The organism is Streptomyces sp. NPDC104371 (assembly GCF_055583785.1).
Genome location: NZ_JBVJNF010000001.1, coordinates 966771 through 1024441, shown reverse-complemented (window position 1 = coordinate 1024441; position 57671 = coordinate 966771). Strand labels below are relative to the sequence as shown.

Annotated in this window: 34 protein-coding genes and 3 pseudogenes (2 of these 37 cut by a window edge); 19 read left to right on the top strand and 18 right to left on the bottom strand. The window is 69.9% G+C overall.

Annotated features, from left to right (window positions below):
• A protein-coding gene (locus ACZ60T_RS04555) for an FAD-dependent monooxygenase (protein ID WP_469664357.1) crosses the window boundary here: on the top strand, positions 1 to 1427 show its 3' portion. Its footprint begins 76 nt before the window's first position; only the last 1427 of its 1503 coding nucleotides appear in the window; the start codon falls outside the window, past its left edge; its stop codon occupies positions 1425 to 1427.
• Positions 1428 to 1710: 283 nt separating this feature from the next.
• Here ACZ60T_RS04555 and cas1 read toward each other — a convergent pair.
• From cas1 to ACZ60T_RS04540, 3 genes and pseudogenes are all read right to left on the bottom strand, one after another.
• Positions 1711 to 2061, bottom strand: a pseudogene (gene cas1, locus ACZ60T_RS04550) (CRISPR-associated endonuclease Cas1); the annotation flags it as partial.
• Positions 2062 to 2083: 22 nt separating this feature from the next.
• Positions 2084 to 2266, bottom strand: a pseudogene (locus tag ACZ60T_RS04545) (CRISPR-associated endonuclease Cas1); the annotation flags it as partial.
• 16 nt (positions 2267 to 2282) lie between these two features.
• Positions 2283 to 2453: a hypothetical protein gene (locus tag ACZ60T_RS04540; protein ID WP_469664355.1), complete on the bottom strand. Its 171-nt coding sequence runs from the start codon at positions 2451 to 2453 to the stop codon at positions 2283 to 2285.
• Between the two features lie 489 nt (positions 2454 to 2942).
• On the opposite strand from ACZ60T_RS04540, the pseudogene ACZ60T_RS04535 reads away from it, so the two are divergent.
• From ACZ60T_RS04535 to ACZ60T_RS04510, 6 genes and pseudogenes are all read left to right on the top strand, one after another.
• Positions 2943 to 3736 (top strand): annotated as a pseudogene (locus tag ACZ60T_RS04535) (IS5 family transposase); the annotation flags it as partial.
• A 562-nt stretch (positions 3737 to 4298) separates the two neighbouring features.
• Positions 4299 to 4733 (top strand): hypothetical protein, encoded by a 435-nt coding sequence (locus ACZ60T_RS04530; RefSeq protein ID WP_469664353.1) that lies wholly within the window; start codon positions 4299 to 4301, stop codon positions 4731 to 4733.
• A gap of 935 nt (positions 4734 to 5668) precedes the next feature.
• Positions 5669 to 6490 (top strand): D-alanyl-D-alanine carboxypeptidase family protein, encoded by an 822-nt coding sequence (locus tag ACZ60T_RS04525; RefSeq protein ID WP_469664351.1) that lies wholly within the window; start codon positions 5669 to 5671, stop codon positions 6488 to 6490.
• The gene (locus ACZ60T_RS04520; protein ID WP_365629570.1) at positions 6487 to 7464 is read left to right on the top strand and encodes an endonuclease/exonuclease/phosphatase family protein; all 978 of its coding nucleotides are present in this window, start codon (positions 6487 to 6489) and stop codon (positions 7462 to 7464) included. The genes ACZ60T_RS04525 and ACZ60T_RS04520 overlap by 4 nt, the downstream gene beginning before the upstream one ends.
• 88 nt (positions 7465 to 7552) lie before the next feature.
• On the top strand, positions 7553 to 8242 hold the full coding sequence (gene cseB / locus ACZ60T_RS04515; protein ID WP_469664761.1) for a two-component system response regulator CseB: 690 nt from the start codon (positions 7553 to 7555) through the stop codon (positions 8240 to 8242).
• Between the two features lie 8 nt (positions 8243 to 8250).
• On the top strand, positions 8251 to 9579 hold the full coding sequence (locus ACZ60T_RS04510) for an ATP-binding protein (protein WP_469664349.1): 1329 nt from the start codon (positions 8251 to 8253) through the stop codon (positions 9577 to 9579).
• Positions 9580 to 9878: 299 nt separating this feature from the next.
• Here ACZ60T_RS04510 and ACZ60T_RS04505 read toward each other — a convergent pair whose 3' ends face one another.
• Positions 9879 to 10919, bottom strand: coding sequence for a tyrosine-type recombinase/integrase (locus tag ACZ60T_RS04505; RefSeq protein ID WP_469664347.1), 1041 nt, complete (start codon positions 10917 to 10919; stop codon positions 9879 to 9881).
• A gap of 102 nt (positions 10920 to 11021) precedes the next feature.
• Here ACZ60T_RS04505 and ACZ60T_RS04500 point away from each other — a divergent pair, with 102 nt between their 5' ends.
• Positions 11022 to 11729: a serine/threonine-protein kinase gene (locus ACZ60T_RS04500; protein ID WP_469664345.1), complete on the top strand. Its 708-nt coding sequence runs from the start codon at positions 11022 to 11024 to the stop codon at positions 11727 to 11729.
• Positions 11672 to 12382, top strand: coding sequence for a serine/threonine-protein kinase (locus tag ACZ60T_RS04495; RefSeq protein ID WP_469664343.1), 711 nt, complete (start codon positions 11672 to 11674; stop codon positions 12380 to 12382). The genes ACZ60T_RS04500 and ACZ60T_RS04495 overlap by 58 nt, the downstream gene beginning before the upstream one ends.
• A 180-nt stretch (positions 12383 to 12562) precedes the next feature.
• Here the strand turns inward: ACZ60T_RS04495 and ACZ60T_RS04490 are convergent, their stop codons facing one another.
• Positions 12563 to 14962 carry a hypothetical protein gene (locus ACZ60T_RS04490; protein WP_469664341.1) on the bottom strand — a complete coding sequence of 800 codons (2400 nt, stop codon included), beginning with the start codon at positions 14960 to 14962 and terminating at the stop codon, positions 12563 to 12565.
• Between the two features lie 237 nt (positions 14963 to 15199).
• Positions 15200 to 15787 (bottom strand): hypothetical protein, encoded by a 588-nt coding sequence (locus ACZ60T_RS04485; RefSeq protein WP_469664339.1) that lies wholly within the window; start codon positions 15785 to 15787, stop codon positions 15200 to 15202.
• A gap of 712 nt (positions 15788 to 16499) precedes the next feature.
• Here ACZ60T_RS04485 and ACZ60T_RS04480 point away from each other — a divergent pair.
• Positions 16500 to 17036 carry an SMI1/KNR4 family protein gene (locus ACZ60T_RS04480; protein WP_365634929.1) on the top strand — a complete coding sequence of 179 codons (537 nt, stop codon included), beginning with the start codon at positions 16500 to 16502 and terminating at the stop codon, positions 17034 to 17036.
• A gap of 14 nt (positions 17037 to 17050) precedes the next feature.
• Here ACZ60T_RS04480 and ACZ60T_RS04475 read toward each other — a convergent pair whose 3' ends face one another.
• The 3 genes from ACZ60T_RS04475 to ACZ60T_RS04465 form a co-directional block, all read right to left on the bottom strand.
• A complete protein-coding gene (locus ACZ60T_RS04475) occupies positions 17051 to 17812 on the bottom strand; it encodes a glycosyltransferase family 2 protein (RefSeq protein WP_469664337.1) in 762 nt (253 codons plus the stop codon).
• Positions 17813 to 17972: 160 nt separating this feature from the next.
• The gene (locus ACZ60T_RS04470; protein ID WP_469664335.1) at positions 17973 to 18845 is read right to left on the bottom strand and encodes a serine hydrolase; all 873 of its coding nucleotides are present in this window, start codon (positions 18843 to 18845) and stop codon (positions 17973 to 17975) included.
• Positions 18842 to 19810: a LysR family transcriptional regulator gene (locus ACZ60T_RS04465; protein ID WP_469664333.1), complete on the bottom strand. Its 969-nt coding sequence runs from the start codon at positions 19808 to 19810 to the stop codon at positions 18842 to 18844. The genes ACZ60T_RS04470 and ACZ60T_RS04465 overlap by 4 nt, the downstream gene beginning before the upstream one ends.
• A gap of 146 nt (positions 19811 to 19956) precedes the next feature.
• Here ACZ60T_RS04465 and ACZ60T_RS04460 point away from each other — a divergent pair, with 146 nt between their 5' ends.
• From ACZ60T_RS04460 to ACZ60T_RS04450, 3 genes are all read left to right on the top strand, one after another.
• Positions 19957 to 21603, top strand: coding sequence for a penicillin-binding transpeptidase domain-containing protein (locus ACZ60T_RS04460; protein ID WP_469664331.1), 1647 nt, complete (start codon positions 19957 to 19959; stop codon positions 21601 to 21603).
• A gap of 106 nt (positions 21604 to 21709) precedes the next feature.
• Entirely contained in the window at positions 21710 to 22291 is a 582-nt protein-coding gene (locus ACZ60T_RS04455; RefSeq protein ID WP_469664329.1) for a dienelactone hydrolase family protein, read from the top strand.
• 82 nt (positions 22292 to 22373) lie between these two features.
• A complete protein-coding gene (locus ACZ60T_RS04450) occupies positions 22374 to 22937 on the top strand; it encodes a GNAT family N-acetyltransferase (protein WP_469664327.1) in 564 nt (187 codons plus the stop codon).
• Positions 22938 to 23029: 92 nt separating this feature from the next.
• Here ACZ60T_RS04450 and ACZ60T_RS04445 read toward each other — a convergent pair whose 3' ends face one another.
• The gene (locus ACZ60T_RS04445) at positions 23030 to 24085 is read right to left on the bottom strand and encodes a cytochrome P450 (protein WP_469664325.1); all 1056 of its coding nucleotides are present in this window, start codon (positions 24083 to 24085) and stop codon (positions 23030 to 23032) included.
• Between the two features lie 478 nt (positions 24086 to 24563).
• Between ACZ60T_RS04445 and ACZ60T_RS04440 the strand changes: the two genes are divergently transcribed.
• The 5 genes from ACZ60T_RS04440 (at position 24564) to ACZ60T_RS04420 (ending at position 29245) form a co-directional block, all read left to right on the top strand.
• The gene (locus ACZ60T_RS04440) at positions 24564 to 25649 is read left to right on the top strand and encodes a cytochrome P450 family protein (RefSeq protein ID WP_469664323.1); all 1086 of its coding nucleotides are present in this window, start codon (positions 24564 to 24566) and stop codon (positions 25647 to 25649) included.
• Positions 25650 to 25809: 160 nt separating this feature from the next.
• A complete protein-coding gene (locus ACZ60T_RS04435; protein WP_469664321.1) occupies positions 25810 to 26586 on the top strand; it encodes a class I SAM-dependent methyltransferase in 777 nt (258 codons plus the stop codon).
• A 185-nt stretch (positions 26587 to 26771) separates the two neighbouring features.
• On the top strand, positions 26772 to 27251 hold the full coding sequence (locus ACZ60T_RS04430) for an Hsp20/alpha crystallin family protein (RefSeq protein WP_365634959.1): 480 nt from the start codon (positions 26772 to 26774) through the stop codon (positions 27249 to 27251).
• A 72-nt stretch (positions 27252 to 27323) separates the two neighbouring features.
• Complete coding sequence (locus ACZ60T_RS04425; protein ID WP_469664319.1) at positions 27324 to 28313, top strand: Acg family FMN-binding oxidoreductase; 990 nt, start codon at positions 27324 to 27326, stop codon at positions 28311 to 28313.
• A gap of 32 nt (positions 28314 to 28345) precedes the next feature.
• Complete coding sequence (locus ACZ60T_RS04420) at positions 28346 to 29245, top strand: universal stress protein (protein WP_469664317.1); 900 nt, start codon at positions 28346 to 28348, stop codon at positions 29243 to 29245.
• Positions 29246 to 29251: 6 nt separating this feature from the next.
• On the opposite strand, the gene ACZ60T_RS04415 is transcribed toward ACZ60T_RS04420, so the two are convergent.
• Positions 29252 to 29911: a CBS domain-containing protein gene (locus ACZ60T_RS04415; RefSeq protein ID WP_365634969.1), complete on the bottom strand. Its 660-nt coding sequence runs from the start codon at positions 29909 to 29911 to the stop codon at positions 29252 to 29254.
• 92 nt (positions 29912 to 30003) lie between these two features.
• On the opposite strand from ACZ60T_RS04415, the gene ACZ60T_RS04410 reads away from it, so the two are divergent.
• Positions 30004 to 30927 (top strand): DUF1918 domain-containing protein, encoded by a 924-nt coding sequence (locus tag ACZ60T_RS04410; protein WP_469664315.1) that lies wholly within the window; start codon positions 30004 to 30006, stop codon positions 30925 to 30927.
• Positions 30928 to 30953: 26 nt separating this feature from the next.
• On the opposite strand, the gene ACZ60T_RS04405 is transcribed toward ACZ60T_RS04410, so the two are convergent.
• The 7 genes from ACZ60T_RS04405 to ACZ60T_RS04375 form a co-directional block, all read right to left on the bottom strand.
• Positions 30954 to 32201, bottom strand: a complete 1248-nt coding sequence (locus tag ACZ60T_RS04405) for an MFS transporter (protein ID WP_365634975.1) — start codon at positions 32199 to 32201, stop codon at positions 30954 to 30956.
• 88 nt (positions 32202 to 32289) lie between these two features.
• Positions 32290 to 32496 (bottom strand): MbtH family protein, encoded by a 207-nt coding sequence (locus tag ACZ60T_RS04400; RefSeq protein ID WP_365634978.1) that lies wholly within the window; start codon positions 32494 to 32496, stop codon positions 32290 to 32292.
• A gap of 85 nt (positions 32497 to 32581) precedes the next feature.
• Positions 32582 to 34072 (bottom strand): amino acid adenylation domain-containing protein, encoded by a 1491-nt coding sequence (locus ACZ60T_RS04395; protein WP_469664312.1) that lies wholly within the window; start codon positions 34070 to 34072, stop codon positions 32582 to 32584.
• Positions 34069 to 37422, bottom strand: a complete 3354-nt coding sequence (locus ACZ60T_RS04390; protein ID WP_469664310.1) for a non-ribosomal peptide synthetase — start codon at positions 37420 to 37422, stop codon at positions 34069 to 34071. Before ACZ60T_RS04390 ends, ACZ60T_RS04395 begins: the two co-directional genes overlap by 4 nt.
• Positions 37415 to 39214 (bottom strand): carbamoyltransferase family protein, encoded by a 1800-nt coding sequence (locus ACZ60T_RS04385; RefSeq protein ID WP_469664308.1) that lies wholly within the window; start codon positions 39212 to 39214, stop codon positions 37415 to 37417. Before ACZ60T_RS04385 ends, ACZ60T_RS04390 begins: the two co-directional genes overlap by 8 nt.
• Positions 39215 to 39264: 50 nt before the next feature.
• The gene (locus tag ACZ60T_RS04380) at positions 39265 to 56397 is read right to left on the bottom strand and encodes a non-ribosomal peptide synthetase (protein WP_469664306.1); all 17133 of its coding nucleotides are present in this window, start codon (positions 56395 to 56397) and stop codon (positions 39265 to 39267) included.
• 506 nt (positions 56398 to 56903) lie between these two features.
• Positions 56904 to 57671: the 3' portion of an AfsR/SARP family transcriptional regulator gene (locus tag ACZ60T_RS04375; protein ID WP_469664304.1), read on the bottom strand. It continues 1416 nt past the right edge of the window; only the last 768 of its 2184 coding nucleotides appear in the window; the start codon falls outside the window, past its right edge; the stop codon is at positions 56904 to 56906.

Here is a 57671-nt window from a genome sequence, read left to right as displayed (position 1 = left end):
ACGAACTCGCCCTCGCGGGTGTCCCCGTGCTCGTCCTGGAGAAGGAAGAGCGACGCAGTCCGCACTCCAAGGCCCTGGGTATCCACGCACGCACCATCGAGGTGCTGGCCATGCGGAACCTGCACCATGAGGCCCTCGCCTCCGGCCGACGCATTCCCAACTGGCACTTCGGGATGCTTCAGACCCGTGTCGATCTGAGCTCGCTGCCGACTCCGTTCCCCTATCTGCTGGTCCAGCCGCAAGTGGCCACCGAGGAACTGCTGGAGCGCCACGCCACCGAGCGGGGCGCAGTCATCCGGCGCTGCCATCAGGTCACGTCACTGGTCCAGGACGACTCGTCCGTCACCGTCCGGGTGAGCGGTCCCGATGGCCCCTACGAAGTGAACGCATCGTATGTCGTGGGCACGGACGGCGCCCGCAGCACCGTGCGCCAGTCAGCCGGCATCGACTTCCCGGGTTCGGACACCTCCGTCTATGGCTTCCTCGGCGAGGTGCATCTCGACGACCCGCCGAGCACCCCCGGCTTCACCGCCCACTCCGACTACGGCCGCCTCCTCGTCATCCCGCTGCCGGACGGCGGCTTCCGTGTCACCGGGTACGACCCTGCCAACCAGCAGCGCGATGTCCCGCTGACTCTGGACGAACTGCGCGAGACCTCGCTGCGCATCGCCGGCACCGATTTCGGTATGCGGTCGCCCACTTGGCTGTCCCGATTCGGCGACGCCACTCGGCTGGCCGCGACCTATCGCGAAGGCCGGGTGCTGCTGGCCGGGGACGCGGCCCATATCCACTGGCCGACGGGCGGCGTGGGACTGAATGTCGGGCTCCAGGACGCCATGAACCTCGGCTGGAAGCTGGCCGCCGTGGTCCAGGGAAGAGCTGACCCGAAACTGCTGGCCACCTACCACGCCGAACGCCATCCGGTCGGCGCCGAACTGTCCGCGCACACCATGGCGCAGACCGCCCTGATCACCGGACTGACCCCGGGCGTCAACGCGCTGCGCGGCCTGCTGACCGAGGCCATTGCCACCGAGCCCGACTTCTCGCGGATGCTGGCCGGCAAGCTCTCCGGGCTCGACACCGTCTACCGGTCCGCCGACCCCGACGCACACCCTCTGACCGGAGCACGAGCGCACGACCGTGAGGGCGACGGAGTGTTGCCGCTGCTGCACGACGGCCGCGCGGTGCTCCTGGCCATGGATGACTCACCAGTGGACGGCGAAGTGGCCGAGCGAGCGGCGGTAGCCGGCATCTCCATACACCCGAGCCGCCTCTCCGAGACCGGTGGACCGGCGTGGGCCGGCGTCACAGCAGCCCTGATCCGCCCCGACGGACACGTTTGGTGGGCGAGCGAACAGCCCCGGTCCGAGATGGGATTCGCGGCCGAGGTGACCAAGGCGCTCGACGGGCTGCCGGCGGTCTTCTGACCCTGCCGTGCGACCCGCCCGGACCGCACATCGGCGGCGGGCTGCGGGCTCGCGGTGGGTTGCCGTCCTCCAGACCCACGTTGTCTGAAAGGAAGGCGTGCCATGGGCCACATGACCCATGGCACGCCTTCGCATCTGCCGAAGGGTGGGGTCGAGATGGGGGAAGGGGATCTGCAGGTGTTCGAGCAGCTCGCCGCGTTGAGCGCACCGAAGAGCGCAGTCGTGTTCTGGCCGGACGCGGGGCCGGCGACCCGCACGCAGGCCGATCCGGCCGCCCGAATCCGGCCGGTGTGCCGCTCCCAGACGTGCACAGCCCGAGCACCACCTGTTCCACCACCAGCGGCCGGAACTCCTCCATCAGATCCAGTGCCAAAGAGGGCCGTCCGCGTCGCAGGTCATGGAGGATGCCGACCATCGGGTCCAGATCGGCGAGTTCGACCGCGGCGACGGCCTGCTGGGGCAGGAGCGTGTAGCCGAAGAAGAGCATGGCGTTGACCGGGTCCGGCAGCGGGCGGCGCTTGCGGGCAGTGAACGCCCACGCGGACCCGAGGATCTTGCCGAGCGCGGTGAAGTGGTCGCGGGTGGCGGCTCCCTCGATACCCATCAGCGCTGCGGCGGAGGTGGCCGAGCGCATCCATCCGCGCCGCGCGAAGGCGGCCGGCTACGGCCTCGGCGTCTTCGAGATGCCTGGTACGCGCCGCCCGAAGCAGGCAAGTACGCATGTTGCGGATCTTCCTGGCGACGATGACGGCGGCGATGTCCAGTCGGGCCGATGCCTTGTCGGCCAGCCGGTGCTGGGCGTGACGGAACGCGACGTCGTTGCCATACGGGCCGGCCAAGCCCCTGGCGCCGGGGTTACGGGCCAGGGCGTACGGCGGCGGCCGCGGTCCGCGCCTTCGGCAGCGCGATGCCCTGGGCCTGAGCCATTACCCCAGGCCGTAGCGTCCACGGCACCAGGCTCGTCTCCATCAGCCACTCGTTCGACAGCAGCCGCCGCACGATGAAGCTACGTACTGAGCGGCACACGTCCCACCCCAGGCCGGAGCACAGCTGGTTGTATAGGAGGGACCGTGGCCGTGCTCGGCCCGGAAGACCACGGTGAACTCGGCCGTCTGAGGCCCACGATCAGGGTGTGCCTCCTTCCACTCGCCGTAGGCATTCTTGATCCACTTGGGGGCGAACTGCGGGTGGACCCGCTCCATGAACGCGGCAGCGACCTGTCCCGGTTCGAGCGCGCACACGGCGCAGTACTTGACGGCCTCCGCGTGCCGCCGCACCGCGGGGGTTGCCGCGTTCTTCCACTGGGTCCATGCAGCAGCGTCGAACCGAACAGCCGGCCTCGCGCGGCGCTCGACCTGACGGGCTTCCGGGAAGTCGGGCGGAATCTGCCTGAGGAGCTTGGAGACGTGCTGTGTGCCGCGAGGAACAGACCGGCCAGCCGCGCCGCAGGAGGAAGCTTCTTGACCGGCTTGGCAGACAAGACTCTAGGTCTTGTCTGATAATTGATCTTGTGAGTTGACGGATGTGGCGTGGGGGCGGATAGCGCCTTTGCTGCCGGGTGTTGACGGTCGTGGGCGGCCGTGGCGGGATCATCGGCAGGTGATCAACGGGGTGTTGTGGCGGTTGCGGACCGGTGCTCCGTGGCGTGACCTGCCGGAACGCTTTGGGCCGTGGCAGACGGTCTATGAGCGGTTCGCGCGCTGGGAATCGGACGGTACCTGGGCCCGGCTGCTGGAGCAGGTCCAGGTTCGTGACGACGGCGTCGGGGACATGGAGTGGATCGTGTCAGTCGACTCCACGGCCAACAGGGCTCACCAGCACGCCGCCGGTGCCCGTAAAAGGGGGCGCAGGCGGGGGACGAACTGGAAGATCCGGCACGTGCGGCGGCTCGCCAGGCGCTCGGGCGGTCCCGTGGCGGGCTGACGACCAAGGTCCATCTCGCCTGTGACGGCCGGGGTCTGCCCCGTCGTCGTCACGCCGGGCAACGTCAATGATTCCACCGTTTTCGACGGGTCATGGACGAGGCGCGGGTGCCCCGGGCCGGTGCCGGGCGGCCTCGCCGCAGACCTGATGCGGTCATCGCGGACAAAGCGTACTCGTCACGGGCGATCCGCCGGGCCCTGCGCGGGCGGGGCATCCGGGCCGTGATCCCCGAGCGGGCCGATCAGAAGGCCAACCGCCTGCGGTGCGGACAGGCCGGCGGCAGGCCGCCGGCCTTCGACCGCGAGCTGTACAAGGCGCGCAACGTGGTCGAACGCTGCTTCAACCGCCTGAAGCAGTTCCGCGCGATCGCCACCCGCTTCGACAGACGGCGACCCTCTCGCGCGCCCGCATCTCCTACGCCCAACTGCAGCGCCTGGAGGCCAGCGGCCTTGTCGACCGTGATACCTCGCACCCGGTGCATGCCGGGCAGCCAGTCACCCTCACTGACGCCGGCCGAGCCATCCTCTGTGCCCCGCGCCCCGCCGGCCCACCCAGCACGACACCCTCGCCCGCGCCGCCAGCGCCCCGCGCTGTTTCCCGCCCACGCCGCTGAACGGCGCCTTCGGCACCGCGTCCGCGATGCCGAAGGCGCCGTCGACCCGAAGGCACTGATGCCCACCTACGAACCGAACTTCCACCTCGACGGTTACAGTGCGGTCAACGAGCATGTCGCTGATCAGTTCTGGCGGTGCTTCGGCGCCGAGCAGGACATGTTGACCGTGCTCGCCGAGCACCACAGCGAAGACGCCGAGCACGGCTTCTACGTGATGCACAACCGGGCTGTCACCTGGGGTATCCCCGGGGAGCCGCAGATCGTGGCCCTGTACCTCAAACGCGACCCAGTGGCGCACCTTCCGATTCGACAGTGAAGAGCTGCCCCTGCCGTCCATGGCCCAGTCGTGGCTGATCGCGCGTGGCTGCCCCGAGGAGAAGATCCTCCTGTCCGACGGCATGGGCACCGCCCCCGCAGACCAGGCCGCGCGCGCCCTGGAGAAGCGCCTGCGCAACGACGGCGACCACTTCGCCCTGCTCACCAGCTACACCCACGACAGCGACCCGGTCGAGACCACCGTGATGCTGCGCGCCCTCGACGACAAGGCGGCACTGCCCTTCCGTGTGCTGCTCGAAGAGGTCGACACCAACGCGTGGACGCACACCCTGCGCGAGGGCGGCTTCAAGACCTTTGACGTCGCCACCCAGTGGTGGGAAGCGCACTGGAACGGCGAGAAGCCCCCGCTGCCGGCGGCCTCGCCAGCGCCCCGGTACGCCACCGCCCCCGCTCTGCTTGCTCGCCCCGCTCCGCAGCACGGACCGAGCCGCTGAATTCCTGGTAACGCGCCCGCCTTGCCTTGCCAACCCAGGTGAAAGGCCGTCTGCCGCGCGCGCGGTGGCGCGGAACGTAGAACGCAATCCCCGGTTACCGAAACCGGGGATTCTCCGGACTCTTGTTCTCAGTCCGCACGGCATCCGCCGGGGGCTGTTCCGTATCTCCTCTCCATGCCACGGAGGTCAATTCCGCATGCGCACTGCCCGGTTCACCGGCTCCATCGCTGTTCTCGGCGCGCTGACGCTCCTGGTCTATCACGAGGTCTACACGTGCCTGGACTAACCGACCAGCACTCAATTCCCCATTCCAGCACCGGATTCCTCGAAATGAAGGGAGCCCCTCTATGCCCGACACCAGCGAAGACGTGACGGGCGTCATCACCGAGCGAATCGAGGACCGATTCCGCCCGCTGCACCTCGACAACGGGCTGGCAGCCCGCCGCCTGACCGTCTCGCGGTGGCTTCGGCCGTGGCCCACCCCGCACCCTCCGCAGGCATCCCTTGGAATTGATCATCTTAGGGACGTTCGGCGTTGTCCTCGCTCTGCTCTGGCCCGCGACGGCGGTCTGGCACTTCCTGGCGGGGCTGAACCGGGACCTGAGGGCTGCCCCGTATTGCCGGGGCGGTGAGTGGCCGGCTCAGCCAGGGCCGTACCGCCCGATACCTGACCGACACATTTCTGTGTGCCGCCGGATGCACGGTCATGAGCGTGTGGATGCGGTCCGCGCCCAGGCTTGAGGGCGTACGCGGTTACTCGCGTACGTCGTCTGGTTCTGGAGGGATGGTTGTTGATGGGTGGGCGAACGATTCGCAGGTCACGTGTGCTCCGTGGGGCGGTCTCGCTGCTGGCCATCGTCGGGGCAGGCGGTTGTGCCGCCGGGCGTGACGGAGAGGGTGGCAGCGCCCCGACCGAGGCTGCTCAGGTCGCCCCCGTGGACCGCCTTCGGTTGCCCTGGCCTGCCGAGGGCCAGGCGAGCATCACGGTGGAAGGGCTCGGCAGTCTGGGCAGCAAGGGCGGTCGGCGGCCGGTGCCGATCGCCAGCCTCACCAAGGTCATGACCGCCCTCGTGATCCTCAAAGAACATCCGCTCGCGGTGGGGGAGCCGGGGCTGAGGATCACGGTCGACGAACAGGCAGCGCAGGAGTCCCAATCGCTCAGCGAGTCCACGGCGCCGCTGCAAGCGGGCCAACGCTTGACGCAACGCCAGTTTCTGGAGCTGATGTTGCTTCCGTCCGGCAACAACGTGGCGCGGCTGCTGGCCCGTTGGGATGCGGGAAGCGAGGAAGCATTCGTCGACAAGATGAACCGTGCCGCTTTGGGCCTTGGTATGGCACACACCAGGTACACCGGTGCGAGTGGAATCGAGCCCACCACCACAAGCACTGCTGACGATCAGCTCAAGCTCGCCCGGCAGGCGATGCACGTACCCGTGCTGCGGGCCGTAGTCGCGATGCGCAGTACGACCGTTCCGGGGGTGCCGGGCCCCATCATCAACACCAATCGGCTGTTGGGCCGGTCCGGTGTGATCGGTTTGAAGACCGGGTCGAGCACGCCTGCCGGCGGTGCTCTGATGTGGGCCGCCTGGGCGCGCTCTGGTGGGAAGCCGCATCTCGTGCTGGGTGTTGTCCTCGCTCAGCGGGCCGGCACCACACCCGTAGAGGGCCTGGAAGCCGCATTCGAGCGGAGCGAAGCACTCATCGAGGCCGTGCAGGAGCGTCTGCCTGCCGCGCTCGACACCAAAGGGCGTGTATGAACATGGCAGCAGTCCTCGATTCCCTGGGCGCCGACAAGCATGAGGGTCAGCAGAGCCCTGGTTCACGCGGGCATCTGATCGCCCTGGCGGCTGTGCTGAGCGGTCTCGTCATTCTCGGCGCGGCTTGGCCTCCCCTCGAACTCGGCGGTCTCGGCAGCCTGCTGCAGAGCTTCCTGCCATGGCTCGGCCTGAGTGTTCCTCTGCTGATCGCCCTCGCCGCCGTCCGTCGCTCCCCGGTCGCTGCCGCGGCCGTGCTGGTGCCCGCCGTCGCCTGGAGCTGCGCCTTCGGCGGCCTGTTCCTGGGCCGGGACTCCGGCCTCAAGGGGGACGTGACCGTGGTCAGCCACAACGTCCACGATGCCAACCCTGACCCGGTCGGTACCGCTCATGGCCTTGCCGCATCCGGCGCCGAACTGGTGGCACTGGAGGAGCTCACGCCGAAGACGTCTATCGTGTACGAGAAGGCGCTGGCCTCCGCGTACCCCTACCACGCAGTGCGGGGCACGGTCGGCCTGTGGAGCGTCTATCCGCTGCAGGACGTACAGGCCGTCGCGATCATGCCGTGGACCCGCGCGCTGCATGCCACCGCAGACACCCCTGAAGGGCCCCTCGCCGTGTACGTCGGACATCTCGCGTCCATCCGTCTTCGCCTGGATGTGGGCTTCACCACGGAGCGCCGCAACGACTCGGCCGACAAGCTCGCCGCCGCGGTACGTGCGGAGCCGCTGCCCCGTGTCGTCGTGGTCGGTGACTTCAACGGCACGACCGACGACACTGCGCTGCGCGCGCTGACCGGGCAACTGCGGTCGACGCAGGTCAGCGCCGGACACGGATTCGGCTTCACCTGGCCTGCCACGTTTCCGGTGGTCCGTATCGATCAGATCCTCGTCAAGGGCGTCACCACGGTGTCCTCCTGGACGCTGCCGCGTACCGGGAGCGACCACCTCCCGGTCGCCGCCTCCTTGCGGCTGTGAGAGTCAGGACGGCACGGCGGCTACCGTCGATGCGACAGGCGAACCGGCGCGATGGCCCGGCCGACAGGAAGGTGACCCCGGAGTGAGCGTGCACATTCTCCTCGTCGAGGACGACGAAGCGATCCGCAGATCGGTCGGGCTGGCCTTGGAGCGCTACGGCTATCGGACCTCGGGCGCACCCGACGGACTGACCGGGCTGGAGATGTTCCGGGATGGCGCCCATGACCTGCTCATACTCGATGTGATGCTGCCACTGCTCGACGGGATTGGACTGTGCCGCCGGGTACGCGAGACGAGCCAGGCTCCCATCCTGATGATGTCCGCCCGGGGTGACGGCCTCGATGTCATCGCCGGGCTTGAGGCCGGCGCCGACGACTATGTCGTCAAACCCGTGGACACGGCCGAGCTGATAGCACGTATCCGCACACTGCTGCGGCGCGCCACGTTCACCGCGTCCGCGAGCGACAGCGCCGCGCAGGCCACGGCTGACGCCCGTGTGCTCACCTTCCGTGATCTGACCGTCGACACGTGCGGCCTGGAGGTTCGCCGGGATGGTGAACTGCTCGCACTCACGCCCACCGAGCTGCGGCTGCTCCTTGAGTTCGTGGCCGCGCCGGGTGTCGCCCTGCAGCGGCAGACCCTCCTGCGCAAGGTCTGGGACTACGGCTGGGAGGGTGACAGCCGGGTCGTCGACCTGGCGGTGCAGCGGCTGCGCAAGAAGATCGGGGCCGAGCACATCGAAACCGTGCGGGGTTTCGGCTACCGGTTCAGGCGGTGAGGATCTGCATGGAATCCACGACCGCCTCGTCCGTCGGCCGCTCCCGGTGGCGGATCGCCGACCCGCGGTCCCTGCGCTGGAAGATCGCGGCCGGAGTCGCCGCCGCGGCCTGCGCGATGGCTCTGGGCATCGGTGTCCTGGTCCACCGCTCCACCGAGACTCGTTCCCTGAGTATCGGCCGCGTCGCCGCTGAACGCGAACTGCGCAATGCGACGGCCGAGTTCCACAGACCGCCTGATCTCAATGCCTCGGGCAGTACCGGCTATGTGACCGGCGACGCGGTGCCGGACCCGCTATTGGCACGGCTCGGCTCCGGCTCCGGTCCTGTCACCTGGTACGACACCACCAAGCCTGCTCAAGGCGCCTCCATGTGGGCGGCAAGCCGTGTCGACGGCACCGTCCTGGCCGTCCGCTCGGACATGCTCACCGACCAGCTCATCCGTCAGGCTCTCGACCGGCACATGCGCTACGCGGCCCTCGCCACGCTCGCTGTCGTCGTGCCACTCACCTTGCTCGCGACCGAGCTGGTCGTGCGGCGCCTACGGCGGGTCGCGGACACCGCCCGGCGCATCCGCCACGGCGACCTCGACGCACGCACCGCAGGCCGCGGCCACGACGAGATCAGTGAGATCTCCCTCGCTGTCAACCACATGGCAGACGCGCTCCAGGACCGGCTGCGCAACGAGCAGCGGTTCACCGCCGACGTCGCCCATGAACTGCGCACCCCGATCGCCGGTTTGGTCACCTCCTCCTCGCTGCTGCCGCAGGGCGAAGCCACCGATCTCGTACGGGACCGGGTTGGCGTCCTACGCGGCCTGGTGGAGGACCTCCTGGAGATCTCCCGCCTCGACGCGGGCACGGAACGATCCGACACGCAGCCGGTGCCGCTGGACGAGCTGGTCCGGGAGTCCGTACGACGAGCCGGGTTCGACAGGGACACCCGGGTCTCGGTGACCGGGCGCCCGGTCACCGAGACCGATCCGCGCCGACTCGACCGCATCGTCACCAACCTCGTCGTCAACGCCCACCGGCATGGCACACCCCCGATCGAGATCGCCATCCGAGGTGCGGTGATCACCATTCGCGACCACGGTTCGGGTTTCCCGCCGGAACTGCTCACCCAGGGCCCGCAGCGTTTCCGTACCGGAGCGACCGAGCGCGGTCACGGCCACGGGCTCGGCCTGACGATCGCGCTGGGCCAGGCCCAGGTGATCGGCGCTCGCCTCACTTTCGCGAACGCCACCCCGAATGGCGCCGTGGCCACGCTCGACCTGAACCAGGTCATGATCAGGTCGAGCTCGACCGATAGCAGGCCGAGTTCCTCGGCAAGCTCCTGAAAGTCCAACACGTCAACGCGACCGGACCGCGCACCTCCGAATACGCGCAGCCTTCGGAGACGCGAAGACCGCCATCCGTACCGGGCCGACTGGAGCCGTACTCGCTTCGAGCGCGTTGCACGAACCCTTGTCGGAGCAGAAGGAGCGTCAACCTGCTTAACCGGCAATGACCGCGGCCTGGAGCGCGGAACAGCGCTACAAGTCTTCAAACCAAGATCGACCGCTGGGGGTCAAGGGGTCGCAGGTTCAAATCCTGTCGTCCCGACCATGCTTTTAGCAGGTCGGAGGCCGTTCTCTCACTAAAGCGAGGGCGGCCTTTCGCGCGTCCGGAGGCATGGTGGTCGCAGTGTGGTCGCACGTCCAGTCTGAGGCTGGTCGGCTGCGGCGCTGAAGCCGGAGACAGCGGGGGAGCGGAGTCGGTGCACAACCTCGCGGAGCCGGTGGATGTGGTCGCGTGGTGGTCGGAGCCACGGCGCATGGTCCGTGCGGCGGCTGGCCTTCTCGGTTCCGGTGAGGGTCTGGGCGATAGTGTCGACGGCCTCGTGGGCTGCCTGCAGGGTGAGGTGGCTGTAGATGTTCGCGGTGGTCGACAGGGTGGAGTGCCGCAGCGTCTTGGAGACGAGGGTGAGCGGCACGCCGACGGTGATGGTGATGGTGGCGGCCAGATGGCGCAGGTCGTGGACCGTGATCCGCGGGACGCCGGCCTCTTCGGACAGTTGATGGAGACGGTCGAGGACCTGGTGCGGGCCAAGCGGTCGGCCGTCGGGTCGGTAGAAGACGAGACCGGTGAACGGGTCGTCAGGATCACCGCAGGTGCGGGGCGTTGCTCCTGCGTGGTGCCGGAGGGCGGTGGCGACGCGGGGTGAGATGGCCACCCAGCCGCGGCTCGACTGGGTCTTCGGCGTGGTGATGACGAGGCGGTTGTTGTCGATCGCGGAGAGGGTGCAGCGCACGTAGAGGACGCCTTCTGCCAGGTGGACGTCGTCCCAGTGCAGACCGAGGGCTTCCCCGCTGCGCATGCCGGTACCGATGAGGAACTCGAACAGGTCGGCCATCTCGGGGTCGGCCCGATGGCAGTAATCGAGGAAGCGGGCAGCCTCCTCCGCCGTCCAGATCCGCCGTTCCGGCGATGGCGGTCGGCGCAGGACCGGGGGATTGGCCGGGTTGTGGGGGAGGCGGCGTTGGCGGACGGCGTCGCCGAGAGCGCTAGAGAGGGTGGCCAGGCGGCAGTAAAGAGTGGTGCGGCCGCGGTCGGCGGCGAGTTGGCAGGTGACGTAGGCCGAGATGTGCCGGTGGGCGAGCTGGTCGAGCTTGAGGGTGCCGAAGGCGGGCCGAGGCACCTGTGGCGGTGCAAGGACCCCGGTGCTGGGTCCTGCCCGGGGAAGGCACGCTCGTCGAGCTCGCCGAGGAACTCGTGGCCGACGGCGCGGCCGGATCGGGCGATGACGTCCGTGGATCGTGACATCGGGGTCCTGGGGGTCCTCGACGACCGCTACGAACTGCGCACGAGACTCGGCGCCGGGGCCATGGGACAGGTCTGGCAGGCGTACGACCGGGAGCTGGACCGCCCGGTCGCCGTCAAGCTCATCCATCCGCACCACCTCGCCGCCACTGGCGACCCCGCGGCCGCCGACGAGCTGATCGAGCGCTTCCGCCGGGAGGCCCGGCTTGTCGCGGGATTTCGGCATCCCGGCCTCCCGGTGCTCTACGACGCGTGCCTCGGGCGGGTGGCGGAGCACGTCTACATGGTGATGGAGCTCGTCCTCGGCGACACCCTCGAATCCGTCCTGCGGTACGGACAGCCCCTCACAGAAGCGCAGGTGGTCGACATCGCCCTGCAGCTCTGCGACATTCTCACGCACACCCACGCCCTCCCAGTGATCCACCGGGACCTCAAGCCGGCGAACATCATGGTGTCGCCCACAGGCCGGATCACCGTGGTCGACTTCGGGGTCGCGGCGACGTTCAAGGGCGCCGCCCGAACCCGTCAGCGGCTGACACGCCACCGCCAGGTCCTCGGCACCGTCGGATACCTGGCCCCGAGCAGGTCGTACAGTCCGGGCTCATTGTTCCGCAGACCGACCTGTACGCGATGGGTTGCATCCTCTACGAACTCCTCACTGGAGAGCCGCCTTTCACCGACGAGCTGAGTGCCGTCCTCTACGATCCTCCGGTCCCGCTGGCGATGTTGCGCCCCGATATCCACCCCGTACTGGAAGCCGCCATCACCGAGACGCTGGCCAAGCGGCAGGATGAGCGGCCGCCCTCCGCACGGGCCGTCCACGACCGCTTATTGCCCCTCCAACCGGGCGCGGAGCCTACTCCCGCCCCCTCTATACCGGCGTCCGGCGACGGCTCCGGAGCCGTGCCGGTTCCTGAGCGCTTCAGCCACGCCCAGGCCCTCTTCGACGACGGAGACCTCGGCCGAGCTCTTCCCGCCTACACGGCCCTGGCTGCGGAGCTCGCCAGCGCCGGCCCCCAGCACGCGGACCAGGCGGCGCATTGCCGGGCCCGCTCCGCCCACTGCCGCATGGGCCTCGGGCACCTTCACGAGGCGCTCAAGCAGTTCCGCGCCTTGGTCGACGAACTGGCCCCCGTTCGCCCGTCCGACGACCCCCTCCTGCTGGAGGTTCGGCTCCACGCCGGAACTCTCCTGGTCACCTTGGGCGACTACGGCGCGGCCACGATCGAACTCACCGATCTTCACCAGCTCCTGTTGTCCCTGCCCAGGGAAGCGTACCGCCAGGAACTGATGGTGGTGAGCCAGCATCTGGACCGGATCAGGCGGGGTTACGCCGGCTGAGAGTGTCCTCCACAACGGACGGACCTACGAACTCGTGCCACCCACGGCTTGGCAGACCGTATTAGGCCGTGTCCGGTGAATCGTTCGGAACACGCCTAACCTTCTGCCGTGGAGCCGCAGTCCGCCTGAACCAAGATCACCGGACTCTACGAACCTGGGGGCATCTCACCCGGTTATTCCTCAGGTGCCCGGAGGAAGCAGGGTCCCGTGCTCGTCCGGGGCGCCGTTGAGTATGTCGCGGTGCGGAACGTCATCTGTCGCGTAGCCGTAGCGGGTGGTCAACAGCTCCATGAACGCCTGCAGGTTGGGGGTCGTCATGGCGGAGCCCAGTTTCCAGCGGCGTTGGGCGACGGCCAGCACGGTCACGTCCATCTGCGCGCGCAGGCGGTCGGCGGTGAAGGCGTTCAGGGGCAGTGCGGTTGTGTAGTGGCTTTCCGGTGTCTGGAAGAAGCGGGTGGGATAGTCCCGCGGAATGCCGCCCGGGCTGGCCTGCTGCAGCCGTAGGTTGGCGGCGATGTTGGCCAGGATTAGCAGGATCTGCCAGTCGAGCCATCCCTCTTCGCGCAGTTCCCGCAGTCCTGCGCGGGTGTCAGGGTCAGCTAGGACACGCGGCAGTGTCTCGCTGAGCACCTGGGGTAGGTCGGTGTAGTTGTCGCGGATCATGTCGAGTGCTCTGGTGCGGTCGTAGCCGGGTCCCGGTGTCGTGGGCTGGGCGAGTGCTGGGACGGTGGGTGGCTGGAATGCCGTGTCCGACCACGGCGGCATGACGGTTTGCCGCAGGGTGTCGTAGTGGGCCTCGGTCAGCAGGCCGGCGACTTCGTCGTAGGGGCGGGCGCTGAGCAGTTTGTGCAGGAGTCCGCGGGCGAATGTTGTCTCCAGCAGGGACATGAACGCCTCGGTGGGTCTGGCGCTGAGGTGGGCCAGCAGGTGCACCACCGTGGCGGACAGTTCGCGTTCAAAGGCTGCGTGGTCGGTCGAGGTACTGTACGGGCTGAGGATGACGGTGCAGTCGACGGCGTGATTGTTGGGCCGGAAGGTGACTCTGTCCCCTCCGCCCAGTGGCGTGCCCGTGATCACCCGAACCAGGATGTCCTGGGGGAAGAACAGCGGGTCATGCGGGGCGAGTTCCGCGAGCGAGATCTGCACCGCGGCGGTGAAGCGCTCGGCTGCCAGCACGGTGGCGCGGGCGTTGTCACACCGGATCCGCCATGTCGTGCCCAGGGCTGCGAAGTTCAGATCCCGGTGCGCTCCCACGTCCGAGAACGGTCTTCCGCTGAGCTGGTCGTCTGCGTTCTGGATGAACTGCTGCTCGGTCTGCGTGAAGCTGGGTCGGATCAGCGGGAGGTGTTCGTCCAGGTCGGCTAGGTAGTCCGCGTCGGTGAGCTCGCGCAGGGCCGGCAGGAGCGCGGGGCGAAACCGCTCTGCGCTGAGCATCACCATGCTGGCGTGGAAGTCGAGTTGCTGGATGTAGCCGTGAGAGGGGTAGTCCTCGGGGGTGTCGGCGAACAGGTGGTGGGTCATGAAGGCGAGTCCGCCGAGAGCGAGGGCGTCGCCCCAGTGGCCCGCCGCGTGGGTATGGGTCATGGCTTGGGCCAATGCGGCGGGCAGCAGGTCTTCATGTTCTTGGCCCGTGGGTGACGCTGCGATGGCGGCGGCGGTCAGCGCGTACTGCCGGGCGGCTTGCTGCAGGTCCAGGTCTCCGTAGATCTTCCCGATCATGCGCATGGTGAGCAGCGCGCCGCGCAGGGTGTCGCCGTGCCACCAGTTGATTTTGACCTCGTGCAGTTCGTGCAGCGCGTCCAGCGGTCTGCCCGCGCGCAGGAATGCCATCGCACGGTCCCGGCAGCGTGCGGCGACACTGCTGTCACCTGCGAGGTCCGCCTGCGCGGAGTCCAGCGCGTCGCGGATCTTCTCGTAGCGAGGGTCTTCAGTGAGGGTGGGTGCGAACGTCTGGAACGTCTCGCTCACACCGCCGACCGGGAAGGCACGGGCCTGCGGCAGCAGGTCGACCAGATGTTCCAGACAGTCCATCGCCTCGGTGACGTCCACCGGGCGGCTGGTCGGGCTGACATCGGGCACGATCTCACCCGCGCGCCGCAGCCGTGTCGTCTCCTGCGGGGTGGGTAGCGCCCCTGCGGCCGGGCGTGTGACCTGCGGCCATCGCGGGTGCAGACACAAGCGGGCGGCCACGTCGAGGAGCGACGCCTTGCGTACCGGGTAGACAACGGCGTCGGTGGCCTCGATCAAGACGGCCACGCGCTGCCGCAGGCGCAGGGCCAGCTCGCGTAGTTCCTCGGCGTTCGTCGTACCCAGGTGACGCAGCCAGGCGCCGCCCCAGTACAGCAGCAGTTGGCCCGCGTCATCCAGGAGCGCGACACGCTCCGAGGACATGGCGGCGTCGATGACCGCCCGGATATCCGCTTCGACACCGTCCAGGCTGTTCTTCCCGCGCAGCACGGCCAGCACCCGTTCGTAGCGCGCCCGCAGGGCGAGCTCTCCGTCCCCAGCGTCGATGAACTCCCCGACGTAGCCGAGCCACTCGGGCAGGTCCCCCCCGCGCCTCGTCGTCGAAGGTCGCATGCCGCAAACCGTCCCGGACCTCGGACAGGGCTCCCGGCGTCCGCTCTTACTGGGCAAGGGGTCGGCTCGCTCCCAGTCTGTGCAGGTCAGAGTGGGTGTGGCTGGGGCGCTGGGCGTCGTATGGGTCCCCTTGTCGGCAGAGGAGCGGCGGTACGCGGCGATAGCCGGCTGTACCGAGTGGCGCTTCGGCCGGGCGGCTGTGTGTGCCGGGCATCGCACTCGTCCCGCCTCACGTCGTCACCCCTTACAGCGAGACCCCGACCCCACTCCACGACTGGCCGCTTGCTCTCCGGTCTGCGGCACCCTCAGGGGTTCCTTCCTGCGGCGCATCATGACCATGTGCTGTGCGGCGAGCGTGACGCCCATGCCGAGCCACAGCGCGTTGGCGTTGAAGTCCTCCTGGAACGCGGCCGTACCGATCGCTGCGAACACCAGCCGGACGGCCACCGTGCCGAGCCACAGCAGGAGGATGCGGCGATCCCCCTTGCGCATCACGCGTCCGTCGGGCTCCTTCCACATGGGGAAGACCGCTCCTCGCCAGACGCCGAAGGCGATCGACGCGAGCAGGGAGAGCACGAGCAGCACGATACTGGCGGGCTTCAACTCGCAGGGTCCCGGCGGAATGCAGCCGCGGACGATGAGCACGCCCACCCAGAAGTACATGCGCTTGGTCACCGTCCGGGCCGTGAACTGGCGGATGATGACGGTCGCTGTGATGACGACGATGGGCAGGGCGTTGAAATAGGGGACGAAATTGCTGCCGTCGGCCATGTCCGTGCCTAGTTGGCTCGCCGTCGTCAGCCCCGCATGCAGGGTGTCGATCACTGCCGGTCCTCTCCGGCGGGCCTTTCGGCCCGCAGACGTTCCCACCGTTCTCCATGAGTCCGGCGTACCGGGGCTCGCCGACCACGGGAGCCAGTAAGCCAGTCGTCCCCCTGCGACCGCAATACGGGCTGACCACCTTGCGCCAGTGGGATTCTGGACAGGCGTCGTGGCAGTCGACAGGCAGCCGGTCCGGCAAGTTCACGGCAAGCCGCGCCGTTCGGACCGCACGGACGGGGCGTCGCTTGCCGGTCGGACTGCCTGGTGGGGCGCAGCGGCGGCGCTGCACGACGGCGGACACCGAGCCGTATCCGACCGGCTCGCGTGTCGTCCCAGCTCGTTCATCGTCAAAAGGAGCGCTCGCACATGTCCGAAACCGATGTCATGGTGGCTCCGGCCCGTCCACTGGATGAGGATCTTCGCGGCTGAGGAGCCGGGGATCTGCGCGAGCGTGGTCGGCCACCGGGTTCGCTCCGGAGTTGCCGGGCCGCAGGAGCATGACCAAAGACTCGGTCGGCGAGTCCATGACGTCCTTCGTGGATGTGTAGTGCGGCGTGTTGGCCGGTTCTGTCGTGGCGGTCGCCCGACGGGGCGGCCGAGGATCGCGTGACCGTACCGTCGGTGGCCTGGTGCAACGGCTGTTGCAGAGGTTGCTCGCCTGGCCAGGGAAGTCGTGAGACCTGGATCTTCGTCAATTACCCGAAGGGACTTTTGCATGCCCCACCCCGCTGTTGCCCGCCTGTGCGATCTGCTGCCGCCGCCTGTCTCAGGTGGCGACGCAGTGGACTGGGAAGGGATCGAACGGACGACTCGTCTGGCGTTCCCGGCCGACTACCGTGAGTTCGTGGAGTTGTACGGCGGTGGCGAGATCGACGAGTTCCTGTCCGTCAGCACCCCACCTGTACCCGGCTCTGCGTACGGGGACCTTTTGGACAGAGTCGACCCCGCTCTCTCGGACCGGGACCGCCAAGAGTTGCGCGGCCTCTTGCCAGGCGGCGTACTGCCGCCACTGCTGCCCTTCATTGATTCGGCAAGCAGCGATGTCGCGTTCTGGGTATGCGAGGGCGCTCCCGACGACTGGCGGGTGGCTGTCTTCCGGAGGCAGACGCCCTACGGGGTGAACCGCTGGACGGTGTTCGACGGCGGTATGGCGTCGTTCTGCGTGGCGGCCCTGACCGGTGAGGTGGACCCGTTCAGCGAGCAACTTTCGGGTGAGGATCAACATGTGTTCGTGATCTGGCGCGAGTTGTAGGAACCGACCTCGCGTCACTGGGCTTCCAGGGGGCTTGAAGTCCAGTGCCACCGGGTGTGCTGGAGGGAAGTGAGTCGGGACATGATCGCTGTGCGTATCGTTGCGAACTCGGATTCCTGCCAGTAGTCCGGATGTGCCGTGGTCTGGTTGTTGTGCTTGCGGTAGATGCCGCCGGGGGTGTCCAGCATGCGGCCGGGGGCCACCGCGGCGCAGATGAGTACCAGGGCCAGGGCCTCAAGGGCCGGTAACGCGGGCCAGCCTCCTACCGCTCGGACGAGGTCGGTTCTTGCCGCCAGGTGTGTGCCGACTATCGGGAAGCGGTCCGCTTCGTAGGCCTCGCGCAGGGTCTCGTAGCTGAGCACTCCGGCGGGAGGGTCGTAGGGGCCGGGGACGAGGCGGCCGTCCGGGAGCAGGTCCAGGGCGCCGGAGACGCACCAGCCTGCGTGGGGATGGGTGGTCAGCTCCTCGATGTCGCGCCGCAGGGCGCCCTCGGTGAGCAGGTCGTCGGCGTCGAGTGCGCGGACGACGGACCCCGTGGCCCTGGCCAGCCCGAGCGTGCGTGCGACACCGGCTCCGCCTCGCCTCCCGACGGCGTATCGGACGCGCTGGTCGTCAGGGAGGGAAGCGAGTGGGCGACGGCTGCGTCCGTCCTCCTGCACGATCCACTCCCAGGACCAGCCTGGCGGCAGCGTCTGCTGGGTGAGGGAGGCGTAGGCCTCGCTCAGGTACTGGTGCCCGCCGTTGTGGACGGGGGTGATGATGCTGATCACCGGCACGACGACCACCGAGATCCGCTGGCGTCGGCGCGAGCCGTGTGTTTGCCCATGCGTGCACCCTTCCAGATTCCGCCCTGGCGATCCACGCCCTCCTGGGAAGGAGGCCTGACTCGGGCCGCTCCGTGCTGAGTTGACGGGGTGCCGAGGACCGCCCGGAGTGTCAGAGGGCGCGTAGTGCGTCGACGGCGATGCGGGCGGCCGTACCGATGACGGCGTCGGCGGCGGGCAGGGTGGCGGCGGGGTTGGCGGTTCGGGTGAAGACGGCGACGGCGTAGCGGCCACCGTCGGGGTACTCGACGACGCCGACCTCGTTGCGCACCGTCGGCAGAGTGCCGGTCTTCCCGGCGACGTGGACGTCGTCGAAGGGGAACCCGGACGCCATGCGGTGCGGCCATACCTGGAGGCCGAGGAGGCGGCGGATGGAGGCGCCGTGTTCGGGCGTGCAGGCCTCGTCGCGCCATAGGGCGCCCAGCAGTCGGGTCATGTCGCGGGGGGTGCTGCGGTTGGTGCGGGCCGGGTCGAGAGCCCTGAGCCGGTTGATGACATGGGGGTCGGTCAGGGCCTGGGCGCCGCCGGGTCCCACGTCCTCCCGGACGGTGGCGAAGAGCTCCGCGAAGGTGTGGACGGCATGGGTGCGCGTCAGGCCGAGGCGGGCCGTGGTGTCGTTGACGGCGTCAAGGCCGACGCGCTCCAGCAGCAGGTCGGCGGAGGCGTTGTCGCTGACGGCCATCGCCAGGTAGGCGACATCGCGCAGGGACATGCGGACGGGGTCGAGCATGGCGGCAAGGCCCGTGGGCCCGGTGATGCGGTCGGCCGGGCGGCACTCGATCTGTTCGCCGAGATCCAGCTCCCCCGCCGCGGCCAGCTCGTGGAGGGTGACGAGCAGACAGAGCTTGTGGACGCTGGCGGTGCAGACCGACTGGTCGGCGCCGATGTCGAGCTGTGCGCCGGAGTCGATGTCGAGGGCGTGCAGCGAGCCGGTGACACCGGCTTCGGCGAAGGCCGCGTGAATGCTGCCGGGGGTGTCGGTCACAGCCAGAACTCCGATGCCGGACGAAGGTACAGCGGGCGCGAGGGTACATCGGAGGTCGCGTCGGCCGTCGTACGCAGCGCGTGCGTGGCCGCTTCCGTGAAGGCGTTGACGGCGGCGTCACCACGGCCCTTGGGCCAGGCGACGGAGTGCCGCCAGGCCAGCGGGGCACCGGCGAGCGGGCGCCACACGACGCCCGAGTCGGGGTGGTGCACCTGCTCGGGCCGCGTGTCGCGAGGACCGAAGGCGACCGCGTCGGCGGACAGGAGCAGACCGTGGACGAAGCTGGAGCCCTGACCGTGCCGGACGGCGGCGGGGGTGAAGCCGTTGCGGGCGCACGCGGTCAGCAGGTCGTCGTACAGCGCCGGGGCGTCGGCACGAGGGAAGAGGATCAGGTCGTATCCGGCGAGAGCGGAGAGCGGCACCTCGTCGAGTTCCGCCGCCGCGGCGGTGCGTGGCAGCAGTACGCCCAGCTCACGACGGAGCACCGGGCCCAGCTCCAGACCGGAGACATCGCACGGGTGGTGGACGATCCCGACGTCCAGATCGTGTGCTGCCAACCCGGCGAGCTGCTGGGCCGTGGTCAGCTCGACCAGCTCCAACTCCAGCCCGAGATGCCTCCGTTGGAACTCCGTCAGCAGCGCGGCGACGGTCTCGCCCGCGATGTCGGGCGTCAGCGCGGCGCGCAGGAGGCCGGTCTCGCCGTCCCGGATGCGGCGCGCGGTGGCCATGAACGCCTCGGAACCCGCGAGCAGTTCACGAGCCTGTGCCAGCAGCAGCGTTCCCGCCTCGGTGATGGTCACCCGTCGGCTGCTGCGCTCGAACAGTCGGACACCCAGCTCCCGTTCCAGGCGCTGGATGCGCTGTGACAACGGTGGCTGGGCCATGCCCAGACGGGCTGCGGCACGGCCGAAGTGTGACTCTTCTGCAACAGCGACGAAGCACTCCAGGTGCGGCACAAGGTTCACAAGCAGCAATCATATCGGTTCTTGATGAATCCGAGATCGATATGGGTCTTGGACAGATCGGGCGAAGCGTTGCTCTCCTGAGGTCACGGCTGCGGTCACCCCACGCGCGGGGAGACCTGCGACTCTCTCAGCGACAGGACTTCGCGATGCATGAATCCGGATACGTACCCGCCACCTCCGCCAACAGGCGTCGTAAGCCCCGTAAGACGCTCAGGGCTGTCGCCGCGGTGGTCGGGGTGACCGCGGTCGCCGTAGGAGCGACGAGTGCGGCCGGTCTCGGCCCCTTCGCCCGCGGCACGTCTTCCGACTCCGGTCCCGACCCGGCGGCCGTGGGCCAGGCGCGTGCCTTCCTCGACGACTGGGCCGCCGGCCGACTGCCGAGTGCGGCGGGGCGTACCACCAGCCCCGGAACGGCGCGGGAGGTGCTGAGCAACTTCACCTCGGGCCTCGACATCGGCAAACCCGCGCTGACGGCCGCGGCCCCGGCAAGTGCCAAGGACGGCACCGTCGTTGTTCCCTTCACGGCGCGGATGCCCATCACCGGCCTGGGCACATGGACGTACAGGTCGAAACTGTCGCTGAGCGAGCAGGACGGCGGTGGCTGGAAGGTGGACTGGACGCTGTCACTCGTCCACCCGCACCTGAGCGAGACGGAGAAGTTCCGTCTGGAGCGTGCGAAGACGGAGGTTCCCAAGGCCGCCGACCGGCACGGGAAGTCCCTCTCGGGCGATGAGCACCCCTCCTTGAGCCCCGTGCTGGCCCAGCTCGGCTCCGGCGGTTCCGGTCCGCGCGGCACGATCCAGCTCATCGACCGGGCCACCGGAGAGGTCGAGCGCACGGAGGCCACCTTCGGCGCGAAGTCCGACGCACCGACGGACGGAACCGTCCGCACCACGCTCGACGCCACCTGGCAGTCCGCCGCCGAGGAGGCGCTCACCTCCCATGCCGAGGGCAAGAACGCCTCACTGGTCGCCCTCCGGATCGACAACGGCGAGATCCTTGCCGTCGCCAACTCACCGTCATCCGGCTTCAATCGAGCCGTCTCCGGCACCTACGCGCCGGGCTCCACCTGGAAGGTCATCACGAGCAGCGCCCTGCTGCTCAAGAACGCCGTCACACCCGACGACATCGTGGACTGCCCCAAATACCTCACCGTGGGCAAGGAGTTCCACAACGTGGAGACCTCCGAACACCGCAACGCCACCTTCCGGAAGGACTTCACCGAGTCGTGCAACACCGCGTTCATCAGCCTGCGCGGCAAGCTCGGCAACCGGGAGCTGGGCGACGTCGCCCGCACGTACTTCGGCGTCGGCCAGGAGTGGCACGTCGGCATCTCCACGTACGACGGATCGGTACCGGAGCCGAAGGACGAGACCGAGAAGGCCGCTTCGATGATCGGGCAGGGCAGGATCCAGGCCAACCCGCTGATCATGGCGTCCGTCACCGCGACCGCGGTCTCCGGCACCTTCCATCAGCCCACGATCAGGGGAGGGACCGAGAAGACCGCCACGACGACCCCGCTCCCGGCGAAGGTCGTCTCGCAACTGCGCGAGATGATGCGCGCCACCGTCACCGACGGCACGGCCAGAAGGCTGTCCGACCTGCCCGGAGACCTCGGCGCGAAGACCGGCACCGCCGAGGTCTCCGACGACGAACCCAACAACGGCTGGCTCGTCGCCTACCGCGGCAATGTGGCCGTGGCCTGCGTCGTGGAGCAGGGAGTCACCGGCGGCGGCTCCGCAGGCCCCATCGTGCACAGCCTGCTGGCCGCTGTCCCCACCGACGCCTCGTGATGCGGCCTGGTCAACAGCGAGGTGGCCGGTGCGCCGCCCATGTCAGTGCTGCCGGGCATACTCGTGCCGCGGCGCCGCCCGGATGCCGCAGCGCGAGGGGAGCGACATGGCTGAGGTGCTGGCCTTCCATCACGGGTACGGGCTGACCGCCGGTGTGCGCGAGTTCGTCGAGGAGTTGCGGCGGGTCGGGCACACCGTCCATGTCCCGGATCTGTACGACGGGAAGGTGTTCGACAGCCTGGAGGAGGGCATCGGCTACGCCGAGAAGGTCGGGTTCGACACGATCATCGCGCGGGGAGTCGCCGCTGCCGAGGAGCTGCCCGCGGGGCTCGTGTGCCTCGGCTTCTCGCTCGGCGTCCTGCCGGCGCAGAAGTTGGCCCAGACCCGGCCGGGCGTCAAGGGCGCGCTGTTGCTCGAGGCATGCGTTCCCATCTCGGAGTTCGGCGGCGGCACTTGGCGCCGGAACGTCCCGGTTCAGATCCACGGCATGGACGCGGATCCGTTCTTCGCCGGGGAGGGCGATGTGGACTCCGCTCGCGCGCTCGTCGAAACGGCGACGGACGCCGCGTTGTTCCTCTACCCCGGCGACCGGCATCTGTTCACCGACAGCAGCCTTCCGTCCTACGACGAACAGGCCGCACAGCAGGTCAACCGTCGGGTGCTCGGCTTCCTCGATCGCATCGAGTAGGGGGCGGGGGCGTCGACGCCTCAACGGGGCTGTAGGTAAAAGCCGTTGGGTGGTGGTGTCTGTCTCGGGCATGATCCACCCCGTGGACACTTACCTGGCGACCGAGCGCCTGACCCTGCGCCGTTTCACGGCCGACGACGCGGACCTGCTGATCGAGTTGGACAGCGATCCGGCGGTGATGCGCTATCTGACCGGGGGCGAGGCGACCGCCCCGGAGGTCGTGCGTGAGCGCCACCTGCCGTACATCATCGCCGGATACGAGAAGTGGGACGGCGATCTCGGGCTGTTCGCCGCGTACGAGAGGGACGGTGGGGCGTTCGTCGGCTGGTTCTGTCTGCGTCCCGGGCCGGACGGACCGCGGGACGAGGCCGAACTCGGCTACCGGCTGCGGCAGGCGTCCTGGGGCAAGGGCTACGCCACCGAAGTCTCGCGGGCTCTGCTGGAGAAGGGGTTCACCGGGCTCGGAGTGCGTATGGTCTGGGCGGAGACGATGGCCGTGAACCGTGGTTCGCGCAATGTCATGGAGAAGCTCGGCATGACACTCACGGAGACCCTTCCCACTCCCTCCGACATGGAGATGGTCGAGGGTTCCGAACACGGGGGCGTGCGGTACGAGATCACCAAGGAGCAGTGGGAGCGACGGTGACGTCGTGCGTGGTCAGAGTGGCCACAACGGTGAGCGCGGGTGCCCGCTGTGCGGGCCCCGCGCTCTCTCACGTTCAGTGCCAGTACTTCATGTCAGTTCCTCCTTCCCGGCTGCCGTGGGCGCAGGGTGACCTCGAAGCGGTCGAGACCGCGAAGGGTCAGATTGCGCCGGTGTTCGGGTTCCGCGACCGCCCGTGCCTCGGGGTAGTCCCTGGCCAGGGTCCCGAGGAGCGATCCGGTCAGCCGGATCGCCATGGACGCGCCCAGACAGGCGTGGGCACCGCGCCCGAACCCCAGATGCGGGTTCGGGGCGCGGTCCAGTCGCAGCTCGGTGGGGTGAGGGAAGCGCAGCGGGTCGTGGTTGGCCGCGCCGAGCAGCAGCGTGACCGGGTCACCGGCCCGGATGACGACGCCCCCCAGCTCGGTCTCCGTCACACAGACACGCGCGTCCGCCTGCACGGGCGCGTCGTACCGGATCAGCTCGTCGACGGCGGTGGCCACAGACGCCTCGCGGAAGGCGGCCAGGGCTCCGGGGGTCGTCAGCAGAGCCGCGGCGGCGTTGCCGAGCAGCCGGGAAGCGGATTCGTAGCCCGCGTGGAGAACGGCACGCAAGCTGTTGCGCAGGACCGTGCGGTCCACGCCCGCGGCATCCGCGTTCTGTGCGACGTAGGCGATGAGCCCTTCCTCGGGCGGATCGGCGAGCCAGCCGCCCGCGTACTCGGCGAGTTCGGCCCGCGCGGCGACCGCCGGTTCGTGCTTCTCCGGCCACAGCCCGGCGTCCATCCCGTCGACGACGGTACGGGACATGGGCGCGAACCATGCCTGGTCCGGGGCCGGTACGCCGAGGAAGGCGGTGATGAACCGCAGCGCCAGCGGTTCGGCCAGTTCCCCGACGAAGTCGATGGACGGCCGCCCGGCCAGCTCGGCGAGCAGGTCCTCGATCTGCCCTTCCAGCCGGTCGTGCAGCGCCTTGCGGTCCTGGGCCCGGAATCCGTCGAGCAACAGATGGCGAATCGCGGTGTGTTCAGGCGGATCGAGCGTCTGGACGCTCAGCAAAGGGGAGGGAATGTCCTCGCCCGCACGGCGCCAGTCGGAGGCGAAACGCGCGCTGTCGGTGAGTACGGCAAGGCAATCGGCGTGCCGAGTCAAAACCCAAGAACCTAGCAGTTCATGCCAGAAGACGGGAGTGTTGGCGCGCAACTCCGCATAAGCGGAACAGGGGTTCCGCAAGACCGACGGACGGGCCAGATCCAAGATCGGATCGACGGCAGCCGTTTGATCCACGACAACTTCTCCCCCCGTGCAGAAGGCCTGGTTGAGGCCGCTTTTGCTTCCGGCAGAGCAATGCGAGGTGGCGAAATCACCGGTGGGTGACGCGCGTTCGCTGGCACTTCTCGAAGTGATCGTCGGCGACGCTACCACGCCACTTGAGCGAATGGTATGACTACCTGACTTAGAACTTTCGTATGACGACGGGGAGTTGAGAATGTCCGAGCAAAGCCAGACAATCGTCCACGATGTGCCGGTAAATGTCGCTCAACAGGCAGACCCCTACCCGCTGTTCGAGCGCATTCGGGAACAGGGTGTGGTTCAGCGGGTAAGGCTGAATCCCACTCTTGAAGTGTGGATGATCACCGGCTATGACGAGGCCGTGTCGGCGCTCACCGACCCGAGGCTCAGCAACAGCCCGGTCAAGGTCACCGGCCTCGCCGAGGAGATGGCCCACCAGGAGCGCACCAACGTCCTGATGGCCAGCATGCTGGTGGCCGACGGCGACGATCACACCCGCTTGCGCAACCTCGTGTCCAAGGCCTTCACCGCACGCCGCGTGGACCAACTGGCGCCGCGCGTCCAGGAACACACCGACGCCTTCCTCGACGCGTTCGCCGCGCGCGGATCCGCCGACCTGGTCACCGAGTTCGCCCTGCCGCTGCCCATGGCCGTACTCAGCGAGCTCATCGGCATCCCGGCCGAGGGACAACCGGATTTCGCCAGGCTCGCGGTCGGGCTGATCATGCCGCCCAACACCCCGGAGCGACTGGCCAAGGGCGCCCGCGCCCGTGCCGAACTCGTCGAGTTCTTCGAGCCGTTGATCGCCGCACGCAAGGCGGAACCGCGCGACGACCTGCTCAGCGCGCTGTGCGCGGCCCAGGCCGAGGAACGGATCAGCGACCGCGAACTGCTCTCCATGGCCATCCTGCTCACCCTCGCCGGGCACGAGACGACCGCCAGCGTGATCGCGAACGGTGTCCACGCCCTGCTGCGCAACCCGGACCAGTGCGCGGTCCTTCGGAACGACCCCGCCCTGCTTCCCGGCGCGATCGAGGAACTGCTGCGCTACGAGGGCCCGGTCAGCCGTGGCGTCGCCCGCTTCACCGTCGAGGACTTCGAGATCGCCGGCGTCACCATCCCGGCGGGCGAGATGATCATCGTCGGACTCGCCGCGGCCAACCGTGACCCGGCCCGCTACGACCGGCCCGACATCCTCGACGTCGCCCGCCGGGAGGTCCCCAGCCAGCTCGCCTTCGGCCACGGCGCGCACTTCTGCCTGGGCGCCCCGCTGGCCCGTGCCGAGGCCCGGATCGCCATCGGCTCCCTGCTGCGCCGCTTCCCCGACCTGGAGCTGGCGACCCCGGACGAATCCCTGGCCCGGCGCGAGGGCATTCTCCGCGGGATGGCCACGCTGCCGGTGACCTTCACGCCGCAGAAGTAGGCACCCGCGGAAGCAGGCACTCACCCGCGGAAGTAGACATTCACCCGCGGAAGCAGGCGCTCACGGCTCCGCGCCGACCCGTGAACCCTCCCGGCTGGGACGCGTCGTACGCAGCCGGAAACAGACATCCGGAACCAGACCTACCGGAGAGGTAGTCGCCATGGCATCGGCCTCCAGCACAGCGGAGTTCGACGAGATAGCCCCCACCTACGACCAGTCGCGCGGCGGAACGGCCCGCGCCGCCGGGTTCGCCGACCAGTTGGCACCGCTGCTGGACCCGGCGCACCCGGTCCTCGACATCGGTGTCGGCACCGGCATCGTGGCCGCCGAGTTGACGGCCCGGGGCCATACGGTGTGCGGCGTCGACCTGTCGCCGGGCATGCTCGCCCTGGCCAGGAACCGGCTGGGGCGGCGCGTGGCCGTGGGCGACGCCTGTCGGCTGCCCGTACGCACGGCGTCGGTGACGCAGGCGGTGTCCACGTGGCTGCTGCACACCGGCCCCGACCGCGGGGCCGTCTTCGGGGAGGTCGCCCGGGTGCTCCGTCCCGGCGGTCGGTACCTGGTGATCCCGGCCCGGGGCATGCGCCCCACGGACGACATCGGCCGCGTCATGAACGAGTTGGAGGACCGCCTGGATCCCGCGGGGACCCGGCAGGACGGCCCGGAGGTACTCGCCCCGATCGCGGCGGCGCGGGGCCTGGTCTACGAGGGCCCGGCCAGTGAGCGGCCCGCGACGTTCACCGTGTCGCCGCAGGACATGGCGCGGTCGCTGTCCGGTGGGCTGTTCACCGGCGCCTGGTCGCTCGGTGAGGACGAGGACGACCTACGCGTCGTGGACGAGGCCCGCGAGCGACTGCTCGCCCTGCCCGACCCCACCGTGCCCCGGGTACGGACGATGACCGACTTCGTCATGGTCTTCACCCGGACCGACGGCTGAGCGACGCGGCCGGGTTCTCCTGAAGGTCACCCCATGGTGGCCCTCAGGAGAACCCGCCCTGGCCGCCCCCGGTGACGAGCCGGGTGCGGCCGGTGCGGGGACGACGGGCCGATTCGCGGGGCGATATCGGGACACGCAGCATGGAAATGGACCCGAACGCCGTCGTTCCGCGGAGGTGAACCGCGATGACTCTGCCCGCACACCACCACCACGGCCGACTTCTGGAACGGCCGTTCCCGGCCCCGAGCTGGGGCCGGCCGATGGCCGCCGAGTTCGACGACCTCTTCGAGCGGATGAACCGGTTCCTGGAGGCGACCACCGGTACCGCGCCCGCCATCGGGGCCTGGTCGCCCCCGGCGGACCTGCACGAGACGGACGACGCCTACGTGGTCGAGGCGGAGCTGCCCGGGATCGCGCGGGAGGACATCGACGTCGAGGTCGGCGACCGGGAGCTGAGGATCACCGGAGAGTACAAGGAACGCGAGCGAGAAGGGGTCCTGCGCCGCAGCAGCAGGCGCACCGGCCACTTCGAATGCCAGGCGCTGCTGCCGACCGAGGTCAGGGCGGAGGACATCACGGCGACGCTGGTCGACGGCGTGCTGACCGTCACGGTCCCCAAGGCCCAGGCGGCCAAGCCGCGCCACATCGAGATCACCCAAGGCTGAGACGGCCGCGTCCCACCGCCGTATGCCTCCCGTACGGCAACGCAGCGACCGGCCGGTACGAAGGAGACTCCAGTGACCGCACCACTCCTGGACGCATCCGCCGTCACCGCGTTCGTCAAGGACGCCACGGCCGCCCCGTCGCTGCTCAACGCACAGCCCTGGACGTTCCGGTTCCGGCGGGACGACGGCACCTTGGAGCTGTACGCCGACCCCGACCGGGCCCTGCCGAAGACCGACCCGCACGGGCGCGGACTGCGTCTGGGCTGTGGCGCGGCACTGTTCAATCTGCGGGTGGCGGCGACGGCGGCGGGCTGGCAGCCCGAGACCCGGCTCCTGCCCGACGCGTCCGACCCGACGCTGCTCGCCAGGACGGAGTTCACCCGCACCGCACACCCGGACGAAGCCCTCGCCCTTCTGCACGCGGCGATCGCACGACGCCACACCAGCCGCTATCCGTTCCGCGAGGACGACATACCGGCCGACCTGAAGGACGCACTGTGCGAGGCGGCGGACCTAGAGGGAGCCCGGTTGGTGTTCCCCGACACCTGGCATGTGCAGTCGATCCTGCACCTGGTCCACGACGCCGAGGAAGACGAGGCACGCGACCCCGACGTACGGGGTGAGACCGAGCGCTGGACCCGTACGGAGCCGGCCGGGGAGCCGAGGCCTTCGGACGGGATTCCCGCCGAGGCCTTCGGACCGCGCCAGTCGGGAGCCAGCTCTCCCGTACGCGACTTCGCCGTCGGCCGGCCGGTACCCGGTCGCGACTGGGCACACTTCGAGACGCGGCCCCACATCGCCCTGCTGGGTACGGAGAGCGACCAGCCGCTGGACTGGCTGCGGGCGGGCCAGGCGCTGGAGCGGGTACTGCTCCGGGCCACCTCGGGCGGCCTTGTCGCCTCCCTGGTCTCCCAGCCCCTCGAACGGCCCGAACTCCGGTGGGCGGTGCGCGACCCGGAGTCGGAGATGGGACACGTACAGATGGTGATCCGCCTCGGCTACGGCCCCGAGGGCCCCGCGACCCCGCGCCGCCCCGTGGCCGAGGTGCTCGACATCGTGTGACGACCGCGGTGACGAAAGGCGGTGAGGACCGGATGAGGAGCACGGGACAGCCTCCGCCGCTGCTCGTGGGCGTCGACGGATCGGAGTCCAGCCTTCAGGCCGTGGACTGGGCGACCGACGAGGCCGCACGCCACGCGGTGCCGCTGCGGCTCGTGCACGCGTCCCTGTGGGAGCGGTACGAGCACTTCATCCCCTCGGGCGCCCCGCAGCGCCCGCCCCGTCAGACGATGGCGGAGTACATCGTCGCGACCGCGGAGGAACGCGTTCGGCGCCGCGACCCGGACGTGCGGGTCACCGCCGAGATCCTGGCGGACGACCCGGTGCACGCACTGCTGCACGAGGGCCGCGAGGCCCTGGCCGTGGTGACGGGGTCCCGCGGGCGCGGCGAGCTGAAGGGGCTGCTCCTGGGGTCGGTCGGCCTTGCCGTGGCGGGCCGCGCCGACGGGCCGGTGATCGTCGTACGCGGGGACAAGCCAGGGCTGGAGAGCACACACGGGCGCATCGTGCTCGGCGCGGGCGAGCCCGGCACGAGTGACACGGCGGCCCGGTTCGCCCTGCGGGAGGCCGAGACGCGGCACTGCCCTCTGGACGTCGTCCGCGCCTGGCGCCGCCCCGCGCACCAGCCCCGCGCGCACCCCCTGCTGACCGGAGACACCGGGCTCTACCTCGAGGAGCGGGCAGCCACGGTGATCGACGCTCTGCTCCAGGACGCCCTCGTCGACCACCCGGACGTCCGGGTGAACCGTGCCACGGCCGAGGGCGTGCCCGGCAAGGTGCTGCTGTCCCGTTCGGCCGCCGCGGACCTCCTGATCATCGGGGTACGCGCGCGGCGCACCCATGACCACGGAGAACTCCATCTCGGGCGGACGGCGCACACGGTGCTGCACCACGCCAAGTGCCCGGTGGCCGTCGTACCCGACTACCGCGAATGACCGGCCTCACCGTCGCGTGTCGTCGGTGCGGTAAGCGATGTGCGCGGAGACCGAGACCACGCCGTCCACACTCCGGCACAGCCGCTCGATGATCGGGATCAGGCTCCTGAACTCCACGGAACCACCGAGGGCGACCTGGCCTTCGCGTACCTCGACCGTCACCTCCGTGGGGGTGAGGCCCATCGTCCTGTGCAGCAGATCCCCGGTGATCTCGTCGCGGATGGCGTCGTCGCGGCGCAGGAAGATCCGCAACAGGTCACCGCGGCTGACGATGCCCAGCAGCCGGTCCGCCTCGTCCACCACGGGGAGCCGCTTGACGTCGTGCACCTCCATCAGCCGGGCCGCCTCGACCACGCTCCACTCCGGACGCGCGCACACCGCGGGCGCCGACATCAGCTCCTCGGCCCTGGCCCCCTCCGCCTTGGCCCGCTCCCACGCCTCCAGATGCGGGATGGGCGTCCGGCCCGAGGGGTCCGTCCGGTCCGTGCACTTGCGCAGCAGATCGGCCTCGGACACCACCCCCATGGGGCGGCCCAGGTCGTCCACCACGGGCACGGCGGTGACGTCGTTGTCCGCCAGCAGCTTGGCGATCTCCTTGAACGGCAGGTCACGCCGCGCCCGGACGACATCTCGGGTCATCAGCTCTTCGACGGTTCGGTGGTGCACGTCCGCGCTCCCCGTGGTTGGCACCGCATGCGTCGGCATGTCGCGCGTGGCACGTTGGGTACAGCCACGATTGTGCGGGAAGGGCGGCGATCATGCGAGCTCACCTCGGCGACCACCTCGTCATCGAAAGCCCGAAGACCGGCACCACCCAGCGCGACGGCGAGATCGTCGGACTCCATCACGAGGACGGAACGCCCCCCTACGACGTGCGCTGGTCGGACACCGGCGAGGTGACCCTCGTGTTCCCCGGGCCCGACGCGCACGTCCACCACGATGAGCACGGGTCCGCGGGCTCCGGTGGTGGCGCACCATCGACATCAGCGCCCCGCCCCGCCCACCCGGTGTCCGACGCGGCCTCACCCGCCGGGGTGCCCAACCCCGGTGACATCGGCCGACGCGTGGCCGCGGAACGCGAGCGACAGGGCCTGAGCCGGGCAGAGGTCGCCCGCCGCGCCGTCATGGCACCGGAGTACCTCGCCTACCTCGAAGAACATCCGGCCGAGCCGAGCATGGCGACGCTCATCCGGCTGTCCGACGCCCTGGGCACCAGCGTCGAGGCGCTGTGCGGGGGCGGCCTCGACCTCCCGCCGGGCCAGGGACACGCGCTCCTGAACCCTCGACTGCGGGATCTCGACCCTGACGAATGCCGCACCCTGCTGTCCACGCACGGGGTGGGGCGCCTCGCGGTGACGACCCCCGACGGCCCGGCGGTCATCCCGGTGAACTACGAGGTCGCCGACGACGCGATCGCCTACCGGACCATGCCGGGATCCGTGCCCGCGCTGGCGGTGGGAACCGAAGTAGCCTTCGAGGTCGACCACTTGGACGAGGCGATGAGCCGGGGCTGGAGCGTGCTCGTCGTCGGCCCGGCGCACGTCGTCGCGGACCCCGACGCCGTACGGGGACTGGCCGAGCACGCCCACACCGATCCCTGGGCCGGAGGCACCCGTGAAGAGTGGGTGTCGATCCAGCCCCGGCGCATCACGGGACGCCGTATCGAGCCTGCTCCCCGCTGAGTCATCCCCGTGCTCAGCCCTGGACATCACGCGGTAGCCGGCTTCTGATTCGGCGCCGGGTCCTCGTCGGCCGGGGCGTCCGCCACCGACGGCACCACCTCCGGGGTGGGGATCGACCGCCCCAGCAGACTGACCGCGCACGCCACCGTGGTCACGGTCATCACCGCGTACATGATCCGGTAGTCGAGCACCCCGATCAGCGCGGCGCCCGCCAGGAGCGACAGGGCCTGTGCCCCGTCCTTCGCCGTGTTGACCGTGGCGTTGACGCGGCCCTGCATACGGGCCGGTGCGTACAGGTGCACCGCCGCGCCCAGCACCACGGCCACGAACGGCAGGCCCGCGCCGATGAGTGTCGTCCCGACGAGGAAGAGCGCCACATCACGCGAGACGCACAACAGCAGCCCCGCGGCGACGAGTCCGTAGCCGACGCAACTCGTACCGACGTCCCCCAGCCGCCGTATCACCGCCCCGGAGACCAGCCCGCCGAGCGCGGAACCGGCGCCCTGGATCGACGCCATGACGCCGACGAACGCCGCCGGGCGGCCCAGGCCGTGATCGACGGCGGCGAAGGCCGCGGTCTCCAGCATGCCGATGCCGCCGAGGAAGACGACCATCGCCAGCGTCAGCCGGAACAGCAGCGGTGTGGCGCGCAGATACCGCAGACCGGCGACGAGGGAGGTGCCGAAGGACTCCTCGACGGGGTCCGGTTCCGACTCGACCACCCGGACCGAAGCGATCAGCAGCGCGGCCGTGCTCAGGATGACCGCCCCCATCACGGCCAGCGCGACACCGCCGAAGGCCACGTACACCCCGGCGCCCGCCACCGGGGACGCGATGCGCACGCCCTCCCTGGTGGCGATGAGCAACGACCTGGCCTGCACGGCCTCGGACGACGGCAGGAGGTCCTTCAGCAGCGCCTGCCGGGCGGGCGTGGCGACCAGCGCCCCGTAGGCGAAGGCGACCACATAGATGATCCACAACTGACCGGTGCCCCGCACGGCCAGCAGGGACAGCACGAGAACCGCCATGCCGCCGTACATCCTCACCAGCAGCGGCTTGCGCCGCACCCGGTCCACGAGGTGCCCCAGCAAGGGCGCGGCCAGGCCCGGCACGGTGAGTGCCAGCATGACCAGACCCGCGGCGGCGTTCGAGCCGGTGAGATCCTTCGCCCAGATGGCGAGTGACAGAAACATGGCGCTGTCCCCGAAGCTGGAGACCGCCTCGCCGGCGAACATCCGACGGAACTGCGCATTGCGGCGAAGAATCGCCCACACGACTGACCTCCACTGCTGGCTGGGGATACGGCCGGGGCAGGCGCCCGTACGACGACGGGCACCTCCCCGGCCCTCGATCGGTGAGCGTTCAGTTCTCGCCCATGGCCGTCCGCAGGCTCTTCGGGCGCATGTCCGTCCAGACCTCGTCGATGTGGGCCAGGCACTCCTCGCGCCCGCCGCTGAAGTCCGTGCGGTGCCAGCCGGCCGGGAGCGGGCGCCCCTCGGCCCACAGGCTGTACTGCTCCTCGTCGTTGTGGACCACGCTGTACCGGGTTTCGGTCATCTGCTCGCTCATGAGTCCGCTGCCTTTCGTGACTGACAATTCGGTTGACGGGAGTTGAGGTCGTCGGGCACACCACCAGCGGCGGTGTGCGCCGTGTTCAGGGATGTCCCAGGCGCTCCTCGACGATGCGCCGCACCCCGTTGCGGTCGGTCTTCCCCGAGGCGTTGTGCGGCAGTTCGTCGAAGAACAGCAGGCGTCCCGGCCGCATATGGACCGGCAGGTCGTGCCGCAGCCGTTCGCGCAGCGCGGCCTCGACGGCCGCCGGGTCGACGGGGGCGCCGTCCTCGGCCCGGCACACGACGGCGAGATACAACTCGCCGCGCCCGCGCAGCACTTCGGTGAGCAGGGCGACCGCCCGCGAGACACCCGGGACGCGCTCGGCGACCGACTCGATCTCGCCCAGCTCGACCCGGTGCCCCCGGATCTTCACCTGGTCGTCGATCCGGCCGTGGAAGACGTACTGTCCGTCGGCACCGACCCGCACCATGTCGCCGGTCAGATAGGCGCGGGAGCCGTCCGGGCCGGTGATGAACGACCGGGCGGTCAGGCCGGGTTCGCCCACGTAACCGCGCGCCACGCCGACCCCGTAGAGGCAGAGTTCACCGACCTCGCCCTCGGGGACGGGCTGCCGCCCGTCGTCCAGTACCTGGGCGCGCAGACCGGTGATCGGCACGCCGATCGGCATCGGGTCCCGGTAGGGCGGACGGACCTCGGTGCACAGCCCGCAGACGGTCGTCTCGGTGGGGCCGTACCCGTTCCACAAGGTACCGACGACCCCCTCCACCTCCTCGGCCAGCGCGGCGGGCAGGGCCTCCCCGGCGCTGACCAGATGGGTGAAGACCCGCTCGCCGGCCAGGAAGGGAAGCAGCAGCCGCAACTGACTGGGGGTGGCGTACGCCGCGCAAGCATCCTGTGTGAGCAGCCACTTCGCGAAGAACTCAGGGTTGCGCGCACAGCGCGACGGCGCGACGGCGATCGTGCCGCCGCTCGTCAGCGGCACCAGCATCTCCGGCACGGACATGTCGAAGACGACGCTGCTGTGCGCGAGCATCCGGTCGCCGGGGCCCAGGCCCATGGCGCCGGAGAAGTGGTCCAGCATGGTGAGCAGCCCGGTGTGCTCGATCTCCACCCCCTTGGGGAGCCCGGTCGAGCCCGAGGTGAAGAGGATGTACGCGGCGGGCTCGCCCGTGTCCGGAGGACCGGCGTCCGTCGGCCCGGAGGTCACCTCGGCGACCGCGGCGCGGACGACGCCGTCGGTGTCCGCGAACGGAACGGCCGCCGCGCAGCCCGCCTTTCGCACCTGATGACGGCGGCGTTCGGCAGGCGCGGCCGGGTCGAGCGGCACCGCCACCGCGTCCAGCAGCCACGTCGCCAGCAGAGCCACCACGTAGTCGGCGCCGTATCCGCACTCGACGGCGACCCGCGTACCGGCACGCACCCCGTCCGCCGCCAGCTCCGCCGCCCGGCTGCGGGCCGCCGACTCCAGTGCCGCGTAGGTCCGTTCGCCGCTCTCGTCGCTGATCGCGGCGGCATCCGGCCTGACTTGGGCCCAGTGCAGGAAGCGAGCCAGGGAAGGAGCGGTGCTCACAGCTCGTCTCCCGTCAGTTCGCGCCGTACGAGGGCGGTGAGTCCGCGCAAGGTGGGGTCCTCGAAGAAGTCGACCAGATCGATCGTGACGTCCAACTCCTCGCCGAGGAGGGCCAGTAGCCGCATGGCCTTGATGGAATGCCCGCCCACGTTCAGGAAGTTGTCCTCCGGCCGGGCGCTCCCGGTGTCGAGCACCTCCTGCCAGAGCGCGGTGACCGTGGCGTCGACCGGGTCGCCGTCCTGCGCCGGTTCGGCGGAGTCCACCGGAGCACCACCATCGGCCCCGCTCGCGACCGACATCGACAGCAGAGCCTCGCGGTCCGCCTTCCCGTTGGCGGTCACGGGGATCCGGTCGACGACGATCACCGTCGGCAGCATGTACTGCGGCAGTTCGCCCCGCAGTTGCTCCCCGAGCACGGTGACGTCCAGGGCCGTCCTCGGCCCGTCCCCGCCGGTCTCCGGCGCCACGAACGCGATGATCTCGATGCCGTCGTCCGTCGGCCGTGCGTGCACGACGGCGTCGGCCACCCCGTTCCGCCTCCGTACCGCCGCCTCGATCTCGGCGAGTTCGACGCGATGGCCGCGCACCTTCACCTGGTCGTCGAGCCGCCCCACGTACTCGTACCGCTCACCGGGGAGGACCCGCACCTGGTCGCCCGTGCGGTAGAGCCGCTGTCCGGGACGCCCGGCGAACGGGTCGGGGACGAAGGCGGCGGCGGTCTGCGCGGGCGCGTCGAGATAGCCGTGGGCGAGCCCCTCGCCGCCCACGTACAGCTCCCCGGTCCCGCCCGTCCCGACCCGCTGCCCGGACGCGTCGAGGACGTACGCCGTGCTGCGCGGGAGCGGGCGGCCGAGGGGGACGACGCCCTCGGCGAGATCCTCGGCGGTCACCGCGTGGGTGGTGCTGAACGTGGTGTTCTCGGTGGGCCCGTAGCCGTTGACCACGGCGGCGGGCGGCCCGGCCGCGAACAGATTCGCCAGCCTGCGCGCGTCGTGCTTCTCACCGCCGAAGAGCAGCACCCGCAGCTCCCGGAAGGCGTCCGGCGCGAAGTCCACCATCTGGTTGAGGAGCGTCACGGTGAGGAACATGACGGTGATGCCCTCGTCGGTGAGGAAGGACCGCATCCGCCGCGGTGACAGCAGAACGTCCCGGTCCGCGACGACGAGGGTGCCGCCACCGGCCAGCGCTCCCCAGATCTCCAACGTCGCCGCGTCGAAGGCGGGGTTGGAGACATGCGCGACCTTGTCGGCGGGGCCGAACGTCACGAAGTCCGCGTCCGGCACGAGCCGTACGACGGCACGGTGCGGCACCACCACCGCCTTGGGGCGGCCCGTCGAGCCCGACGTGCAGATCACATAGGCGACGTCGGCGCCGGTCACCGCCGCCGGGGTCACCGGGGCCTCGTCGGTGACGAGGAGCTTCTCCAGCAGATGGGTGGGCACCACCTCCGCGAGCAGCTCGGCCGTCGCGTCGTCCGTGACGACGGCCACCGTCGCCGCGGTGCGCACGATGTGCCGGGTGCGTTCGGCCGGCTGCGCGATGTCCACCGGCAGGTAGGCGGCGCCCGCGTACAGGATGCCGAGGCAGGTGGTGACCGACGGGATACCGCGCTCCATGGGCACGGCCACCGTCGCGCCGCGCCCGATCCCGGCCGCCCGGAGCCCGGCGGCCAGGACGCTCGCCCGCCGGTCCAACTCCCCGTACGTCAGCGTCATTTGGTCGTGCCGCACCGCCACCGCGCCGGGCTGCTCCACGGCCTGGCGGTGCACCCGTTCATGGACCGGTACGAACACGCCGGGCGCGTCCGTCGCGCACTCCGACGGCAGCGGGGCGTCCGGCTGTGCGAAAGCGGCGTCGACGGCCGCCACCATGCGGTGGTGCAGGGCCGCCGCGGCCTCGTCGCTGAACAGGTCGGTGGAGTACTCCAGTTCGCAGACCGTCGCGCCACCGGTCCGCGTGACCAGCCACAGCGTCTCGTACTTCGCGGTGCCCGTGCCGATCTGCTCACGCTCGGCGCGGTGACCGTCCCACCGCAGCCCGCCCCCTGTGGTGTCCATGTAGGTGAGGGCGGTCTGCGCCAGCGGGGCCCGCGATCGGTCGGTACCGGACCCCACCTCCTCGACCAACGTCTGGAACGGCACCTGCTGATGGGCCAGGGCCCCGGTCACCACACGACGTACCGACCGCAGTACGTCACGGGCCGTGGCCCCCGGCCGGACCACGAACCGCAGCGGCAGCGTGTCGACGAACATGCCGACCTCACCCGCCTGGGCGGGACCCCGCGACGAGGCCGGTACCGCGAGCACCAGATCCCGGTCACCCGTCACCGCGACCAGAGCGGTCACATAGGCGGCCACCCACATCATGAACGGACTGAGCCGCTCCTCCTCGGCCGCCGACCGGAGCGCCGACACCTGCGCGTCCGTGAGCACGAGGCGATGGGAGGCGCCGCCGACACCGAGCCGCGCCGGGCGCGGCAGATCGTGCGGCAGGGACAGCGCGCCGGGGCAGTCGGCGAGCATCGTCCGCCAGTGGTCCAGCGCCGCCTCGGCGCCCCGAGGCCGTACGGACACCGCCTGCCTGCCGACCGGCTCCCGTTCCCACTCCGTGTCCCCCGAGTCGGAGCCGCCCTCGTACAACTCCTGGAGCTGTGTCTCGAGGAGGTCCAGCGAGACCCCGTCACACACCAAATGGTGCACGGTCAGGACCAGTTCGCTGCCCGCGTCACCCCGGTCCACGACCAGCGCCCGCAGCAGCGGAGGCCGACCGAGGTCGAACGGGGTGCGCACCTCGGTGTCGACGAGTTCGCGCACACTCGTCTCCGACACACCCCGCGCATCCACCCACCGGCACGCCACGGAGACCTTCCGCGCGGTCAGCGAGAGCGCGGGCTTCACGAAGCCGCGCCGCAGCGCCTCGTGCCGGGCCGCCAGGGTGTCGAGCGCGGTGCGCAGCCTGGTGACGTCGAGCCCGCCGGGGAAGCGGTAGCGGACCGCGAGGTGATAGACGGCGCTCCCCGGATGGAGCTGTTCGACGGTCCACAGCCGTTCCTCGGCCGCGGTCAACTCCCGTGTCTCGGGCCTCTCCTCCTCGGGGCCCGCGCCCAACGCCGCCGACAGGGCGCCGAATTCCGGGTAGTCGTAGAGGATGTCCAACTCGACGTCCTGGCCGGTGAGTTCGCGCAGCGAGATCGCCACCTCCACCGAGAGGACCGAGTCGCCGCCCTCGTCGAAGAAGTTGCAGTCGTCGCGGATGTCGTCCAGGCCGAGGGCGTCGCGCCAGATCGCGGCGACGGCGTCACGCAGCTCCGCCGCGGAACGTTCCCCCTCGGAGGCGGGCCGCTCACTCATCGCTCGCACCCGCCGTCCCGGCCGCCGACGGCTCGTCGCGGGTCACCAGCCAGTCGCCGATCGCCAGCGCGTCCAGCGTCGAGCGGGCGTACGTGGCGACCGCGACCTCCGGCGTCCGGACGACCGGCTGGCCGCGCAGATTGAACGAGGTGTTGACCACCATCGGGATGCCCCGGTCGTCACCGACCCGCCGGATCAGCCGCCAGAACCTCGGCGCGCTCTCCCGGTCGACGGTCTGCACCCGCGCCGAGCCGTCGACATGCGTGATCGACGGCAGTCGGTCCCGGTACTCGGGCCGGACCTGTGCCACGAACAGCATGTGACGGTACATCGACTCCTGACCCGACTCGATCTCGAAGTAGGTGGTCGCCTCCTCCGCCAGGACGGCGGGCGCGAACGGCCGGAACTCCTCACGCTGCTTCACGACGGTGTTCAGATGGGCCCGCATGTGCGGCGACGACGGGTCCGCGAGGATGCTCCGGTTGCCCAGCGCACGCGGACCGAACTCCATCCGCCCCTGGAACCAGGAGACGACCTTCCCCGCCCCGATCAGCGCCGACACCTCGGCCAGCAGATCGTCCTCGGCCAGCTTCCGTACGGTGAACCCGTCGCCCAGTCCCCGCAGTTCGGCCTCGATGTCCGCGTCGTCGAACTCCTCGCCCCAGTACGGCATCGCCATCGAGACCGGCGGCTCCGGTACATGCTGCTGGAGCTGCCACAGCGCCGCGCCGAGCGCCGTACCGTCGTCCCCGGACGCCGGCTGGACGAAGACCCGGTCGAACAGACCGCTGCGGGCGATCACACCGTTGGCCGTGCAGTTCAGCGCGACACCCCCCGCCATGCACAGATTGCGGGAGCCGCCCGCGGCGTCGGCCGTCTCGCGCAGGACATACAGCAGGCACTCCTCCAGCTTGCGCTGGACCGTCGCCGCGACATCCATGTGCCGCTGGTCGAGCGGCGCCTCAGGGTGCCGGGCCGGACCGAACAGCTCCTCAAGCCGCCGGATCGCCCCCCGGTGCGTCTCGCGCTCCGTCGGCGACTTGTCGTGCGCCAGGACGGGGGCCAGCAGCCGTCCGCCCGGAGCCCGGCGCACCAATTCGTCCGCCACGTTCGCGAACCGGCTCGCGTCCCCGTAGGGCGCAAGGCCCATCACCTTGTACTCGTCCATCCCCGGCAGGAACCCCAGGTACTGGGTGATGACGCTGTAGAGGATGCCCAGCGAGGCGGATATGGAGTAGCTGCGCACCCCCCGCAGCGCGGCACCGCTGCCCCGCAGCACCGACGTGGACTCCGCCTCGCCCATGCCGTCGGCCACCAGAACCGTCGCGTCGGAGAACCCGCTCAGGTAGTAGCTGCTGGCCGCGTGGGCCGCATGGTGGCCGACCCGGACGAACTTGCGCGCCCAGTCCTGGTCCGGATAGTGCGCGCGCAACACCTCGTACTGCACGTCCTCGCTGTACACCTCCCGGTACCAGCGCCGGGCGAACTCGTCGCGCTCGAACGCGACCGACGGCTCGTACCGGAAGCCGTGCGCGACGAAGTCGACGTCGTCCAGCGTCACTCCGGCCATCCGCAGACACGCCTCGATCGCGTCGACAGGGAACGCGCCCGTGCCCTTCACCCCGTCGTGCCGCTCCTGCGCCGAGGCGGCGATCACCCCCTGCTCCCCGACCAGGGCCGCGGCCGAGTCGAGACCCTGCACCACACGCTGTTCCCGCCAGTCCAGACCGGGCAGCATGCTCTTCTTGACGGACAACGATCGGTCGAGTCCGCTGACACCGAGCACTAGCACGTCGAGTTCCTTTCGAAAGGGTCCAGCCGGATTCGGATGGGTACGGCGGATCAGGACCGGTGGGACGCGTCCCCGTCGCCCCGACCGGTCGGATCGTCCGGGGCGGTGAACGCCTCGGCCACATCCGCGATCCAGGGCTCCCGCAGGAGCTGGTAGTGGTCACCGTCGGCGTACGAGACACGCAGCGTTCCGGCGAACCGCCGCCACCCGGTGATCGCGGCACGCACGGCCGACTCCTCACCCTGGCGGGACACCACGAGGTGCACGGGGCCCGCGTACGAGGAGGGCCGGTGCCCGGCCAGGCCGGACAGCATCCCGTGCCAGAACTCCATGAGCGACGCGGTGACCGGCCCGTTCAGTTCGGCCAGCGCCTCCGCGTCCACGCCGAGCAGCCGCAGCACGTCGTCGATGGCGTGCTCCGCCAGGAGCCGACGCGGTCCCAGCCGTCCCACATCGGCACGCAGCCGCTCCAGCGCCGCCACGTCCGCCGCCGCGTCCGGGCCCTGCTGGGGAGCGGCGTCGACGACGACGACCCGATCGGCCACGATGCCCCGGTCCGCCAGCCGTGCGGCGACCTCGTGCGCCAGCACACCGCCCGCCGACCAGCCCGCGATCACCGGCCGACGTCCCCGCAGCAGGGGCGCCAGTTCACGGGCGTAACCCGACGCCAGCGAGGCGAAGTCCGCCGTGTCCCCGCCGCTCATCAGGTCCCCCTGGACCCCCATGACCTCGAAGGAGTCCGCGACCCGGGCCGTCAGATCCCGGTAGCAGAAGAGCGTGCCACCGAGCGGATGCACCAGCACCAGGGGCTGAAGACCGGGAGAGCCGCCGAGGCCGATGACGCTGCGCGGGCCGCTGCCGCGGCGCTTGGCCTCCCGTGCGTGCCGGGCGTCATCGAGGAACGCCGCCTGACCCGCCAGCGTGGGCGTGCTGTAGAGCTGCGGCAGCGGAACCGTGGTGCCGAACGCGGCGCCCAGCTCACCCGCGAGCCGCACGGCCAGCAGACTGTGCCCGCCGATCGCGAAGAAGTCGTCCCGCCGGTCGGCGTGCACGCCGAGGACCTTGTGCCACACCTCGGCGACCCGCCGCTCCGTCCGGGAGAACGCCGACTCCGCCGCGCCGGGGCCCGGTTCGCCCGGACCCCCGATCCCTTCGGGCGCTCCTGCGGGGTGAGAGCCGGGGCCGCTGGTCGACAGGGCCCGGCGGTCCAGCTTCCCGGCCGGGGTGAGCGGCACCGCGTCGACCACGACGAAGTGCGTCGGAACCGCCGCCGCCGACAGCCGCGAGGCCGCGTGCCGCCGCAGCTCCCGCTGGTCCGGAGCGCCGCCCTCGGCCGGTACGACGTTCGCCAGCAGCCCCTCGTGGTCCGGATGACGGCCGACGATCGCGGCGGCCACGCCCGGATGGGCGCGCAACACGGCCTCGACCTCCTCCGGCTCGACACGCTCGCCGCGCACCTTGAGTTGGTGATCCACCCGGCCCAGGAACTCGAGATCACCGGAGTCGGTGAGCCGGCCGACATCACCCGTGCGATAGAGACGACTGCCCGCCGGGCCCCAGGGGTCCGGCACGAAACGCTCGGCCGTGACGCCCGGTCGGCCGAGATAGCCGCGGCCCACCCCGATGCCACCGACACAGATCTCACCCGCGGTGCCGGGCGGCACTTCATGCCCCGCCGCGTCCAGGAGATGGATCCGGGTGTTGGCGCAGGGCCGGCCGATGACGGGCCCGCTGTCGCCGGTCACCCGTGCCATGGTCGCCTCGACCGTCGCCTCCGTGGGCCCGTAAGTGTTGAACACCCGGATCGCGGACCGCTCGGCCAGCGCCGCCCACAGGTCGGGCGGGCACGCCTCGCCGCCGAGAACGAGCAGCCGGGGTGGGTGCGGAGCATCCAACATCCCTTGGTCTACGAACAGTTGAAGCTGCGCGGTGGTGGTGTCGATGACGTCCGGCGCCCGCTCACGGTCATGGGCGAGGGCGACGAGATGCCCGGGGTCACGACGCTGCTCCTCGCTCAGCACGCACAGGGTGTGACCGTCGAGCACCATCAGGATCTGTGCCAGCAGGAAGTCGGAGATGTACGCCGATGTGCCGGTCACCACCCGCAGCGGCTTCTCGGCGCCCAGCGAACGGGTGCGCGCCAGCGGTGTTCCCACCGCGAAGGCGGCGAGGCTGCCGTGCTCGATCATGACGCCCTTGGGGGCACCGGTGGTGCCGGACGTGAACATCACATAGGCCAGGTCGCGGGTGCTCACGGACGGCAGCGCGGAACTGTCCGCGTCCGCTGCCTCATGGGTGAGGACCGACAGATCGAACAGCGGGTGACCGCTCGGGGCGGCCTTCGGGTCGTCGGTGATCAGCACGACGGGCCGGGCCTGGTCCAGCATCGAGCGCAGCCGGTGTTCCGGCAGTCCGGGATCGAGCGGGACGAACGCGGCCCCCGCCTTCCACACGGCCCAGAAGGTGGTCAGCGCCGCGGCGCCGGGCCGCAGGAAGATGCCGACGAGATCACCGTGACGCACCCCGCTCCGGCGCAGCCGCCGGGCGAGCCGGTCGCTGTCCGCGTCCAGCCGGGCCAGGCTGATACGGGTCTCACCGTCCTCGATCGCGATCGCGTCCGGGGTACGGGCGGCCTGCCGCTGAAGCAGCTCGTGCACCGGAACCCGGCCCGCCGCCCGCGCGTCCGTCGTGTAGTTCAGCATGTCGAGCAGCGCCTGCTCGGCCTCGCTCAGCAACGGCACCCCGTACACGTCCGCTTCGATGTCCGCCGCCACCGCTTCCAGCGCCCGCAGGTGGTAGTCGCGCAGCCGGGCGACCTGGTCGGCCGACAGCTTCGCGGTGTCGTACTCCAACTCCATCCACATCCCGCCGAGTACGGACTCCCGGCTGAGCGTGACGCTGAAGGGGAAGCTCGTGGGAGCCAGGCCGGGGACGTCGTTGCCCGGTCCCTCCTTGGCCAGCGCACCCGCCTCGGCGAGCGCGCCGAACTGCGGGAAGCTGTTGTAGGTGAAATTGACCTCGAAGAGCGGCGCACCACCCAACTCGCGCTGAAGCGCGGCCATCGGATACCTGCGGTGCGGCAGCATCTCGCGCTCGGTGTCGAACACGGCCCGCGCCAGATCGGCCCAACTGCCCTCCCGCACACGGAGCCTGAACGGCACGGTGTTGAGGAAGAGCCCGCGCACCTCGGCCCCGTCGGTCTCCTCGAGCCGGCCGTTGGCCGTCAGCCCGGTGATGACATCGGGGCTCCCCGTCGCCAGGCCCAGCGCACGCAGATGGGCGGCCAACAGGACTGCCTTGAGCGGAACACCGGCCTGCGCGGCACCCTGCTCCAGCGCGGCCAGGAGCTGCGGGGGCAGATGCGTCGTGACGTTGCGATAGCCCGGCTCGTCGGTCAACTCCACTGAATCGCCAGGGAGATGGGCGTCGGGGCGGTCGGTGAGGAGGGCGTGCCAGTAGGTGGTGTGGGTGGGGTCGGTGAGCGCGTCTTGTTCGGCCGCGATGTAGTCGCGGTAGGTGGAGCGCAGGGGTGGGAGCGTGGGGGAGTGGCCGTCCAGCAGGGCCTGGTACGTCTCGATGATCTCGGCGAGGGTGGAGGCGAGACTCCAGCCGTCGAGGATGGCGTGGTGGTCGGTGACGGTCCACTGGAACGCGTCGTCGGACAGCACATGGACGGTCATCCGGAACAACGGCGCCGCACCCGTGTCGAACACCTTCGCCCGCTCGGTACGGACACACTCCCGCAGAGCCGCGCGCTGCGCGTCGTCCCCGAGACCCCGCAGATCCAGCACCGTCAGGGGCACATCGGCGTCCGTGTGCACCAGTTGGAGCGGCTTGCTGTACCCGGTCAGCGCCAACGACGTACGCAGAACGGGATGCCTCCGCACCACCAGCGCGACGGCTCGCCGGAACAGCGGAGCGTCGAACGGACCGGCGACCGGCAGGTTCTCGACGTTGAGATAGGGGTTGCGGTCGGGGTCGCGTTGCATCTCGTAGACCATGCCGATCTGGAGTTCGGCCATGGGGTAGGCGTCGTCGAGCCCCGGGGGCAGTTGGTTGCGGTCATGGGCGGTGAGGAGAGAGAAGGGCTCGGTGGTGGGCGCTGTGGTGGCGGGGTGTGCGGTGGTCGTGGCCGTGGCGAGGTCGGCGAGGGTGGGGTGCTGGAAGAGGTCCTGGAGGTCGAGGGTGAGTCCGTGGTCGCGGGCTCGGCCGAGTACTTGGATGCTGCGGATGGAGTCGCCGCCGAGGTCGAAGAAGTTGTCGTGACGGCCGATGCGGTCGACACCGAGGATGTCGGCCCAGACGGTGGCGAGCAGTTGCTCCGTTCCGGGCAGCGGTGCGACGAACTCGGCCGCCAGTTCGGGGCGTTCGGCCGTGAGCTGGGGCAACGCCCGCTGGTCGAGCTTGCCCTGCGGGGTGAGGGGGAGGGTGTCGAGGAAGACGAAGTTCCGCGGGATCATGTAGCCGGGGAGGCGGTCGGCGAGGGCGTCGCGGAGTTCGCTGATGGTGGGCTGGTCGGCGTCCGGTTCCGGTACGAGGTAGGCGACCAGGTCCGCGCGGTCACCGAGATCGTCCCGGACGACGACCACCGCCTGCCGGATCGCGTCCAGCCGGGCCAACTGGTCCTCGATCTCGCCGAGTTCGATGCGATAGCCGCGGATCTTGACCTGGGCGTCGGCTCGGCCGAGGTACTCCAGGTCGCCGGAGGGCGTCCAGCGGGCGAGGTCGCCACTGCGGTACAGCCGGGCACCGGGGGCCGGCGTCAGATGATCCGGTACGAATCGCTGGGCGGTGAGGGCGGGTTGACCCGTGTAGCCACGCGCCAGGCCCGCGCCGCCGACGTGGAGTTCGCCGATGACGCCGATCGGGGTGGGGTTCCCGTACGGGTCGAGGACGTGGAGGCGGAGGTCGGGGAGAGCCCGCCCGATGGTGGTGACGTTGCCGTCGATTTGGTGTGCGTCGATGTCGTGGGTGGTGACGTGGACGGTGGTTTCGGTGATGCCGTACATGTTGACGAGGCGGGGTGTGGTGTGGCTGTGGCGGTCTGTCCAGCGGCGTACGGAGGGTGTGTCGAGTGCTTCGCCGCCGAAGACGATGGCGCGTAGGGCGAGGTCGTGTCGGTGGGTGTGGTCGGTCGCTTCGAACTGGCGGAAGGCGGAGGGGGTTTGGCTGAGCATGGTGACGGCCTGGTCGCCGACGAGGGTGTAGAAGGCTTCGGCGTCGCGGCTGGTGAGGTAGGGGACGACGACGAGGCGTCCACCGCTGGTGAGGGCGCCCCACATCTCCCAGACGGAGAAGTCGAAGGCGTAGCTGTGGAAGAGCGTCCACGTGTCCTCGGGGCCGAAGGGGAGGCGCTGTTGGACGGCTTCGAAGAGGCGGGTGACGTTGGCGTGAGTGACCGTGGTGCCCTTGGGGCGTCCGGTGGATCCCGAGGTGAAGATGACGTAGCAGGCGTGGTCGGGATCGAGACGCTGGGGGAGGTGGGCCAGGGCGTGGCTGAGGCTTGGTGTGGCCTTGGGCGTGGGGAGTGTGTCGATGTTCAGGGTGTGCCACGGGCCCTGCGGGACGGTGGTGTGGGTGGGCTCATGGGTGAGGACGAGGGTGGCGCCGACTTCGGTGAGCATGTGGTGCATGCGGTCGGTGGGGAAGGCGGTGTCCAAAGGCACGTAGACGCCGTGGGCCATGAGGATGGCGAGGGTGGTGATCACGGTGTCGACGGAGCGTTCGACGCACACGCCGACGCAGACTTCGGGGCCGACGCCTCGTTCGACCAGGTATGTGGCGATCTGCGCGGCGCGGGTGACGAGTTGGGCGTAGGTGAGAGTGGTGTCGTCGCAAACGACGGCCACGGCGTCGGGAGTCTCCAGCGCCCGGCGTATCACCAACTCGTGGATCGCACTGACGGGCAGTTCCGCGCCGTCACCCGCCCATGAGGCGACCAACTCCCGCTCTGTGTCTCCGAGTAGAACGACGTTCGCGACCTTGGTGTCGGGTGCGGAGACCATCGACTCCAGCACCCGCACGAAGTAGTCCCGCATCAACTGCACCTGGATGGAGGACAGTTCGCCGCTGTCGTACTCCATCTCCAGGCTCAGCCCCTGGTACCCGGGCTCCTGGCTGACGGCCACCAGCAGCGGGAAGTGGGTCCGCCCGCCTCCGTTCGCGCGGGCCCGGTCGTCGTTCGCGTCCGCCCCACCGGCGAGTGCGTCGATCTGGCGGAAGTGGTTGTAGACGAAGCCGGTCTCGAAGAGCGGCTCCCCGCCCAGTTCGCGCTGGATCGCGGACATCGGGTACCTGCGATGGGGAAGCATGTCCTGCTCGGCCTCGAACACCGCGCGCGCGAGGTCCTGCCAGTCGCCGTCCGGCAACTCCAGCCGGAACGGCAACGTGTTGAGGAAGAGCCCGCGCACCTCGGTGCCGTCGGTCTCCTCAAGGCGTCCGTTGGACGACAGCCCCGTGACGACGTCCCGGCTGCCGGTGGCGAGGCTCATGACCCGTAGATGCGCCGCCAGCAGCACGGACTTCAGTGGTACGCCGCACCGCCGGGCGAACCGGTCCAGATCCTCGCTCAGCCCGACCGGCAGCGGAGTGATCAACTCTCCGTGCCGGCGCTCCGCGTCGTCGCGGTGCACCTCGCCCGCGCCGTACGGCCCCGCGAGCCCGTCGGGAAGAGCGGTGGTGTGGCGGGGGAGTCGGGTGTCGGGGCGGTCGGTGAGGAGGGTGTGCCAGTAGGTGGTGTGGGTGGGGTCGGTGAGTGCGTCTTGTTCGGCTGCGATGTAGTCGCGGTAGGTGGAGCGGAGGGGCGGGAGTGAGGGAGTGCTGCCGTCGAGGAGGGTGTGGTAGGTCTCGATGATCTCGGCGAGGGTGGAGGCGAGGCTCCAGCCGTCGAGGATGGCGTGGTGGTCGGTGACGGTCCACTGGAAGGCGTCGTCGGACAGCAGGTGGACGGTCATCCGGAACAGCGGCGCCACCGCCACCGAGAAGCTCTCGTCCTGTTCGCTACGGACACGATCCGCGACCGCCGCCCGTTGCGCGGCGTCGTCCTGGCCTCGCAGATCCACGACGGTCAGCGGCAACTCGACGTGCTCATGCACGAGTTGCAGCGGCTCGCTGTAGCCGCTCAGGTCGAACGAGGTACGCAGGACCTCGTGGCGGGCCACCGCCAGCTCGACGGCCCGTCGGAAGGCGTCCTCCGCGAACCGCTCGCCGAGCCGCACCGTACTGACGTTGTGGTACGGGTTGCGGTCCGGGTCGATCTCCATCTCGTAGACCATGCCGACCTGGAGGGCCGCCATCGGATAGGCGTCCACCAGCCCCTGCGGCAGCGCCTGCCGGTCCTTGTCCGACAACAGGGCGAACGGCTCCGTCGGCAGTGCGGGGAACTGGTCGTCGGTCTCCGCGGTCGCCTCGGTACCGAGCGCGGCGAGCGTCGGGGACCGGAACAGTACGGGCAGCGTGAGCAGCAGACCCTCCTCCCGGGCCCGTCCGATCACCTGGATGCTGCGGATCGAATCGCCGCCCAGGTCGAAGAAGTTGTCGTGCCGGCCGATCCTCTCGACCCCGAGGACCTGACGCCAGATCACCGCCAGCCGCTCCTCCACCCCGGGCAGCGGTGCCTCGTACCGGGACGACAGCTCGGGGCGGTCCCCGGACGGTGCGGGGAGCCTGCCGCGGTCCACCTTGCCCTGAGCCGTCAGCGGGAACGCGTCGAGGAACACGAACGCCTTCGGCAGCATGTACTCCGGCAGCTTCTCCCGTAGCACCGACCGCAGTTCGGACACATCGGGCGTCGGCTCGTCGCACACCACGTACGCCACCAGATCGGCCCGGCCCGACGCGTCCCGCGGCGCGGTCACCACACACTGGCGTACGCGCGGATGGGCGCCGACCGCCGCGCTCACCTCGCCGGGCTCCACTCGGTAGCCGCGGATCTTGACCATGTGGTCGACCCGGCCGAGGAACTCCACCCGGCCCTCGGCCGACCAGCGCCCCCGGTCACCCGTACGGTACAACCGGGCACCCGGCACCGAGGGGTGCGGCAGGAAGCGCTCGGCGGTCAGCGCGGGGCTGCCCAGGTAGCCGCGTGCGAGGCACGGCCCGGCGACGTACAACTCACCCGGACTGCCCACGGGCACGGGATGACCGGCCTCGTCCAGCACGCGGACCTCGGTGTTGGCCAGCGGTGTGCCGAGCGGCAGCGGACCGGCCGGGAGCGAGTCCGCCGTGAAGACGCCGCACACCGAGAACGTGGTGGTCTCCGTCGGCCCCCAGCAGTTGACCAGCTCAAGTGACGGACAACAGGCGAGAATTCGGCCGGCGTGCGGCGCGGACACCGTCTCACTGCCGGTGAGCAGCCGACGCAGCCCGTCGAAGGTCTGCGGCTGCTCGTCCACGAGCAGGGCGAACAGCGAGGCGGTGGCGTGGAGGACCGTCACGCCGTGCTCCGTCACCCAGCCCGCCACATCGGCCGGGGCGTACCGTCCCGGCGGGGCGAGCACGAGCCGGGCCCCCGCCGCCAGCGGCGCCCAGATCTCGAAGGTGGAGACGTCGAAGGCCACGGTCGCGATCTGGAGAACGGTGTCGTCCTCCCGCAGTTCCATCGCGGGACCGCCGTGCAGCAGCTCGGTCACGTTGCGGTGCCGGGTCACCACGCCCTTCGGCCGTCCGGTGGAACCGGAGGTGAAGATGGCGTAGCAGGCGTTGTCCGGTCCTGCGAGGGCTGCCAACTCCTGGTCGCACAGCACCTCTTCGGGCAGAGCGACGGTGTCCACGTCGACCGTCTCCCACGGCCCCTGCGGAATCAGCGCCGTCGTGCTCGCCCCGGCCAGGACCACCCGCACGTCCGCCTCGCGGAGCATGTGCGCGAGCCGGGCCGCGGGGAAGGAGACATCCAACGGTACGTAGGCCCCACCGGCCTTGAGTACGGCCAGCATACTGACGACCAGTTCGGGCGAACGGTGCAGGCCGATCGCCACGAACACCTCGGGGCCGACACCCAGTTGACGCAGATGACGGGCCAACCGGTCGGCACGCTCGTCGAGTTCGCCGTACGTCAGGGACTGCCCCCCGGCGACCACGGCGACGCGGTCGGGCTGCGCCGCTGCCCGCGCCTTGACCAACTCATGGACCGGCGTGGACGGGACAGCGGCGGAGTTGTCGTTCCAGCGCTCCAGCAAGGCCTGTTCGGCCTCGCCGAGCAGGACGGCTGCTCGGTGGTCCGCGTCCGGGCTCTCGGCGATCGCCCGCAGCGCCCGCAGGTGGTAGTCGCGGATCAGACGCATCTGCTCCGCGGGGAACTCCCTGGCGTCGTACTCCAACTCCATCCGCATTCCGGCCATACCTGGTTCGCGGCTCATCGCCACATGCAGCGGGAAGCTGGTCCGCGCGACCCCGGCGGCCGCCTCGTCGTGCGGCCCGGAGACCGAGGCCCGGCCCCCCTCGGCCAACTCGTCCACGTGACGGAAGTGGTTGTAGACGAAGCCGGTCTCGAACAACGGGTCGCCACCCAAGGCGCGTTGCAGCGCGGGCATGGGGTAGCGGCGATGCGGCAGCATCTCGCTCTCAGCCTCGAACACGGCGCGCGCGAGATCCGCCCAACTGCCGTCGGGCAGCCGCAGCCGGAACGGCAGCGAATTGAGGAACAGCCCACGGACCTCGGTGCCGTCGGTCTCTTCAAGGCGGCCGTTGGACGACAACCCGGTGACGACGTCCGCGCTGCCCGTGACCAGGCCCAGAACCCGCATATGGGCGGCCAGGACAACGGCCTTGAACGGCACACCGATACGGGCGGCACTGTCCTCAAGAGCCGACAGCAGATCCGGCGGCACCACGGTGACCAGCGCTCCGTACCCACCCGTGTCGTCGTGCTCATGCACCTCGCCATCGAGTCGTTCACCGACGAGCGCGGAGTCGCCGTTGCCGCTGTGGCGGGGGAGTCGGGTGTCGGGGCGGTCGGTGAGGAGGGTGTGCCAGTAGGTGGTGTGGGTGGGGTCGGTGAGGGCGTTCTGTTCGGCTGCGATGTAGTCGCGGTAGGTGGAGCGGAGGGGCGGGAGCGAGGGAGTGCTGCCGTCGAGGAGGGTGTGGTAGGTCTCGATGATCTCGGCGAGGGTGGAGGCGAGGCTCCAGCCGTCGAGGATGGCGTGGTGGTCGGTGACGGTCCACTGGAAGGCGTCGTCGGACAGCAGGTGGACGGTCATCCGGAACAGCGGCGCCGCCGCCGGATCGAAGCCCGACGTCCGCTCCCCACGGACGTAGTCGGCCAGCTCGCGCCGCTGCCCGGCCTGGCTCAGCCCGCGCAGATCCACCAGGCCGAGGGGCGTCTCGACGTCCGTGTGCACCAACTGCATGGGCACGGACAGACCACTGAGGTCGAACGAGGTACGCAGCACCGGATGCCGATCCACGACCAGGGACACGGCCGCACGGAAGGCTTCCTGCTCGAACCGGCCCGGCAGATGCAGCGACGTCACGTTCAGATAGGGGTTGCGGTCGGGGTCGCGCTGCATCTCGTAGACCATGCCGATCTGGAGTTCGGCCATGGGGTAGGCGTCGTCGAGGCCCGGGGGGAGATGCTCGCGGTCGTGGGGGGTGAGGAGGGAGAAGGGTTCCGTGGTGGGTGCTGTGGTGGCGGGGTGTGCGGCGGTCGTGGCCGTGGCGAGGTCGGCGAGGGTGGGGTGCTGGAAGAGGTCCTGGAGGTGGAAGCTGAGTCCGTGGTCGCGGGCTCGGCCGAGTATCTGGATGCTGCGGATGGAGTCGCCGCCGAGTTCGAAGAAGTTGTCGTGGCGGCCGACGCGGTCGACACCGAGGATGTCGGCCCAGATGGCGGCGAGAGCTTCTTCGGTTCCCGGGAGGGGCGGAATGAACTCCGTTTCGAGGGTGGGGCGTTCGGTCGTCGGAGCGGGCAGGGAACGCTGGTCGAGCTTCCCCTGTGGGGTGAGCGGGAGGGCGTCGAGGAAGACGAAGTTCCGCGGGATCATGTAGCCGGGGAGGCGGTCGGCGAGGGCGTCGCGGAGTTCGCTGATGGTGGGCTGGTCAGTGCCCGGCTCCGGTACGAGGTAGGCGACCAGGTCCGTACGGCCGTTCGCCTCCTGATAGGGAAGGACGACGGCCTCACGCAGACCGGCGAACCGGCCCAACTGGTCCTCGATCTCGCCGAGTTCGATCCGATAGCCGCGGATCTTGACCTGGGCGTCGGCTCGGCCGAAGTACTCCAGGTCGCCAGAGGGCGTCCAGCGGGCGAGGTCGCCACTGCGGTAGAGCCGGGACCCAGGTGCCTGTCCCAGGTGATCGGGGACGAAACGCTCGGCCGTCAGGGCCGGCCGCGCCCCGTACCCGCGCGCGAGGCCCGCCCCTGATACGTACAGTTCGCCGATGACGCCGATCGGGGTGGGGTTGCCGTATGGGTCGAGGACGTGGAGGCGGAGGTCGGGGAGAGCCCGTCCGATGGTGGTGATGTTGCCGTCGAGTTGGTGTGTGTCGATGTCGTGGGTGGTGACGTGGACGGTGGTTTCGGTGATGCCGTACATGTTGACGAGGCGGGGTGTGGTGTGGCTGTGGCGGTCTGTCCAGCGGCGTACGGAGGGTGTGTCGAGTGCTTCGCCGCCGAAGACGATGGCGCGTAGGGCGAGGTCGTGTCGGTGGGTGTGGTCGGTTGCTTCGAACTGGCGGAAGGCGGAGGGGGTTTGGCTGAGCATGGTGACGGCCTGGTCGCGGACGAGTGCGTAGAACGCCTCCGCGTCGCGGCTGGTGAGGTAGGGGACGACGACGAGGCGTGCGCCGGTGGTGAGGGCGCCCCACATCTCCCAGACGGAGAAGTCGAAGGCGTAGCTGTGGAAGAGGGTCCAGGTGTCTTCGGGGCCGAAGGGGAGGCGTTGCTGGACGGCTTCGAAGAGGCGGGTGACGTTGGCGTGGCTGACCGTGGTGCCCTTGGGGCGCCCGGTGGATCCCGAGGTGAAGATGATGTAGCAGGCGTGGTCGGGATCGAGGTGCCGGGGCAGGTGTGCCAGGGTGTGGTCGAGGTCCGACGGCGGGGTGGTGGCGGCCTGGAGTGTGTCGATGTTCAGGGTGTGCCACGGGCCCTGCGGGACGGTGGTGTGGGTGGGCTCATGGGTGAGGACGAGGGTGGCGCCGACTTCGGTGAGCATGTGGTGCATGCGGTCGGTGGGGAAGGCGGTGTCCAAAGGCACGTAGACGCCGTGGGCCATGAGGATGGCGAGGGTGGTGATCACGGTGTCGACGGAGCGTTCGACGCAGACACCGACGCAGACTTCGGGGCCGACGCCTCGTTCGACCAGGTGTGTGGCGATCTGCGCGGCGCGGGTGACGAGTTGGGCGTAGGTGAGGGTGGTGTCGTCGCAGACGACGGCCACGGCGTCGGGGGTCTCCAGCGCCCGGCGTATCACCAGTTCGTGGATAGCGCTGACGGGCAGTTCCGCGCCGTCACCCGCCCATGACGTCACCAACTCCCGCTCTGTGTCTCCGAGCAGAGTGACGTCCCTGACCGCGGTGTCGGGTTCGGAGACCATCGACTCCAGCACCCGCACGTAGTAGTCCCGCATCAACGCCACCTGGTCCTCGACCAGCACACCGAGGTGGTAGTCGAGGCTCAGGAGCAGCCGGGTGGAGTACGGGTTGCGGATCACGCCGACACTCAGCGGGAAGTTGGTCGGCTCGGCACGCAGCGTGCTGAAGCTGTCGATCTTCCCGTCCTCGATCGTCAGACTGCCCTCACCGAACTCGTCGGTGAGCACGTGGAAGTGGTTGTAGACGAAGCTGGTCTCGAACAGGGCCTCGCCACCCATCCGACGCTGGAGCGCGCCCAGCGGGTATCTGCGATGGGGCAGCATGTCCTGCTCGGCCTCGAACACCGCGTGGATGAGGTCCAGCCAACTGCCCTCCGGCAACTCCAGCCGGAACGGGACGGTGTTGAGGAAGAGCCCCCGCACCTCGGTCGCCCCGGCCTCCTCAAGGCGTCCGTTGGACGACAGCCCGGCCAGTACGTCCCGGCTTCCGGTGACCAGACTCATGACCCGCAGATGCGCCGCCAGCATCACGGACTTCAGCGGCACCCCGCAGCGCTTGGCCAGCGCCAGCAACTCGTCGCACAGCTCCGCCGGGAGCAGTGTCTCGATCGAGCCGTGCTTCTCCGCCGAGTGCAGCACCCGCCACTCGTTCTCGCGCTCGGGCGTCGCCAGTTCGGCGTTGTGCCGGTCCGGCCAGCGCGGGAGCCGGCCGGTGGGCCGGTCCGTGAGCCGCTCCAGCCAGAACGCCTCGCTCTCCTGCGAGCGCAGCACCTCCCGCTCCGCCGCGATGAAGTCGCGGTACGCGGACGCGGGCGGCTCGAGGGCGGCGACCGTGTCCGCACCGGCAGCGAGCTGCTGGTAGAGGCCGGTGATCTCGGCGAGCGTGGAGTGAAGGCTCCAGCCGTCGAAGATGGCGTGGTGCTCGGTCACCGTCCACTGGAAGGCGTCGTCGGAGAGCCAATGGATGCCGAACCGCAGCAGCGGCGGCCGGGAGTGGTCGAACACATGGGAGCGTTCGAAGGACACGTACGCGGCGATCTCCGCCTGTTGCGCCTCGTCGTCGAGTGCGCGCAGATCCGACACCACGCAGGGCATCTCCGCTGTGGCGTGCACCAGTTGGAGGGGCTCGCTGTAGCCGCTCAGCTCCAGGGACGTACGGAGGATCGGGTGGCGTTCCACGACCAGGCGAAGTGCCTCCCTGAAACTGCGCTCGTCGAACCGGCCGTTGATGCGCATGCTGTCCACGTTGTGGTACGGCAGCCGTTCACGGTCCAGCTCCATCTCGTAGATCATGCCGACCTGGAGTTCCGCCATCGGATAGGCGTCCACGAGGCCTTGCGGCAGCCGTGCCTTGTCCTCGGCGCTCACCATGGAGAACGGCTCACTGTCGCGCTGCGGGGTCTCGGACACCGCGTGCGTCGTAGTGGCCTCGGCAAGTCCCGCGAGGGTGGGCGAGCGGAAGAGGTCCTGCAACTCGAAGCCCACGCCCTGGGTACGGGCCAGTCCCAGCACCTGGATGCTGCGGATGGAGTCGCCGCCGAGGTCGAAGAAGTTGTCGTGGCGGCCGATGCGGTCGACGCCGAGGACGCTGCTCCAGATCCCGGCGAGCAGTTCCTCCGTTCCGGGCAGCGGTGCGACGAACTCGGCGGCCAATTCCGGGCGTTCGGTGGTCGGATCTGGCAACGCCCGGTGGTTGAGCTTGCCTTGCGGGGTGAGCGGGAGGGCGTCGAGGAAGACGAAGTTCCGCGGGATCATGTAGTCGGGGAGGTGGCCCGCGAGGGCGTCACGGAGTTCGCTCGTGGTGGGCCGGTCCGTGCCCGGTTCCGGTACGAGGTAGGCGACGAGGTCCGTGTGGCCGCCGAGATCGTCCCGGACGACGACCACGGCCTGTCGGATCTCGGGCTGCCGCCCCAACCGGGCCTCGATCTCAGGCAGTTCGATGCGGTAGCCGCGCACCTTCACCTGGGCGTCGGCCCGGCCGAGGTACTCCAGGTCGCCGGAGGGCTTCCAGCGGGCGAGGTCACCACTGCGGTAGAGCCGGGCTCCCGGTGTGGGACCGAGATGGTCGGGCACGAATCGCTGGGCGGTGAGCGCCGGTTGACCTGTATAGCAACGCGTCACGCCGGGCCCGCCGACGTACAGCTCCCCGACGACACCGATCGGACTCGGATCGCCCGACGGATCCAGGACGTAGAGGCGGAGATCGGGCAGCGCCCTGCCGATCCGGCTGAACGTACCGTCGAGTTGGTCCTCGTCCACCTCGATGTAGGTCACGTGCACGGTGGTCTCGGTGATGCCGTACAGGTTGACGAGCAGCGGCGAGGCATAGCCGTGACGGCCGCCCCAGCGGCGCACCGACGCCCGGTTCAGCGCCTCGCCAGCGAACAGCACCGCCCGCAGGGCCAGTTCGTCGCCCGCCGTCGCGTCGACCGCCTCGAACTGGCGGAAGGCGGAGGGGGTTTGGCTGAGCATCGTGACCGACTGGTCGCGTACGAGGGTGTAGAACGCCTCCGCGTCGCGGCTGGTGAGGTACGGGACGACGACGAGGCGTCCACCGCTGGTGAGCGCGCCCCACATCTCCATGACCGACACGTCGAAGGCATAGCTGTGGAAGAGGCTCCAGGCGTCGTCCGGGCCGAAGGAGAGGCGCTGTTGGACGGCTTCGAAGAGGCGGGTCACGTTGGCATGGCTGACGGTGGTGCCCTTGGGGCGTCCGGTGGATCCCGAGGTGAAGATGACGTAGCAGGCGTGGTCGGGATCGAGATGCTGGGGGAGGTGGGCGAGGGCGTGGCTGAGGCTTGGTGTGGCCTTGGGCGTGGGGAGGGTGGTGATGTCGAGCGTGTCCCAGGGGCCGTCGGGGACGGTGGTGTGGGTGGGCTCATGGGTGAGGACGAGGGTGGCGCCGACTTCGGTGAGCATGTGGTGCATGCGGTCGGTGGGGAAGGCGGTGTCGAGGGGGACGTAGACGCCGTGGGCCATGAGGATGGCGAGGGTGGTGATCACGGTGTCGACGGAGCGTTCGACGCAGACACCGACGCAGACTTCGGGGCCGACGCCTTGCTCGACCAGGTGTGTGGCGATCTGCGCGGCGCGGGTGACGAGTTGGGCGTAGGTGAGGGTGGTGTCGTCGCAGACGACGGCCACGGCGTCGGGAGTCTCCAGCGCGTGACGTACAACCAGCTCGTGGATCGCACTGACGGGGAGTTCCGCGCCGTCACCCGCCCAAGACTCCACCAACTCCCGCTCGGCGGGCCCCATGAGCGGAAGCCGGCTCACCGGGAGATCGGGTGTGGCGAGGATCTGGCCGAGCAGGATCTGCCAGTGGTCCACCAGGGTACGGATGGTGTCGGCGTCGAACAGGTCCGTCGCGTACTCGACTTGGAGATGGAGACCGTCCGGACGCCGGTATATCGACCAGGTGAGGTCGAACTTCGCGGTCCCCGTGGGCACCATGGAACGCTCGACGCTCAGCCCCTCACCGAAGGGCGCCGGCGGCTCCTCCTCGTGGAAGGCGAAGAGCGTCTGCACGATCGGGTTGTGACTCAACGACCGTTCGGGGTGCAACTGCTTCACGGCGAGATCGAACGGGGCCCTGCTGCGGGAGAGCGCGCTCAGCAGCGACGCGCGGGAGCGCGCCACGAGTTCCCGGAAGCCGGGGTCGTCCCCCAGGTCCACCCGCAGGACGAGCGTGTCGACGAAGAAGCCGACCAGATCGTTGAGCTTGGCGTTGTCCCGGCCCGCCACCGGCGAACCGACGACGATGTCACCGCTCCCCGAGTGGCGCGCGGCGAGCACCTGGAAGGCCGCGAGCATCACCGTGTACAGACTGACGTTCTCCTCGGCGGCGAACGCCTCAAGCGCCGCCGAGGACACCCCGGTGAGCGGGAAGTCCGTAGTCTCGCCCCGATAGCTCATCTCGGCCGGTCGGGGGCGGTCCGTGCCGAGGTCCAGCACGGCCGGCGCATCGGCCAGCGCGTCCGTCCAGGCCGCCAGGGTCTTCTCCGTACGAGGGCCGCGCAGCGTCTCGTGCTGCCACAACGCGTAGTCGGCGTACTGGACCGGCAGAGGCCGGACCGACCCGTCACCCGCGCGGTACGCCTCGTTCAGCCGACGTTGGAACACATCCAATGACCAACCGTCGCAGGCGATGTGATGGAACGTGAGCTGCAACCAGTGCTCGTCCTCGGACAGTTGGTACAGCGTCGCGCGCAGCATCGGATCCCGGGCCAGGTCGAACGGCCTGCGGGCATCGGCCTCGACGGCCTCCTGAGCGCTGCGGACGCGGTCGGCGGGGGCGAGGCCGGTGAGGTCGACGAGCGGGCAGTCCGTCTCACGGGTCTCCAGCAACCGCTGGCGCGGCTCCCCGTTCTCGTCCGCCTCGAAGACGGTGTACAGGGCGTCCTGACCGGCCGCGGCCGTGGTGACGGCGGCCGCCAGACGGGCGGTGTCCAAGGGGCCGGTGAAGCGGAGAACGACCGGGATGTTGTAGACAGCGTTGTCTCCGAGCCAGCGGTCGAGGAACCAGAGCCGCCGCTGGCCGAAAGAGAGCGGCCCGCGCTCGTCCGGCCTGGCGCGGAGTCGGCCGGCCGGTGACGGTCTCGTACCGCCTCCCGTGCGTGCGCCGTTGTCCGCGTTCTGGTCGGTTGTGGGGGTGCCGTCCATGATGATGCCCTTCTCACCGGTCCGCTAAAGGTGCAATAAAAACGAAACGCGGTCACGGGTTCTTGGGGATGTGTGGCGGTGCAAACGTGCATGCCGAAGAAATCCTGTGAACGCTGCAAAGAACTGCGGGATCATTTGCATGGGACATGGAGGAGCGCTGTCACATTAGAGAGGCCCGTCATGGCTGGTCAACCCTCATGATCGGCGTCTGACCTGCGCCTTTTAACGATCGGGAGGGTTTTGGATCAGTTCCTTAGCGTAAATTTAGGGAAGCAATAGAGCTGGACGGGCGCATGGCCGCCTTATATGGGAACGCATATGGGCGGAAGATTGAATCGGGTTTGGGCGCGCCTTTACCCGGAGGCCCCGGGTTCGCGGGAAGCGGCGCGGGACCTCCGGGAGAGGCGGTCAGCGGGGCAGCCGTGACGGGCCGCACGCCGATATCGAGTCGGCGAAAGGGGCACGGCGGCCACGGCCGGACCGCCGTGCCGCCACCCCCGAAGGGGTCACTTTCGGGCCAGCGCCGCCGAACTGCTCATCAGGCGGGAGGAGATGGTCCAGAGGCCGATTTCCGCTGCCTGGCGACCCGCCGCCGCCACCTGGGCGCGCTCCTGCTGATACCAGGCGAACGGGTCCGCCAGCAGACGGTCGACCAGGCTCCGCGGCATCGCATGGCAGCGGATGGGCTCGTCCGGCACGGGCGGGTCGCCGTACCCGCCGCGGCGCTGCGCTTCTCCGGTGAGATACGCCAAGGTGTCGAGAACGCGCCGCAGCGCCGCCCGTCGCTCCTCCGGTGACTCCTCCGCCGCCAGGCGTTCCAGGGCGAAGGCCCGTACGAAGGCGGGGAAGCGGTACCGGACGGCTCTGGACGCCTGGTCCACCACCGCGTCGAGCAGATAGGACTCGGTGAGTTCGTCCAACAGGTCCTGGGCGCGGTGCGGTTCACATTCGAGCAGCGGGGCGCCGATCCAGGGGGCGACGTCGGGCAGCTTCAACTGGGCGAGTCGGCGCAGGGTTTGCCGGGCCTCCGGACTGAGCGCACCGTAAGCCGGGGCCATGCAGGTGCGGACCGCCTGCTCCACGTGGCGCAACTCGTCCGGGCGCCGGGCCACTTCGGCGTAGCGGTCCACCGCCTCGGTCTGGACGACGGCGTCCGCCACCGCGCGGTGCGGCCGGGCGGCCAGACGTGCGGCAGCCGCGCGCAGCAGGAGCGGCAGATCGTCACAGGCGCGGCAGAGTTCCTCGACGGCCAGCGGTTCGGCGGCGACCCGCCG

Coding starts and splice junctions, on each gene's coding strand:
- ACZ60T_RS04430 (WP_365634959.1), top strand. CDS start 26,772: ATGACTCTGCCCGCACACCACCACCACGGCCGACTTCTGGAACGGCCG.
- ACZ60T_RS04510 (WP_469664349.1), top strand. CDS start 8,251: ATGGAATCCACGACCGCCTCGTCCGTCGGCCGCTCCCGGTGGCGGATC.
- ACZ60T_RS04530 (WP_469664353.1), top strand. CDS start 4,299: ATGGCCCAGTCGTGGCTGATCGCGCGTGGCTGCCCCGAGGAGAAGATC.
- ACZ60T_RS04420 (WP_469664317.1), top strand. CDS start 28,346: ATGAGGAGCACGGGACAGCCTCCGCCGCTGCTCGTGGGCGTCGACGGA.
- ACZ60T_RS04500 (WP_469664345.1), top strand. CDS start 11,022: ATGACGTCCGTGGATCGTGACATCGGGGTCCTGGGGGTCCTCGACGAC.
- ACZ60T_RS04460 (WP_469664331.1), top strand. CDS start 19,957: ATGCATGAATCCGGATACGTACCCGCCACCTCCGCCAACAGGCGTCGT.
- ACZ60T_RS04455 (WP_469664329.1), top strand. CDS start 21,710: ATGGCTGAGGTGCTGGCCTTCCATCACGGGTACGGGCTGACCGCCGGT.
- ACZ60T_RS04495 (WP_469664343.1), top strand. CDS start 11,672: ATGGGTTGCATCCTCTACGAACTCCTCACTGGAGAGCCGCCTTTCACC.
- ACZ60T_RS04520 (WP_365629570.1), top strand. CDS start 6,487: ATGAACATGGCAGCAGTCCTCGATTCCCTGGGCGCCGACAAGCATGAG.
- ACZ60T_RS04400 (WP_365634978.1), bottom strand. CDS start 32,496: ATGAGCGAGCAGATGACCGAAACCCGGTACAGCGTGGTCCACAACGAC.
- ACZ60T_RS04410 (WP_469664315.1), top strand. CDS start 30,004: ATGCGAGCTCACCTCGGCGACCACCTCGTCATCGAAAGCCCGAAGACC.
- ACZ60T_RS04390 (WP_469664310.1), bottom strand. CDS start 37,422: ATGAGTGAGCGGCCCGCCTCCGAGGGGGAACGTTCCGCGGCGGAGCTG.
- ACZ60T_RS04440 (WP_469664323.1), top strand. CDS start 24,564: ATGATCACCGGCTATGACGAGGCCGTGTCGGCGCTCACCGACCCGAGG.
- ACZ60T_RS04480 (WP_365634929.1), top strand. CDS start 16,500: ATGCCCCACCCCGCTGTTGCCCGCCTGTGCGATCTGCTGCCGCCGCCT.
- ACZ60T_RS04380 (WP_469664306.1), bottom strand. CDS start 56,397: ATGGACGGCACCCCCACAACCGACCAGAACGCGGACAACGGCGCACGC.
- ACZ60T_RS04435 (WP_469664321.1), top strand. CDS start 25,810: ATGGCATCGGCCTCCAGCACAGCGGAGTTCGACGAGATAGCCCCCACC.
- ACZ60T_RS04490 (WP_469664341.1), bottom strand. CDS start 14,962: ATGCGACCTTCGACGACGAGGCGCGGGGGGGACCTGCCCGAGTGGCTC.